This window comes from Chitinophaga sp. Ak27 (assembly GCF_012726295.1).
GTDB lineage: Bacteria > Bacteroidota > Bacteroidia > Chitinophagales > Chitinophagaceae > Chitinophaga.
The window spans coordinates 230687-288357 of the sequence record NZ_JABAOB010000005.1; the positions used below are offsets into that span (position 1 = coordinate 230687).

At 44.8% G+C, this 57671-nt stretch carries 50 protein-coding genes (2 of these 50 running past the window's edge); 17 read left to right on the forward strand and 33 right to left on the reverse strand.

Features of this window, described 5'->3' with window-relative positions; all coding sequences use genetic code 11:
- The 5 genes from HGH90_RS18315 to HGH90_RS18335 form a co-directional block, all read right to left on the reverse strand.
- A protein-coding gene (locus HGH90_RS18315) for a SusC/RagA family TonB-linked outer membrane protein (protein WP_169191680.1) crosses the window boundary here: on the reverse strand, nucleotides 1–506 show its 5' portion. It extends 2587 nt beyond the left edge of the window; the window shows 506 of its 3093 coding nt (coding positions 1–506); it begins with the start codon at nucleotides 504–506; the stop codon falls past the left edge of the window.
- A gap of 478 nt (nucleotides 507–984) precedes the next feature.
- On the reverse strand, nucleotides 985–2397 hold the full coding sequence (locus HGH90_RS18320; protein WP_168766578.1) for a RagB/SusD family nutrient uptake outer membrane protein: 1413 nt from the start codon (nucleotides 2395–2397) through the stop codon (nucleotides 985–987).
- A gap of 28 nt (nucleotides 2398–2425) precedes the next feature.
- On the reverse strand, nucleotides 2426–5518 hold the full coding sequence (locus HGH90_RS18325) for a SusC/RagA family TonB-linked outer membrane protein (protein WP_169191681.1): 3093 nt from the start codon (nucleotides 5516–5518) through the stop codon (nucleotides 2426–2428).
- 480 nt (nucleotides 5519–5998) lie between these two features.
- On the reverse strand, nucleotides 5999–6688 hold the full coding sequence (locus HGH90_RS18330) for an IS1595 family transposase (protein WP_145662880.1): 690 nt from the start codon (nucleotides 6686–6688) through the stop codon (nucleotides 5999–6001).
- Between the two features lie 248 nt (nucleotides 6689–6936).
- On the reverse strand, nucleotides 6937–9306 hold the full coding sequence (locus tag HGH90_RS18335; protein ID WP_248277032.1) for an efflux RND transporter permease subunit: 2370 nt from the start codon (nucleotides 9304–9306) through the stop codon (nucleotides 6937–6939).
- A gap of 250 nt (nucleotides 9307–9556) precedes the next feature.
- On the opposite strand from HGH90_RS18335, the gene recO reads away from it, so the two are divergent.
- Nucleotides 9557–10294 carry a DNA repair protein RecO gene (gene recO, locus HGH90_RS18340; protein ID WP_168766574.1) on the forward strand — a complete coding sequence of 246 codons (738 nt, stop codon included), beginning with the start codon at nucleotides 9557–9559 and terminating at the stop codon, nucleotides 10292–10294.
- On the opposite strand, the gene HGH90_RS18345 is transcribed toward recO, so the two are convergent.
- From HGH90_RS18345 to rsfS, 4 genes are all read right to left on the reverse strand, one after another.
- A complete protein-coding gene (locus HGH90_RS18345) occupies nucleotides 10259–11077 on the reverse strand; it encodes a UDP-2,3-diacylglucosamine diphosphatase (protein WP_211093094.1) in 819 nt (272 codons plus the stop codon). The two genes, recO and HGH90_RS18345, sit on opposite strands and share 36 nt — an antisense overlap.
- Before the next feature lie 106 nt (nucleotides 11078–11183).
- Nucleotides 11184–11819 carry a lactate utilization protein C gene (locus HGH90_RS18350; protein WP_168766573.1) on the reverse strand — a complete coding sequence of 212 codons (636 nt, stop codon included), beginning with the start codon at nucleotides 11817–11819 and terminating at the stop codon, nucleotides 11184–11186.
- Between the two features lie 8 nt (nucleotides 11820–11827).
- Nucleotides 11828–13858 carry an ATP-dependent zinc metalloprotease FtsH gene (ftsH, locus tag HGH90_RS18355; protein WP_168766572.1) on the reverse strand — a complete coding sequence of 677 codons (2031 nt, stop codon included), beginning with the start codon at nucleotides 13856–13858 and terminating at the stop codon, nucleotides 11828–11830.
- 75 nt (nucleotides 13859–13933) lie between these two features.
- Nucleotides 13934–14338 (reverse strand): ribosome silencing factor, encoded by a 405-nt coding sequence (gene rsfS, locus HGH90_RS18360; protein WP_168766571.1) that lies wholly within the window; start codon nucleotides 14336–14338, stop codon nucleotides 13934–13936.
- Between the two features lie 115 nt (nucleotides 14339–14453).
- Between rsfS and HGH90_RS18365 the strand changes: the two genes are divergently transcribed.
- Complete coding sequence (locus HGH90_RS18365; protein ID WP_211093093.1) at nucleotides 14454–15242, forward strand: biotin--[acetyl-CoA-carboxylase] ligase; 789 nt, start codon at nucleotides 14454–14456, stop codon at nucleotides 15240–15242.
- 8 nt (nucleotides 15243–15250) lie between these two features.
- Here the strand turns inward: HGH90_RS18365 and HGH90_RS18370 are convergent, their stop codons facing one another.
- Nucleotides 15251–16798 (reverse strand): glycosyltransferase family 39 protein, encoded by a 1548-nt coding sequence (locus HGH90_RS18370; RefSeq protein WP_168766570.1) that lies wholly within the window; start codon nucleotides 16796–16798, stop codon nucleotides 15251–15253.
- Nucleotides 16799–17171: 373 nt separating this feature from the next.
- Here HGH90_RS18370 and HGH90_RS18375 point away from each other — a divergent pair, with 373 nt between their 5' ends.
- A complete protein-coding gene (locus tag HGH90_RS18375) occupies nucleotides 17172–18110 on the forward strand; it encodes a helix-turn-helix transcriptional regulator (RefSeq protein ID WP_168766569.1) in 939 nt (312 codons plus the stop codon).
- Between the two features lie 92 nt (nucleotides 18111–18202).
- Nucleotides 18203–19195 (forward strand): aldo/keto reductase, encoded by a 993-nt coding sequence (locus HGH90_RS18380; protein WP_169191683.1) that lies wholly within the window; start codon nucleotides 18203–18205, stop codon nucleotides 19193–19195.
- Nucleotides 19196–19283: 88 nt separating this feature from the next.
- Here HGH90_RS18380 and HGH90_RS18385 read toward each other — a convergent pair whose 3' ends face one another.
- The 4 genes from HGH90_RS18385 to HGH90_RS18400 form a co-directional block, all read right to left on the reverse strand.
- Nucleotides 19284–19622: a translation initiation factor gene (locus HGH90_RS18385; RefSeq protein WP_168766567.1), complete on the reverse strand. Its 339-nt coding sequence runs from the start codon at nucleotides 19620–19622 to the stop codon at nucleotides 19284–19286.
- A gap of 20 nt (nucleotides 19623–19642) precedes the next feature.
- On the reverse strand, nucleotides 19643–20524 hold the full coding sequence (locus HGH90_RS18390; RefSeq protein WP_168766566.1) for a diacylglycerol/lipid kinase family protein: 882 nt from the start codon (nucleotides 20522–20524) through the stop codon (nucleotides 19643–19645).
- Nucleotides 20525–20534: 10 nt separating this feature from the next.
- A complete protein-coding gene (nadC, locus tag HGH90_RS18395; RefSeq protein ID WP_168766565.1) occupies nucleotides 20535–21386 on the reverse strand; it encodes a carboxylating nicotinate-nucleotide diphosphorylase in 852 nt (283 codons plus the stop codon).
- A 127-nt stretch (nucleotides 21387–21513) separates the two neighbouring features.
- Nucleotides 21514–21927, reverse strand: a complete 414-nt coding sequence (locus tag HGH90_RS18400; protein ID WP_169191684.1) for a DUF4783 domain-containing protein — start codon at nucleotides 21925–21927, stop codon at nucleotides 21514–21516.
- A gap of 291 nt (nucleotides 21928–22218) precedes the next feature.
- Between HGH90_RS18400 and gpmI the strand changes: the two genes are divergently transcribed.
- The 3 genes from gpmI to uvrC all read left to right on the forward strand — a co-directional run bounded on the left by gpmI (nucleotide 22219) and on the right by uvrC (nucleotide 26425).
- Complete coding sequence (gene gpmI / locus HGH90_RS18405) at nucleotides 22219–23742, forward strand: 2,3-bisphosphoglycerate-independent phosphoglycerate mutase (protein ID WP_168766563.1); 1524 nt, start codon at nucleotides 22219–22221, stop codon at nucleotides 23740–23742.
- A gap of 284 nt (nucleotides 23743–24026) precedes the next feature.
- The gene (locus tag HGH90_RS18410; protein WP_169191685.1) at nucleotides 24027–24611 is read left to right on the forward strand and encodes a hypothetical protein; all 585 of its coding nucleotides are present in this window, start codon (nucleotides 24027–24029) and stop codon (nucleotides 24609–24611) included.
- 2 nt (nucleotides 24612–24613) lie between these two features.
- A complete protein-coding gene (gene uvrC / locus HGH90_RS18415) occupies nucleotides 24614–26425 on the forward strand; it encodes an excinuclease ABC subunit UvrC (RefSeq protein WP_168766561.1) in 1812 nt (603 codons plus the stop codon).
- On the opposite strand, the gene HGH90_RS18420 is transcribed toward uvrC, so the two are convergent.
- The 9 genes from HGH90_RS18420 to HGH90_RS32135 form a co-directional block, all read right to left on the reverse strand.
- Nucleotides 26422–27018 carry a DinB family protein gene (locus HGH90_RS18420; RefSeq protein WP_168766560.1) on the reverse strand — a complete coding sequence of 199 codons (597 nt, stop codon included), beginning with the start codon at nucleotides 27016–27018 and terminating at the stop codon, nucleotides 26422–26424. The genes uvrC and HGH90_RS18420 overlap by 4 nt on opposite strands.
- Nucleotides 27019–27083: 65 nt before the next feature.
- A complete protein-coding gene (locus tag HGH90_RS18425; protein ID WP_168766559.1) occupies nucleotides 27084–27659 on the reverse strand; it encodes a Crp/Fnr family transcriptional regulator in 576 nt (191 codons plus the stop codon).
- Nucleotides 27660–27755: 96 nt separating this feature from the next.
- Nucleotides 27756–28787 carry a gliding motility protein GldN gene (gldN, locus tag HGH90_RS18430; protein WP_145662826.1) on the reverse strand — a complete coding sequence of 344 codons (1032 nt, stop codon included), beginning with the start codon at nucleotides 28785–28787 and terminating at the stop codon, nucleotides 27756–27758.
- A 20-nt stretch (nucleotides 28788–28807) separates the two neighbouring features.
- Complete coding sequence (gene gldM, locus HGH90_RS18435; protein WP_168764742.1) at nucleotides 28808–30346, reverse strand: gliding motility protein GldM; 1539 nt, start codon at nucleotides 30344–30346, stop codon at nucleotides 28808–28810.
- 55 nt (nucleotides 30347–30401) lie between these two features.
- Nucleotides 30402–31139, reverse strand: coding sequence for a gliding motility protein GldL (gene gldL, locus HGH90_RS18440; RefSeq protein ID WP_247679901.1), 738 nt, complete (start codon nucleotides 31137–31139; stop codon nucleotides 30402–30404).
- Nucleotides 31140–31291: 152 nt separating this feature from the next.
- The gene (locus HGH90_RS18445) at nucleotides 31292–32575 is read right to left on the reverse strand and encodes an SUMF1/EgtB/PvdO family nonheme iron enzyme (RefSeq protein ID WP_247679902.1); all 1284 of its coding nucleotides are present in this window, start codon (nucleotides 32573–32575) and stop codon (nucleotides 31292–31294) included.
- 270 nt (nucleotides 32576–32845) lie between these two features.
- Nucleotides 32846–34891 (reverse strand): thioredoxin domain-containing protein, encoded by a 2046-nt coding sequence (locus HGH90_RS18450; RefSeq protein WP_169191686.1) that lies wholly within the window; start codon nucleotides 34889–34891, stop codon nucleotides 32846–32848.
- Between the two features lie 169 nt (nucleotides 34892–35060).
- Nucleotides 35061–35855: a uroporphyrinogen-III synthase gene (locus HGH90_RS18455; RefSeq protein WP_145662813.1), complete on the reverse strand. Its 795-nt coding sequence runs from the start codon at nucleotides 35853–35855 to the stop codon at nucleotides 35061–35063.
- Nucleotides 35856–35890: 35 nt separating this feature from the next.
- On the reverse strand, nucleotides 35891–36973 hold the full coding sequence (locus tag HGH90_RS32135) for a DUF4271 domain-containing protein (RefSeq protein ID WP_169191687.1): 1083 nt from the start codon (nucleotides 36971–36973) through the stop codon (nucleotides 35891–35893).
- 191 nt (nucleotides 36974–37164) lie between these two features.
- Between HGH90_RS32135 and hemW the strand changes: the two genes are divergently transcribed.
- Complete coding sequence (gene hemW / locus HGH90_RS18465; RefSeq protein WP_169191688.1) at nucleotides 37165–38289, forward strand: radical SAM family heme chaperone HemW; 1125 nt, start codon at nucleotides 37165–37167, stop codon at nucleotides 38287–38289.
- A gap of 55 nt (nucleotides 38290–38344) precedes the next feature.
- Here the strand turns inward: hemW and HGH90_RS18470 are convergent, their stop codons facing one another.
- Entirely contained in the window at nucleotides 38345–39319 is a 975-nt protein-coding gene (locus tag HGH90_RS18470; protein WP_145662804.1) for a deoxyhypusine synthase family protein, read from the reverse strand.
- 151 nt (nucleotides 39320–39470) lie between these two features.
- Complete coding sequence (locus HGH90_RS18475) at nucleotides 39471–39923, reverse strand: hypothetical protein (protein WP_168764747.1); 453 nt, start codon at nucleotides 39921–39923, stop codon at nucleotides 39471–39473.
- Between the two features lie 370 nt (nucleotides 39924–40293).
- On the opposite strand from HGH90_RS18475, the gene HGH90_RS18480 reads away from it, so the two are divergent.
- From HGH90_RS18480 to HGH90_RS18505, 6 genes are all read left to right on the forward strand, one after another.
- The gene (locus HGH90_RS18480) at nucleotides 40294–40890 is read left to right on the forward strand and encodes an ACP phosphodiesterase (protein WP_168764748.1); all 597 of its coding nucleotides are present in this window, start codon (nucleotides 40294–40296) and stop codon (nucleotides 40888–40890) included.
- A gap of 91 nt (nucleotides 40891–40981) precedes the next feature.
- Nucleotides 40982–41575: a DUF2911 domain-containing protein gene (locus tag HGH90_RS18485; protein ID WP_247679903.1), complete on the forward strand. Its 594-nt coding sequence runs from the start codon at nucleotides 40982–40984 to the stop codon at nucleotides 41573–41575.
- A 357-nt stretch (nucleotides 41576–41932) separates the two neighbouring features.
- Entirely contained in the window at nucleotides 41933–43072 is a 1140-nt protein-coding gene (locus tag HGH90_RS18490; protein WP_168764749.1) for a cystathionine gamma-synthase, read from the forward strand.
- A gap of 126 nt (nucleotides 43073–43198) precedes the next feature.
- Nucleotides 43199–43972, forward strand: coding sequence for a TIGR02757 family protein (locus HGH90_RS18495; RefSeq protein WP_169191689.1), 774 nt, complete (start codon nucleotides 43199–43201; stop codon nucleotides 43970–43972).
- 16 nt (nucleotides 43973–43988) lie between these two features.
- Nucleotides 43989–44930: a DUF6263 family protein gene (locus HGH90_RS18500; RefSeq protein WP_168764751.1), complete on the forward strand. Its 942-nt coding sequence runs from the start codon at nucleotides 43989–43991 to the stop codon at nucleotides 44928–44930.
- Nucleotides 44930–45274 (forward strand): hypothetical protein, encoded by a 345-nt coding sequence (locus tag HGH90_RS18505; RefSeq protein WP_168764752.1) that lies wholly within the window; start codon nucleotides 44930–44932, stop codon nucleotides 45272–45274. Before HGH90_RS18500 ends, HGH90_RS18505 begins: the two co-directional genes overlap by 1 nt.
- 28 nt (nucleotides 45275–45302) lie before the next feature.
- Here HGH90_RS18505 and HGH90_RS18510 read toward each other — a convergent pair whose 3' ends face one another.
- The gene (locus HGH90_RS18510) at nucleotides 45303–45959 is read right to left on the reverse strand and encodes a sterol desaturase family protein (protein ID WP_169191690.1); all 657 of its coding nucleotides are present in this window, start codon (nucleotides 45957–45959) and stop codon (nucleotides 45303–45305) included.
- A 189-nt stretch (nucleotides 45960–46148) separates the two neighbouring features.
- The gene (locus HGH90_RS18515) at nucleotides 46149–47372 is read right to left on the reverse strand and encodes a serine hydrolase (RefSeq protein ID WP_248277033.1); all 1224 of its coding nucleotides are present in this window, start codon (nucleotides 47370–47372) and stop codon (nucleotides 46149–46151) included.
- Between the two features lie 199 nt (nucleotides 47373–47571).
- Here HGH90_RS18515 and HGH90_RS18520 point away from each other — a divergent pair, with 199 nt between their 5' ends.
- Nucleotides 47572–48585 carry a fumarylacetoacetate hydrolase family protein gene (locus HGH90_RS18520; protein ID WP_168764755.1) on the forward strand — a complete coding sequence of 338 codons (1014 nt, stop codon included), beginning with the start codon at nucleotides 47572–47574 and terminating at the stop codon, nucleotides 48583–48585.
- Nucleotide 48586: 1 nt separating this feature from the next.
- Nucleotides 48587–49480: a flavin reductase family protein gene (locus HGH90_RS18525; RefSeq protein ID WP_168764756.1), complete on the forward strand. Its 894-nt coding sequence runs from the start codon at nucleotides 48587–48589 to the stop codon at nucleotides 49478–49480.
- Nucleotides 49481–49542: 62 nt separating this feature from the next.
- On the opposite strand, the gene HGH90_RS18530 is transcribed toward HGH90_RS18525, so the two are convergent.
- The 3 genes from HGH90_RS18530 to lysS form a co-directional block, all read right to left on the reverse strand.
- Nucleotides 49543–50301, reverse strand: a complete 759-nt coding sequence (locus HGH90_RS18530) for a DUF4197 domain-containing protein (protein WP_168764757.1) — start codon at nucleotides 50299–50301, stop codon at nucleotides 49543–49545.
- 38 nt (nucleotides 50302–50339) lie between these two features.
- Nucleotides 50340–51173, reverse strand: a complete 834-nt coding sequence (locus HGH90_RS18535) for a universal stress protein (protein WP_168764758.1) — start codon at nucleotides 51171–51173, stop codon at nucleotides 50340–50342.
- A 210-nt stretch (nucleotides 51174–51383) separates the two neighbouring features.
- A complete protein-coding gene (lysS, locus tag HGH90_RS18540; protein ID WP_169191692.1) occupies nucleotides 51384–52898 on the reverse strand; it encodes a lysine--tRNA ligase in 1515 nt (504 codons plus the stop codon).
- Nucleotides 52899–53190: 292 nt separating this feature from the next.
- On the opposite strand from lysS, the gene HGH90_RS18545 reads away from it, so the two are divergent.
- Entirely contained in the window at nucleotides 53191–55341 is a 2151-nt protein-coding gene (locus HGH90_RS18545; protein ID WP_168764760.1) for a S9 family peptidase, read from the forward strand.
- Between the two features lie 683 nt (nucleotides 55342–56024).
- Here the strand turns inward: HGH90_RS18545 and HGH90_RS18550 are convergent.
- The 3 genes from HGH90_RS18550 to HGH90_RS18560 all read right to left on the reverse strand — a co-directional run.
- On the reverse strand, nucleotides 56025–56363 hold the full coding sequence (locus tag HGH90_RS18550; RefSeq protein WP_168764761.1) for a tRNA-binding protein: 339 nt from the start codon (nucleotides 56361–56363) through the stop codon (nucleotides 56025–56027).
- A gap of 272 nt (nucleotides 56364–56635) precedes the next feature.
- Nucleotides 56636–57184 carry an LPS export ABC transporter periplasmic protein LptC gene (gene lptC / locus HGH90_RS18555; protein WP_145662748.1) on the reverse strand — a complete coding sequence of 183 codons (549 nt, stop codon included), beginning with the start codon at nucleotides 57182–57184 and terminating at the stop codon, nucleotides 56636–56638.
- Between the two features lie 122 nt (nucleotides 57185–57306).
- A protein-coding gene (locus tag HGH90_RS18560; RefSeq protein ID WP_169191693.1) for a hypothetical protein crosses the window boundary here: on the reverse strand, nucleotides 57307–57671 show its end. The gene runs 931 nt beyond the window's last position; the window shows 365 of its 1296 coding nt (coding positions 932–1296); its start codon lies off the right edge, out of view — the gene reads right to left on this strand; the stop codon is at nucleotides 57307–57309.

Genomic DNA, 57671 nt, shown 5'->3' on the forward strand with positions numbered 1-57671 from the left:
CGAATAATTACTTTGGTGCCGGCGCCCGGGGCTCCGCTGGTAGCGCTGATCTGTACACCAGCTACTTTTCCCTGCAAACCATTCAGAAAGCTGGCTTCTTTCGACTGCACAATGTCCTCTCCTTTTACCTCCTGTGTGGCATAACCCAGGGTGCGTTTTTCGCGCCTGATTCCCAAAGCCGTTACCACTACTTCACCCAGATCTTTCTTATTCACTCCTAATGCCACATCAATAGTGCTTTCTGCTCCTACGGCCACTTCCTGGGCTGTGTAGCCAATAAAAGAAAAAACCAGGACCGGATGCCCTGTTTCGGAAATCTCCAGTCTATAGGACCCGTCGTTGGCTGTCAGCGCTCCTTTTCCACTTCCTTTAATGCCGATGGATACCCCCGGCAATCCTGATCCATCTTTTGCGTCTGTAACCTTACCTGTGATTAATTTTGTTTGTGCATAGGCGCCTACAACACTAACGGTTACAAGTAACCATAAGAGTAGTCCTCTTTTCATAAGCAATATTGATTTGTAAATATTTGACAGCAATTAAAACCAGGGAGATCAAAATGATCATAGCGCTGTTTGTTTATTTCCGGTAATTCTACTTGTTTGTATGTCACACATAAAACCGCGTGTGCATCCTCATATTTGTGCCCGATTTATCCTGCATTTGTCTGCGACCCCTTCTTATACTATACACGAAATAATGGTTGCTATTAGTAATTAAACTGCTGCAATATAGAAAATTCAAAAAAACCTTATCTACAGCCTCTTAAAAAATGTGATGATTCACATTTCGTTTAACTTTTCCCTGCTAAAATATGCTAATATTAGTATTATCGGAATTATTTAAATGTTTTTTGGGGAGCAGGGCTCCAATCAATATTTTGTTGGCAAGTGCGTTATTAAACTTATCTAGTGAGAGGTAAAAAATAAAAAAAGCGCCCCGATAACCGGGACGCCTTTCCATGGTTTTTAATAGTTAGGTCCGTTAGTATTTTGGATTCTGCACCATATTTGGATTCGCATCCATTTCAGCCTGCGGAATCGGGAATGCAACGCGGAAATCGGTAGGACCGGTTTTCCGGGTGCTCAGCGCATTGGCATCAGCGATATTACGTTCGCCGTTCTTGCGGAACAGGTCTGTCATTGCAAAACCTTCGCCTACCAGTTCAATCCTTCTTTGTTTAGCAATTTCAGCTTTGATGTTGTTAACATCGGTAAATGGATCCAGACCACGTTTAGCACGGAGCATGTTTACATCGTCGGTCGCTTGCTGCAGGTTGCCCAATTCAGCATAAGCCTCTGCGCGGTTCAGCAGTACTTCACTGATTCTCAGCACCTTAACATTTACCAAACCAACTTGTCCCTGCGCTTTATTACCGGAAAACTTCATCAGGTAATTGCTACCGTCGAGCGTTTGGGTAAAGCCTTTACGTACATCATTGGGATCCAGTAAAGCCATAAACGCATCGGTCAACCTGATATCTCCATAGCCACCCAGTTTAGAAGGAACGTACATATAACCGAAGTTGTTAGAGCCTCTTCCATTAGGTGTCAGGAAACGCAGGGAAAAAATATCCTCGCTACCAGCAGCATCTGCATTGAAAGTATTTGCTACTTCCGTAGGTGCGTATAAAGCATATTTGTTACTGTTAATCAGTTTACTGGCTTCATCAATAGCCAGCTGCCAGTCACCTTTGTAGAGATAGGCGCGGCTCAATAATGCTGTAGCAGCGTCTTTGGTAGCATTGAAAACATTGGCTTTAGCATCTGTAGTAAGACCATCCGGTGCTTTCTGCTGGGCTACTTTCAGATCAGCGATAATAGCTGCATAAGTTTCCGCCAATGTACTACGTCCGGGTTTGAAAGTAGCAGGTACATCTGTAGCCTTTGTTACCAGGGTGATACCACTGTTAGGTTCATTTACCTTAGCATCCACATTGGTATAGGGCCTGGTATATCTTCTAGCCAGGTCAAAATCTGCCAGTGCACGGAGGAAGTAAGCTTCTCCCTTAATGGTGGCAGTAGTGGCGGTTTCTGGCAGTTTATCGATCAATACATTCGCCTGGTTTACTACGCGGTAAGCGTTCAGGAAAGTATTGGTTTGTGGCGCCAGCAAGGGCGTATAGTTCATCTGAAACTCCGTGATGAAACGGTTGGAGTTCTGCGAAGTTATTTTCATGTCATTACCACCTAAGTCAGTAACAATCAGAAAATCGCGGCCATAGTATTCCTGTTCTTCCATACGGGTATAGATACCGTTGGCGAGAATACGTGCATTCCCTTCTGTTACCGCGTCATTTCCATTTAAGGATGACTGTGGATTCTGATCCAGCTTGGTGCAGGCGGAAAACAAGCCCGCTGCAGCCACTGCGAATATGGAGAGTTTTGAATATTTCATAATTGACTAAAGTTTTTGTTTTACTTCATTACAGTCCTACACTAATACCAAATGTGATCACCCGTGAAGTAGGATAACGGTAAAAATCAGTACCCGCATTGGTAGTAGCTGTAGAGGCTGTGCTGGTCGGAGAAAGTGGGTTGGTGTTCATATCCGGATCCCATCCTTTATAGCCAGTCAGCGTAAACAAGTTTTCTGCCTGTGCGTATACTCTTAATCCCTGCATATGCATTCTGCTCACCACGTTTTTAGGAAGGTTGTAACCGAAAGTCACGTTTCTCAACCTAACATAGGAGATATCTTCCAGGTAACGGGTAGAAGAAGCATTGGAGTTGGTACCATTACCCCAGATAATTTTAGGTCTGTCGGCAATATCACCTGGTTTCTGCCAGTGGCTGCCAGCGTCTTTGGCCTGGTTACCGGTAGTATTGTTACCATCGCTTTCCAGGAATGAGCGGTTGTAGTTATAGGCTTTGTTACCTGCGCTGAAGGTGATGAATAAAGACAGATCGAAGTCTTTATAGTTGAATTTGTTGGTAAAACCACCGGTGATCTTAGGCAGTGCCTGACCAACGTATTTTCTTACAGCTGAATTGTAATCAGCAGTAGGTTTACCATCAGCACCTACCCAGGTAGCGGCGCCTGTCTGAGGATCTACGCCTGCCCATACCGGCATGTACCAGGAACCGAAAGGCATGCCTACTTCAATTCTCTGACGGGAACCGGATGGAATAAACTGTTGTCCACCCAACGACAGCACGCGGTTGCGGAGGGTAGCGAAGTTCAGGTCGGAAGTCCACTGGAAGTTCTTGGTAGCTACCGGAATACCACCGATAGTTACTTCAAAGCCCTGGTTCAGCATCTTACCTACGTTCATGTTCATTACGTCAAAACCGCTGGTCATAGACAGTGGCAATTGCATCAGCAACGCAGAAGAGCGTTTGTCGTAGTAACCTACGGCAGCGTATAAACGTTTTTTCAGCACACTAATGTCCAGGCCTACGTCAAACAGGTTTTGTTTTTCCCAGCTCAGCGCCGTGTTGGCAGGTTGTTTCTGGAAAGCAACAGAACCGTCGGCATATACACCTTTCAGGCTGTACAGTGGCTGATAAGGATAGTCGCCCAAACCTTCAGCGTTACCCATAATACCATAGCTGGAACGCAGTTTCAGGTCGCTCAGCCAGGAGATGTTCTTAGTAAACTCTTCTTCTGAAATACGCCATGCAGCGCCTACAGAGTAGAAATTACCGAAACGGTTGTCTTGCGGGAAACGGGAAGAACCATCTCTTCTGAAGCTACCGCTCAGGAAATATTTTGATTTATAGTCATAATCCGCTTTCGCCAGGATACCCTGGAACGCATAGGAAGTTTCATCACCACCCATGTCGAAATACTTAGCGCCGGCATCTGGCACCTGTGCCTGACCGTTAGGGAAGCCATTCTTTGCAGCGAGGCTCCATACACGGGTTTGGTAAGAATATTCATTACCAGCCAGTAAACGGAAGTTATGATCTTTACCAATGCTGAAGTTATAGGTCAGCAATTGCTGGGTAGTGTACAACGCGATGTTAGAGTTAACGTTATACAGGTAGCCACCATAATTACGACCATCGTAAGAATCGGGTGCAGTCCACTGCTTTTCGCGGATATTGGTTAACTCAGCGTTACCTTTTACCACGAAGCGTAAACCGTCGATAATGTTATATCCCAATGCAGCATTGAAAACTGTCTGGGTGTTATTAGACTTGTTATAGTTCTTATCTACAGTGCTCAGGAAGTTACCGCCACGAATAATAGGAACGTAGCTGGACGGAATACCTGCAAACCCATCCCAGGTAGTAGAACCCGGCTGACCAGCAGTATAACCGTTATAAGGGTTACCGGCTATATCACGGGAAGGGATATACGGTACGTTAGACAATGCGCCCATCAGTGGGGAAGAGTAGGAGTTACCACCGCTCGCACTTCTCTGATCTGTATAGGAACCATTTACTTTTACGCTCAGGTCGAACTCATCGTTGAATTTGTGATCTACGTTCAAACGGCCACTGTAGCGACTAAAGTCAGAACCGATCAGGATACCTTGCTGTTTGAAGTAGTCGCCGGAAGCATAGTACTGGGTTTTGTCGTTTCCACCACTGGCGTTGATGCCGTAGGACTGGGTTTTACCAGTGCGGAAAGCTTCTTTCATCCAGTTGGTATTGATGTTGGTCAGTTTATCTGGGCGGTTAGCCAGGATATCTGCTTCCGTGAAAGTGGGGGTACCATCTTTCTTGGTAGCATTTCTCATTGCTTCGCGCTGATAAGCCAGCAATTCGCTGGAGTTCATCATATCAATGCCATGTGCCAGGTTCTGGAAACCGTACTTGGCGTTGAAGTTAATCCTATTTTGCCCTTTTTTTCCGGTTTTGGTGGTGATAACGATCACCCCGTTGGAACCGCGGGAACCGTACAACGCAGTTGCAGATGCATCTTTCAGTACAGTTACGTTTTCGATGTCGGCAGGGTTCAGGTTGGCAATTACATCTTGGGTAGGAGTGTTCTGGGTGAAGTCACCAGTAGAGATGACTACCCCATCTACTACATACAACGGGCTATTGCTGGCAGAAATAGATCCGATACCGCGGATACGTACTTCTGTTTTAGCACCTGGCTGACCGGAGTTGGTAGATACCGCTACTCCGGGTGCATTACCCTGGAGCATCTGGTTTACGTCAGGTAAGGCAACGTTGTTAATTTTAGCACCGGCGATAGAAGTGGAAGCAATCGTTGAATTCACCTTCTTTTCAATAGTGTAGCCGGTTACAACTACTTCTTCCAGACTCTTTGAATCTGTTTTCAGTTTTACGTTCAGGGTAGCGGCGCTACCTACTGGAACTTCTTTGGCTTCAAAGCCGATAAAGGATACGATCAGGGTAGCATTGGCGTCTACCTGGATAGAGAAGGAACCTTCCGGATTCGTACTGGTTCCTTTGGAGGTGCCTTTAATTTGAACGTTGGCACCAGGAATAGCTGAGCCATCATTGGCATCAGTAACTCTCCCTGTTACAGTGCGACTTTGCGCAAAGACCTGCCCGCCCAGAAATAGCACGGACAAGAGGAGAAATAAAACTTTCCTCATAAGCATGATTTTGTTGTTTCCTTACCTTAAAAAATAATAATCGTTATCAAGGCACCAGGCCCTAATTCATTTGGTTCCGTTAAATAATTCAGTCGAAATTAAATGGTGATGGAATGCTTCTAAAGCTGGCGAGATAAGCGTACAGTAATATACATTGACAATAAATAAAATATTGACAACGTCTGTTGCGATTTATTCAATAAATCAACAGCAGAAGTAATCAACTTCTTTCTCATAAGCAGTTTCCTTAGCAAATTTTCAACCGGCTTCAAATATAATATTTATTAACAAAAAATTAAGCTTGGAAAGTTCCCGATAACATTCAGATAACATTACTTTAACAATGCATTAACATATTATAAATTGAAATTACCTATAAGGGCATAATAATAAACAAGCGGCAAGAATACCGCCTGTGCTCATCAACCAAAATCTAAATCGAGATTAATGTTGCCCCGCATAAGCGGGGCTAATGTCTTATCAGGAAAGGGTAAGTGGATATGCTTTTAACAACTCCAGCAATACCATAAATAAATCATCATTTCGGTGATTAAACCGGTACTCACACTCTTTCAGGTGTAAATAAGCGGTATTTCGGTTTAATCCCTTAAACTTAGCCAGGCGATGCTTGGTAAGCCCCCAGAAAGCGTCCACATCATCCATCTGATGGGAATCTGAAGTCTGACCTAAACGGTACAAACGGTACTGACCTAAATCTACCAGTCCGTTAAAACGGCGCAGACGCTCTGAGATACCCTGCGTTTCCAACACGGAACGTCCGCGTGTAGCGGCGTGGATCATAGAACGACTTACATCTGGGAGAATTTCAGTGTGTAACCTGTCTGCCGTTCGGCAAATACCGAAGATTACGGGCTTCACAATCCGGTCTACTTCCGGCTTTACTGCCACCAGCGTATCGCTGTCGTGGTCGGGGGTAGGGTCACTTTGCCGGACATCGTAGGTTAACACGGGAACCGGCGCAGGATGCTGGGATTCACAAAAGCGGGCTATCTGGTGTCTTAATTTTTTAAGATAACTATTGATAGTTACCCTACTGACACCGCTGATATTCGCTATCTGGGTCGCAGTCAGATCATCGGCAAATAGCCGCAAGATCTCCTTAAACTTGCGCTCAGATAAATGAGCGCCCTTTAAGAACTTATTTTTCATGAACTATGTGGTTAGAATGGCGTTATAAACCTCATACTTTTTCATTATAATACCCCCTCCTTTTTTACAAGCGGTGATAAGGGTATTTGAATGTTGTCCACTAGATTATTTTAAGGTGTTTTTTTGTCCATTTTAGCTAAACATTTAGCATCCACTGCGAAATACAGCTCCGGAAACGCCATCGGGGTTAACACAAGGCTTTTACTGCCCTGTGTTAACCCCGATAACCTGTATGATAAGTTTTAAAATTACTCCTTGTCGCTGATACCTAACTGCGCTATATCGATATCTTCTTCCTCATCCAGCGTTTTCCATAACTCTTTCTTCCTCGCCTTCTTCAGCAATGCCTTTTCCATCCATAATAACAACGCCGGCAAGATCGTCAAATTGGTAATCATAGCCACTACCAGCGTAAGCGATGTGAGCCAGCCCAATGCCTTGGTACCTCCAAACTCTGAAAAACTGAAAATCATAAACCCGGCGAACAAAATAGCGGATGTATAAATAATACTTAAGCCGGTTTCATGTATCGTTTGCTTCACCGTAGCACTGATGTCAAAATCATGGCGTGGCAGCTCCTGTTTAAAGTTAACCAGGAAACGGATAGTAACGTCAATGGCTATCCCTAACGCCACGCTAAATACCAATACCGTGGAAGGCTTCAACGCCACGCCTACCCAGCCCATTACACCCGCGGTTACCACCAGCGGAATCACATTCGGGATCAGTGATATGATCAGCATTCTCCACGAACGGAACAGGTACAACATACACAGCATAATCAACACAAAAGCCAGGATAATGCTCTCCATCAGCCCATTGATAATAAAGCGTGTACCCTCCTGGAATATTACGCTGGTACCTGTAAAAGTAACCTTGTAATGCGCTGTATCAAAAATCTCTGTCACTTTCGGCCGCAGGGAATCCAGCAACACCGGCAATTTCTGAGATCCTACATCCTTCATATTCACGCTCAGCCTCGCTACCTGTTTGGTACTATCCATAAAAGAAGATACCAGCTTACTGAATGTAGACGTAGCTCCGGTAGCATTGCTATTTCCCTTCATTCGGAGATAAGGCGCCAGGAAGCCAAGATCAAACTCGTTAGGCACCGCATAGTTGGAACTATCCCCATTGAAGTATGCCTGCTTGGCAAACTTAATCCCTTCCACCACGGATAGCGGGCGACCAAAATCAGGCTGTGAGCCGATCAGCTGGGTTAACTTATCCAGCCTGTTCAACGTTTGCAGGCTAATCACCCCGTTCTTTCTCTTTGTATCTACCGCAATCTCCAATGGCATTACGCCTTTGAAGTTGGTTTCCAAAAACTTCAGGTCAGTATATAACTTATCGGTATGCGGGATGTCGTCCAGCATATATCCTACTGATTGCAAACGACCCATTCCCACAATGGCCAATATTATTGCTATTACACTTACCCCATATACCCACGGCCGGTATTTGAAGACCAGCGTTGTCAGAAAATCTAATATCGCCGCAAAAAAGCGGTTTTCCAGGTAGTTGGTATGTTTGCTCTTGGGCGCCGGCAAATAACTCAGCACAGAAGGCAGAAAAATAAAGGAGATCAGGAAGATGAACATGATGTTCAGCCCCGCTACTACGCCAAATTCCTTCAGGATAGCGCTGTTGGTAAAACAGAATACCCCAAAACCAATAGCAGCCGTAAGGTTGGTAAACAGCGTTACAATACCCATACGTTGTATCATATGCACCAACGCCCGCGTTTTATTGGCATCCTTCGCATACGCGGTATGGTACTTACTCAGGAAGTACACACAGTTCGGAATCCCTATTACTACGATCAGCGAGGGAATCAGCCCTGTCAACAAAGTAATCTTATAACCCATCAGCACAATGGTACCTACCGACCAGATCACCCCAATAGCCACAACGATCATAGACATCAACACTGCGCCAAAGGAGCGGAAAAACAGGAACAATATCAACCCTGTCAAGAGGAAGGAGATTTTGAGGAACAACTTCAGCTCGTCTGCCACCTTAACGGCCATGGCCGTACGAATAAGTGGCAATCCGCTCAAATGCACTTCGGTATGTTGTTTCTCCTGGAAAGCGTTGGCCAGCTTAGTAATTTCCTTTACTACGCCGGTGCGCTTAGGTGAATTAAATACATCCTTATTCACATAAATAGCCATGAGATAGGCATGTGAATCGGGGTTGTACAGCAGCCCTTTATAAAACAGGAGAGTGTTAAATACCCTCGATAAGCTGTCGATCACCACCTGGTTGCCCAAATCGCCTTTGAAAAGCAGGCTCGCTTCCAGCTTTTGGGTACTGTCATTTTTGACCAGGTTGATGGCCATTGGTACACTCATAATATTCTCCACAGCAAAAACATTCTTCATGTCCTTGTTCAGCTGAACATAGTCCTTGAAAAAATCTGCCTGAAAAAATTTATCTGTCTGTACCGCAAGCATGAGCACATTTCCATCCCCGCCAAATTTTTGCTTAAACTCCTGATACTCAATAAATTTGGGGTTGTCGTGTGGAATGGTAGCCACGTAGTCGTAAGACATTTGTACCTTACTGGCATAGTAACCCATCACGCCGGTACCGGCGAGCAATAGAAGTAGAAGCAATAATCGATATTTTAGCACAAAGCCTGCTAAACGTTGCCACATAAGGATTTTCTTTTTTTATAATGGGCGTAAAGGTAATCAAAATAGCTATTGGCTGTTAACCAACAGCGATGAGCTGCCCGGTTTTAGCTACCAGCCGGCGGGTTTTCACTTCTAGCTGTCAGCATCTCATTTTTCAGCCCCAGCCAGCCCGCCGCAGCAGGTGTCTCCCGTTTATATTAACTTGCAACCTTTATAAATTGCTGAAAAATTGCTTCACAAAACACGCGGCATAGTATTACGTACGGTAAAATATGGCGATACCAGCCTGATCGTGACCATGTTCACGGAACTTTTTGGCGTGCAATCCTATATGGTTAACGGTGCCCGTTCTTCCAAGCCAAAAGCAGCCAAGGGGAACCTACTCCAGCTGGGCAATATCCTTGAATTGGTAGTATATCACCATGAAAGCCGCAATCTTCAACGCATTTCGGAATTTAAACTGGGATACATCTTTACCACGGTACATCTGAACGTAGTAAAGAATACGGTGGCTTTATATATGATTGAGCTACTCCAGAAATGCCTGAAGCAGCCGGAGCAAAATCTGGAACTCTATTACTTTACAGAAAACATGCTGCAACTGCTGGATGTAGCTGCAATGCCGGTAGTGGCCAACCTTCCGCTCTACTTTACGCTGAAAACAGGGGAGCACCTCGGATTCCGGCTCAATGGCCGCTTTTCAGAATACACGCCCTATGTAGATTTACAGGAAGGTCATTTTACCGACTTACCTCCACATCATCCCAACCACCTCGATCCACAAAACAGCGAGTTAACAGATCAGCTGGTTCAGTGTAAGGAAATCCAACATCTGGCGGCTATTACCATGAACAAAGAAAGAAGAAGAAAATTATTATATGCTTACCTGGATTTCTTCCGGTTGCATTTAGCGGATTTCACAGAGCTCCACTCACCGCCTATCCTGCACGAGATTCTCGACGCCTGACCGGGCAGCCTTTTCACCCGCCTCTGTAAAAAATTTGAGTTCCACATCGTTGCCATCGAAAACGGCATAAGAGAAATAATTCAGCCAATCGCCCAGGTTGATGTAGCGACTGCCTTCCTGTAACGGAATGTCCAACGGCAAATGCCGATGACCAAATATGAAGTAATCGAAGTGTTCTTTTTGCAATATTTCTTTGCTGTAAATAGCCAGCCATTCATTTTCTGCGCCCAGAAAATGTTCCAGCTTCTGTCCGGCTGCGGCACGGCTCTTACGGCTGAAATAATTGGCCAGGGAGATTCCTACCCATGGATGGATGGCAGAAAATAACCAACGGCAAACGGGGTTTCTGAAAACCTTCTTGAGCATCTTATACCCATGATCACCCGGTCCCAGGCCATCACCATGACCGATATAAAACTTTTTGGCGCCGATGGTATAGGTCTGTGGTTCATAATATACAGGGATATTCAGCTCATCTTCAAAATACCCATTCATCCACATATCATGGTTACCGATAAATACAGAGATGCCGATACCTTTATCGCTCAACGTTGCCAGCCTGCCTAGTATACGGGTATACCCTTTCGGGATCACGTGTTTATATTCAAACCAGAAGTCGAAAATATCACCTACCAGGAAAATATGCGCGGCATCAGCTTCCACCTGGTCGAGCCATTGTAACAACAGCTTTTCCCGTTCCCGGCTGGCAGCGGGATTGGGAACTCCCAGATGAAAATCAGAGGCAAAATATACTTTCTTTCGGGCTGGTAAATGAATGTCCATTCTTAAAATTATGAAGCTTTTAGTATTTAGCGTTATCCGCTGGCGAGAAAACGAAAATCGTTTGTTTCACCAAAGCATAATGGCTAAATACTAAAAGCTGTATTATCTACTCGTCTACTAAAAATACGTATACTTCTTTGGGGCCGTGAATACCGACCACCAATGTTTTTTCGATGTCGGCTGTACGGCTTGGACCTGTGGCAAAGGAAATGGCCGACGGGAGGTCGCTGCCATATTTATCTCTCAGTTTGCTGAGTGCATCCTTCAGGTCAAAAACCAGTTGGTGCGTATAGGCAATCATGACGTGTACCGGGGCATATACGGGTAGGGCCCTTCCGCTGGGTTGAGCCGCACTTAATACCACAGTGCCAGTACGGGCTACCAGGTATTCGCAATCCGTGATAGCTGCATCCGCTTCGTGTATAGTACCCTTGTTCAACACTGGCAGCTCTTCAGAGCGAATCGTTTTCAACAGGGCAGGTGTTTGACAGTATACGTTGTGCCACTCTTTATTTTCGCAAAGCGCGCGCAAACTATCCATCATTTCGCCTTTACTGGTACAGTAAACAAACTTCCCCTGCAAACGGCTAAATTCCTCTGCAAACTTTAATTCCAGGCTCTCATTCTCAGTTCTGAAAACAGACGAGTTGCCCTCCGAATTTGGGAAGGGCAACTGTACTGACTGACTTAACGCATTCCGTACTCTCTTCAGAATATTTTCCTTAGCAGGAGAAATCTTCATATCGCTATTTACGCATTAGCTGGTGATGGAGAAGGGTTGATGATATCTGACGGATGAACACCATCAGTAGTCATCCCTTCTTTATTCAGTGGATGTTCCCGGTGTACGTCGTATGGACGTTTACCGATCAGTCTTTCCAGGTCGGCCTGGTATAAAACTTCTTTCTTCAACAGCTCTTCTGCCAGTATTTTTACCTGGTCCATTTTTTCGGTCAACAGGTCTTTGGTTCTGACATAAGCAGCAGCAATCAGTTTCCTTACTTCATCATCAATCATTTTGGATGTTTCTTCAGAGTAAGGCTTAGTGAATGACTGGTCGCTGTTGGGATCGTAGAAAGATACATTACCCACTTTATCATTCATACCATATACGGTTACCATTGCATAGGCCATACGGGTAATTACCTGCAGGTCGTTTTGTGCACCGGTGGAAATTTTACCAAATACCAGCTCTTCTACCGCACGGCCACCGAGGGTCATACAGATATCATCGAGCAGTTGTTCAGTATTGTACAGGTATTGTTCTTTCGGGAGATATTGCGCATAACCAAGTGCTGCCACACCACGGGGAACAATAGTTACTTTCACCAATGGGTTAGCATGCTCCAGGTGCCAGCCACAGATGGCGTGACCTGCTTCATGGTAAGCAATGACTTCTTTTTCTTCCGGAGAAATGATCTTATTCTTCTTTTCCAAACCTCCGATTACACGGTCAATGGCATCATTGAAGTCATCCATTTCCACCTGCATTTTACCCTTACGGGCAGCAATCAGGGCAGCTTCGTTACATACGTTGGCGATATCTGCGCCGGCAAAGCCCGGGGTCATCGAAGCCAGCTTCTTCACATCCAGGTTAGGGGACGTTTTGATGGGCTTCAGGTGTACTTCAAAAATGGTTTCCCTTCCAGCCAGGTCTGGTTTGTCAATAGATATCTGACGGTCGAAACGGCCTGGGCGTAATAATGCGCTATCCAGTACATCGGGCCGGTTGGTAGCAGCCAGGATAATGATACCACTGTCTGTTCCGAAACCATCCATTTCCACCAGCAATTGGTTCAGGGTGTTTTCCCGCTCATCGTTGCTCATCATCACGTTCTTACCTCTGGCACGGCCAATAGCATCAATTTCATCGATGAAAATGATACAAGGCGCTTTCTCACGGGCTTGTTTAAACAGGTCACGTACACGGCTGGCACCCACCCCTACGAACAGCTCCACAAAGTCGGAACCAGACATAGAGAAGAAAGGAACCTGCGCTTCTCCAGCCATCGCTTTAGCCAGAAGGGTTTTACCAGTTCCCGGAGGGCCTACCAGTAACGCACCTTTAGGAATTTTACCTCCCAGAGAGGTATATTTTTTAGGATTCTTCAGGAAATCCACGATTTCCATTACTTCTACCTTTGCTTCGTCCAATCCGGCTACATCGTTGAAAGTTATATTCACCCGGGTGCCTTTGTCGAACAGGGTAGCTTTGGATTTACCGATATTGAAGATACCACCCGGGCCGCCGCTGCCACCAGCAGGACCACCCATTTTACGCATCAGCAATATCCATAAGCCAATGATCAGGATAATTGGCAACAAGAGCTGGAATATTGGTTCAAACCAGCTTTGGCGCTCATCGTAAGATATCTTTACCTGGTTTTCTACCGGGATACCTTCCTGGGCTTTGTCAATATCTTTCTTAAAACTCTCTTCACTGCCTATCGTAAAACGGAAATGCGGACCAGGGTTATCACCACCAAATCTGCTCTTGTTAACGCCGTTAAACTTAGCTTCTTTTAAAGAGTCTGGTTTTATGTAGACTTCTACATATTTCTTGTTTACAACCACCAGCTTATCTACATCTCCTGGTTTCAGATAATTTACCTGAAACTCCTGGAAGGAGATTTCTTTGGTGGGGGACTTGAAATCGCCAAAAATGTTCATTGCGAGCAGGGCTACACCAATAAAGGCATATACCCAGTATATATTGAACTTCGGTCCTTTCTTAGGTGATTTCTCTGAACCCTTGTTGAAGTTATTGCCTCCTTTTTCCATAATCTTACGCTCCTTTACGGATATTTATTGCAATCAGAATAATATGAATAATTAAATTCTAAAACAACTGTTTACTCAGTTTTCTACGTGATCCATTCTATCGGCATCGCTCCACATCTCTTCCAGATTATAGAATTTCCTGTTTTCCGGTTGGAATATGTGCACAACAACATTCACATAATCCACCAAAACCCAGTTTTGCGAACTAAATCCTTCGTGTTTATACGGTTCCTCAGATGTCTGCAACTCCACCTGCTCTGACACATAATCAGCAATGGCTTTCACCTGGGTGCCGGAATTGGCTTCACATATGATAAAGAAATCGGCCACAGCTTCAGGAATCTGGCGTAGATCCAGGGATACGATATTTTCCCCCTTCTTATCCTGTATGGCCTTGATGATGGTGGTAAAAATTTCACTTTCTCTGGTCAGGCGTGACTGCGCCTTCTTTCTCGTGCTCAGAACGGTTAAGGGTGCCAATAAATCTCGTTTTTGTTAAAAATAATCTTTAATTGTCAAAGTTACTAAACAAGCAGTAATATAACATGTTTAATATCGCCTCCGGGCCTCCTGAAAATGTTAATTAAATAATAAAATGAATTACTTTTCGGGCCAGATATACAGACTAAAAAAGATTCATGTGATAGGACACCCGTTCAAGGTATTAACAGAAGTTGACAGCACCAATAACTATGCCATGGAGCAGGTAAATTCCGGGCAGGTGACATCCGGTACAGCCTGGTTTACGAGCAACCAAACCGCCGGAAAAGGAACCCGTGGGAAACAATGGCTGGCTCAGCCCGGCGATATCAGCGCACTCAGTATTGCCCTCCAACCAGCGATGCTACCCCTTTCCAGGCAATTTATGTTAAGTATTACCGTAGCCCTCGCTACCTGCGATTTCTTTGCCAGCTATGCCGGTGATGAAACGATCATTAAGTGGCCAAATGATATTTATTGGCGTGACAGAAAGGCAGGCGGTATCCTGATTGAGAATGTATTAAGAGGAAATGTCTGGCAATATGCCATTATTGGCATAGGACTTAATATTAACCAGGCAGCCTTTTCACCTGATCTTCCCAACGCCGTTTCCCTTCGGCAAATTACCGGCAAAGTCCGGGAAGCAGCCGACCTGGCCCGGGAACTCTGTACCTTTCTCGACAAAAGGGTCCAGCAGTTAGTCCCCGCTAACTACGACGCATTGCTCCGCGAGTATACCACCCGGCTTTTCCGATGGCAACAACCCGCCCTCTACCGGAAGGATGGTCAAATCTTTGAAGGCATTATCCGGGATGTACTTCCCGATGGGCATTTATGCCTGGAAAGGGAAGGCCAAATCCTGCAATTGGGATTCGGAGAAATAGAATTCATACTTAACCACTAACAGCTAGCTTATTTCATACCATCCTGGTAGCTCTCTTGTTTCTTCGCCAACCGTTGTTGTATCAATACCGGCAACTCAGGTGATAAACCGGATAACAGGTAGGCACGAATACCAAAGGCATATTCGCGGCAAAGGGAATCCTGAAGGGCGCCGGTTTGCTGTACCTGGCCAATATACTTCCTGGCTTTTTCATCAGGCGCCGGACCAATTTTAATAATATAACGCAGCGTATCCATCTTGGGAAACCAGAATACATAGTCTGCATCAAAGGCCACCGCCTCCGGCATCTTCCCTTTATTATAATAATTCAGGGCGCCGGCTTCTCCATAATTTTCGCAAATCACCAACGTATAAGGGCGATCGGCCTCCGGTACCTGCTGCCATGCCTGTAACGCCATGGCTGCCATTTCGCGCCATCCCAGCATGTCTGCAAAATCCTGGGGCAAGGCATGGTCTTTACCATCTTCCCAGCGTAATACACCCAGCGCCTGAAACTTCGCCGCCCTCTGTTGTATCTGCGCCGGCAACAATACCGGGAAAACGGCATTCAATAACAAGGCAAACGGTACAATAATTACCGCTACCCATAGTATCCGCAATCTCCGTGTCCAGTCATGGGTAAAAATCCTGTCCCAGTAAACGCTTCCAAAGGCTAGCAATACAGGGTACAAACCCAGGGAATAATAGCTCTTAGCCCGTAAATACGTAAATAAGAAAATCGTTAGACCATATATCAATAAAATTACCCGGTACGGCCGGAATGGCCTGTGAAAAATCAACCCCATAAAGGCTGCTACGACGATAAAGGCGCCACCAATGAAGAAAATAAACTGATCTTTGATAAAATTCAACCGGCTCACATGTACCAGCTGCCTGTCATTCAGCTCTTTCATATGATGAATAACCGGCAACCCATGCTGTAACTGCCAGATAATATTGGGAGCAACGATAACCAGGGCAATCAGTCCGCCGATATAAAGGTATTTATCCCGGAATATTTTCCAATGAGATGATAGTAATAAGCCCCCCAGCATTCCCACTACGAGGAAACCAATATTATACTTATTCAGTATGCCAACCCCTGTAAACACCCCCATCCATAGTAACCATTTAGACTGATTGGTATGCAGGTATTGCAATAAACACCAAAACAAGGATGTCCAGGCCAGTATATCGAATGAGTTGGGCTGATACAATAAATTGACCCGCGACATGCCAGAACAAATATAAACCAGTGCTGCCAACACCTGGGCAAACCAGCTACCACCCAACAATTCCACCATCTTCCATACCAGCACCATCGTTAAAGCGCCATACAAAGCAGGAAAAAATTTTATCCAGAAAATGCCGTTTCCTAACCATCCGATTACTATTGAGTTCAGGGCCGTAAAAGGAGGTACTGATAAATATCCTGTTGAAAGATGCCTGGCCAGGTCCAGGTGAAGGAATTCATCTCTTTGTAAATCATAATACGGATGCAATACCAGGTATTGAAAAATCATTTTCACTATTACAATTAATAACAGCAATAACAGGGAGGTACGACGTGGAGGCATAGTGTTGTAGTTAACAGATATTGTCACAATAATAAATGCATCACAAATAAGTTGGTGATCTATTAAATAAAAAACGGAAATACGAATGTATTTCCGTCTATGGATTTAGCGTTTCTTGTTCGGTGGCATATGTGGCAAGGCCGCTCTACATAGCAATCATCAGGGCTTGATGATAACAAGATTTTGGTTGATAAAGGCGTTAACAAATTGTGAAATTTTTTCTATTTAATCAAAAATGAAATTGCAACAATGTTTCAATTTATTAAATACCCCTTATCCATTAAGCATTTGAGTCTATAAAGACTATCAAAAACTTAACATTGCTATTGCCTACCTGTAAAAAAATTCATTCGAAATTGCCTAAATTTGGAATATGTCTACCAATAAAAATGCTTCCATTGGATTGAAAACAATCAACGACTTCAACGACGACCTCCAACTGTATACCCGAAAAGAAATGGTTCCCAAAGCGCCGCTACGCGGGAGCTTTGCGGTACAGGAAAGGGCGGACCACAACTGTGTGGATGAAGTAACTGCCAGCCGGCGGGATTACTACAAGATCAGTTTCATCAGTAAAGGCAGCGGTATTTTTACCATGGGAGAAGAGCGCTATGAGGTGGATGGACCTACTTTAATCTTTATTAATCCATTTGAATTAAAAACATGGCGTGCTACTTCTGAAGAGCAGGAGGGGTACTTCTGCCTGTTTACCGACCTGTTGTTTGAAACGCAAACCAATCACCAGGAAAACCTGCTGATGCATCCATTGTTGCAAATGGGGGCCCAGGCAGTTTATAAACTAACCGATGAACAGTGCAGTTATATCCAGTCTATTTTCCGGCAATTATTAAGAGAGTATAGTGAGAATGCCGCTTTTAAACACGAAGCGATTCTTATTTACCTCAAACTACTCCTGTTAGAGGGAAAACGGCTGTCGACCCAGTTTACCTCTCCCCAGCGCCAGCTTACGGCAGCACAGGCATTGGCTCATCGCTTTACCGACAGGCTGGAAAAACAATTCCCGATTGAGTACACACATAATCAACTTCGTCTTAAAACGGCTAAGGAGTTTGCCCAGGTATTAAATACACATCCTAATCACTTAAATGCCTGTGTAAAACAAGCCACTGGCCGTACTGTGAGCGAGCATATCCGCCAGCGCATGTTGCTGGAAGCCCGCTTATTGCTGATCCATACCGATTGGCAGATTTCTGAAATAGCCTGGTGCCTTGGGTTTGAGGATCCTGGTAACTTTACTCACTTCTTTAAAAATCACAGCGGCGTTTCTCCACATATTTACCGGGCACAATAGCGCCCTTTGATATTAACAATTAATACTTTGTTTCCTACAATTGCTGCTCCTGTATTGATACCTACTTTTATATCACTATAAAACAAAACAATATGCAGTACAGAAAATTAGGGAAAACGGGAGAATCAATATCTGCTATAGGACTGGGTTGCATGGGTATGTCATTTGCGTACGGCAGCAGCCAGGATTTCAATGAACAGGAATCACTGGCTACACTGGAACTGGCACTGGAATCAGGCATTAATTTCTGGGACACCGCCGATATGTATGGCCAGGGAGCGAATGAAATTTTATTGTCAAAAATATTAGCTACCAGGAGAGATAAAGTTTTCCTCGCTACCAAATTCGGATTCAGGTTTAAAGAAGATAATACTTATTACTTTGATGGCTCTCCCCAATATATTAAACAGGCTTGTGAAGCCAGTTTAAAGCGATTGAACGTTGATGTAATCGATCTCTATTATACTCACCGCATAGATGACACCGTACCGGTAGAAGATACGGTAGGTGCTATGGCTGAATTGGTAAAAGAAGGAAAGGTCCGTTACCTTGGTTTATCTGAAGCAGGCGTCGATTCTATCCGCAGGGCGCAGGCGGTGCATCCTATTGCTGCATTGCAAACAGAATACTCGCTGTTTACCCGCGATATAGAGGAAGAAATTTTAGCTACCACCCGGGAGCTGGGCATTAGCCTGGTGGCCTATAGTCCGCTGGGCAGAGGGCTTTCCACTGGTGCTATCAACAGCCAGGCATCCCTGAGCAAAGAAGATTTTCGTATTAATTTACCACGTTTCCAGGAAGGTAATCTCGAGCAGAATTTACGTATGGTGAATGCGTTGGAAGCATTTGCAAAAGAGAAAGGAATTACAGCGGCCCAGCTGTCGCTCGCATGGCTTCTGGCCCAGGGAGATGATATTATTCCAATTCCTGGTACTAAACGCCGGAAGTATTTACTGGAAAATGCAGCCGCAGCGGATGTTAATTTATCAGCAGCGGATCTGGCAAGCATTGAACAGATTCTGCAACAGCATGCCGTATCCGGGCTCCGTTACACGGAAGGAGGTATGAAACTGGTAAACAGATAGGAGTATAAAGCTATTTAAGCAAAGGATCAATGTAATTTAAATATCTGCAATGATCCTTTGCTTTAGCTTTATGCTTTTCGCTTTAAGCTTACTTCGCTTTCTTATAACCCCAGTCCTGGAGCCATTTTATAACTTTTTCTTTATAATCGCCCTGGATAAGGATTTCGCCGTCCTTTACACTGCCGCCGGTACCGCATTTGGTTTTTAATTCCTTTCCCAGTTTTTCGAGATCTTCCTCTTTACCAACAAACCCGGTAATCAGGGTCACCACTTTTCCTGCGCGTTGTTTTTTGTCGAGTGTTACTCTCAGCACCTGGTTGGCGGGCGCCAGGGTTTCAGTAACTTCTTCTTGTTCCGGCTCGAATGAAAAGTTTGGATCAGTGGAATATACAATTCCATTACCTGATGTATTTTTCTTTTTCGACATCTCTTTAAAATATTTAAAGGTTACTCGTTTACAATTAAGTTGATGGCTTTAGGCTGTATGCGGATATGTACCATGCCTTTCTCGGAAAGTGGTACTGCATCGCCATCTACCTGCAGGTATTCCAGCTGCTGGCTGCGTATGGTAATATCCTTACCTGTAAAGTGTTGCAGGTAGCGGGTTTTATCGATATTTCCCAGGAGAGAAAAAACGCTGACTGGTACCAGGCTCAGTACACCTACCGGGGGCATTACGCACAAGTCGAGCTGTCCGTCAAATACGCTGGCCTTGGGTGCCAATTTAAATTCATAACCAAACTGATTACCATTGGCCACCGTCAACAAAAATGCTTTCGTTTGAATAGTCTTGCCGTCAATATCGATATCATATTCCGCCGGGTCGTAGCTACTAAAGCTTCTCAGTACCAGCTTAGCATAGCCCGACAATCCCCGTTTGGTGTTATGCCTGAATTGTTCTGCAATCAGCGCATCAAAGCCCACGCCGGCATTGCTGAGAAAGAGATGTTCATTGGCATATCCCACGTCGATAGGCCGTTGTTTATTTTTAACAATCAACTGCAGGGCTTTATTAATATCCAGTGGAATCTTCAAGGCCCGGGCCAGCCCGTTGCCGCTGCCCAAGGGCAGAATGGCCATCGCGGTATTACTTCCCACCAGGCCCTGCGCTATCTCGTTAATAGAGCCATCTCCGCCCACTGCTACTACTGTATGTACCCCGTTTTGCACGGCTTCCCTTGCCAGGTCTGCGCCATGGCCCAGGTAGGCGAGCCAGGTGATGCTTACTTCAAACTGGCCTTCCGGCAAATATTGCCTGATAGCTCCTTCCAACCGTTTTTCCCGATCGGTTCCAGCCTTGCGGTTAATGATAAATAATATCTTCTTCAAAAAAACCGTTTTATAGTATAATTGCTTTGAGGCTCAGATCCAGGCTCACCGCATGATGTATAATGGCGCCCACGGAGATGTAATCCACGCCTGTTTTTGCGTAAGTTTCCAGGGTATCCAGGTTAATGCCGCCGGATGCTTCCGTTTCAAACCGGCCATTGATCAGTTCTAATGCTTTAACAATATCTGCGGGAGTAAAGTTGTCGAGCATAACCCGGTCGATTTGCCCTACAGCCAGCACCTCTTTTACATCATCGAGATTACGTGTTTCCACTTCAATTTTCAAGGGTAGCTGCTGTTCTTTGAGATAGGCCACTGTTTTGGTAACCGCTGCGGTGATGCCACCGGAAAAATCGATATGATTATCTTTCAGCATGACCATATCGTACAACCCCATGCGATGATTAACGCCACCGCCTATACGAACTGCTTCTTTCTCCAGCATGCGGAAATTGGGAGTTGTTTTCCGGGTGTCGAGTATGCGGGTATGATATCCTTTCAGCTTTTCCACGTACTGGTGGGTAAGGGTAGCAATCCCGCTCATGCGTTGCATACAGTTGAGCACCAGTCTTTCCGCCATCAATAAGGTATGCACGGCTGCGGTTACTTCAAAGGCTGTTTCGCCTGCTTTCATCGCATCGCCGTCTTTCTTATGCGGCGTGAATCCTGTATACATATCGAGCCACCTGAAAATAGCCTCGGCTACTTCCATACCTGCCAGTATACCATCTTCCTTAATTTTCAATACGGCCTTTCCTTTGGCGGTAGGCAAAATAGAAGCCAGGGTGGAATGGTCTCCGCTTCCTATATCTTCTGCCAATGCACTTCTGATAAATGCATTCAGTGCTGATTCTTCTAACATAATTGCTTGATATTATTGAATATTCACACGGGAAATCTCCGCACTCCGGTGTGAAAGATATACCAAAAATAAAAAGTGCCCCGCAATTAATTGCGGAGCACCGGGTTTTTTCAATAATTTATATCGGCTATTTATTCTCAAACCTTAATTCGTTTAGCACCATAGAGCCTCCTTTCTTTTGCAGGAAAAAGGAAACCCGGAAGGTACCGTTGTTTGTTACCATATTAGCAATACCAAACCGGGAGTTATCACCTCCCTGATGCACTAACTCAAATGATTTAACCGGATTCTTACTAAAGAAATCCTTTAAGATAATTTCAGCTTGTGCTTTGCTATAGGAATTAGGCTTACCAGCTATATTAATCTCAACGTTATTATCGAGGTAACGGGATAAGCCATTTATATCACCTTGCTTAAGTGCTGCCACTACATCTTCAAACGGACCAGCCGCCACTATTTCAATTGGCCGGGCCGACAATGTGAACGTCGTAAAAACACCTCCCAACAACAGAATCCCCAGCACCATCAATAGCTTCTTCATTGTCAGTTATTTTATTAAAAATGTGATTATTCTAACTCAAATTAAAAGCGAAAACTATGCCAAAGAGCCTGCAAATCAATAAAATCACATTATAGTGGTAGCGCTTAATGCCTAAGTAATAATGGTTTAATAACATGTTTAAATTTTTGCATAAAAAAATTTCTGCATTCATATGAACAGCCGAGCTTGAAAATTAATTTTTTGATAAGTGTTATTTTTGCAAAAAATTTAAACCCTTTATAAGTACTTTCACCCTCTTGAGTGAATTATTAAACTATAACCAGATAGGATATGGAAAAGAAAAGAGCCATTCTCGTAATTATGGACGGATGGGGCGAAGGTAAAGTACCTGCAGCCGATGCTATTGCACATGCAAAAACCCCTTTTGTAAGCAGTTTATATAAACAATATCCACATAGCCACCTCATTACCTGCGGAGAAGCGGTAGGACTTCCTGATGGACAGATGGGTAATTCCGAAGTCGGTCACCTGAACATCGGCGCCGGCCGTATTGTATACCAGGAATTACAGCGTATCAATGTAGCTATCAGAGATGGGGAATTGGCAGCCAACCCGGTGTTGCAGGAAACCATGGCACATGCCAAAGACAATAATAAAGCCCTTCACCTGATTGGCTTGGTAAGCGATGGCGGTGTACACTCCCATATAGAACACCTGAAAGCACTTACTTCCATTGCCCAATCCAAAGGGCTGGAAAAAGTATACATCCACGCCTTCACCGATGGCCGCGATACCGACCCTAAAAGTGGTTTAGGTTTCCTGGAAAACCTGTCGGCCCACCTGGAAAAAACCACCGGTAAAATTGCCTCCGTTACCGGCCGCTATTACGCGATGGACCGCGACAAACGCTGGGAACGCGTACAACTGGCATACGACGCGCTGGTAAACGGTACCGGCACCCCGACACAGGACGTACTCACCGCGGTAAAAGCCTCTTATGCAGAAGGTGTAACCGACGAATTTATCAAGCCGATCATCGTAACAGATGCCCAACAGCAGGCTGTTGCCACTATCCAGGATGGAGATGCCGTACTGTGCTTCAACTTCCGCACAGACCGTTGCCGCGAAATCACTCAAGTACTCACCCAGGAAGCATTCCCGGATTTCGGTATGAAACCGCTGAATCTCTTCTATACTACCATGACGGAGTACGACCGCACCTATAAAAATGTGCATGTCATCTTCGAAAATGACAACCTTAACATGACGCTGGGTGAAGTACTGGCCAAAGACGGCTGTACACAAATCCGCATCGCAGAAACAGAAAAATACCCACACGTATCTTTCTTCTTCTCTGGTGGCCGTGAAGCAGAATTCGAAGGCGAACGCCGGATGATGGCGGCTTCTCCCAAAGTAGCCACCTACGACCTGAAACCAGAAATGAGCGCCAACGAACTGGCCGACCTGATTGTACCCGAACTGCAAAAGAAATCTGCCGATTTCATTGTGCTCAACTTCGCTAACGCGGATATGGTGGGACATACCGGGGTATTTGAGGCCGTTATCAAAGCGGTAGAAACCGTAGATCATTGCGTGGAAAGAGTAGTTACCGCGGCGCTGGCCAGCGATTATACCGTGTTCCTCACCGCCGATCATGGTAACGCCGACTTCATGATCAACCCTGATGGAAGTCCCAATACCGCCCACTCTCTAAACCTGGTACCGTTTTTCATTATCAATAAAGACTTCAGAGGTACCGTAAAAGATGGTAAACTGGGCGATATTGCTCCAACCATCCTGCATTTCATGGGATTATCCATTCCTAAGGAAATGACCGGTAACCTGCTGGTATAAATATATTTCCCATTTTTAAGGAGGGAGAGAAGCGTCACTAAATGACCTTTCTCTCCCTCTCTGTTTTATCCCCGGATTAAAATCTGATGAAAATCCATCTTTATTTACTACCACCTGTAACATTTAGTTCATCGCCCTCGTTTAACAAGCGTTACCCTGGAAAATATCAGCTCAATTAGCTGATTTACATATTTTTAGTGCTCTCGACAGATTTGCTCATGCATCGATGCGCCGTTTTCACGGCGCATTTTTTATGACCCACATTTAAGTATTAATTTTGCACTATGAAAAAATACAGGCAAGTAACGGTGTTATTTACCATAGTTGGCTTAATGGCCTGTAACCTGGCGAATAAACAATCTAAGAACCCGTCACAAGATAAATTTGCATCATTTCCTGCATATTTTAACCAGCAGCATGATCAGTTAAGAAAAGGAGATTTTATCCTCTCTAAAGTGGTAACCCTTAATGGCCAAAAAGATACCGCCACCATATACGGGCGGGATAGTGCTGCCATACACGATCTGCTAAAGCCATTTATGGAAATTGATCTGAATAAACCTTCCCTCCGGGAAGAATATGATACTTCCAGTTTATACGATCCATTCTCCGGCAGGAAATCAGTGATCTATAAATCGAGGGGAAAACAGACCAGCCCTTCTGAAATCACCATGGAATTAGATCGGCAGGGAAACATCCAACAGGTAAGCGTCCATTCTTATACCAGCAACCTGGTGTATGAATTCAGGCAAGACCTCTTTTACCAGCAAAACAGGCAGGTTCGGATGACTACCTATCAGAAAATTGCTTTCCTTTCCCCGAAAGAGCTGGAGGTAAATGTAACCATTGCACCTAAAACAGGTATGTAAACATGACAGCAGCGGAATTTCAGAAAATATCGCATACAATTCCCGGCAATGCCGGTATTTATAAATACTATGATGAGGCCGGCACCCTGCTTTATGTTGGGAAGGCCAAAAGTTTACGTAAAAGGGTGAGTTCTTATTTTGTAAAGAACCACGACAATTATAAAACCCGTAAACTGGTGGAGCATATCCACCACATCGAGTTTACCATTGTAGACTCTGAGCAGGATGCCTTCCTGCTGGAAAATTCACTCATCAAACAATTCAGGCCCAAGTACAATATCAATTTAAAGGACGATAAAACCTACCCTTACATTGTTATTAAACATGAGTCTTTTCCCCGGGTATTTTTCACCCGTAACGTTATTAAAGATGGCTCAGACTATCTGGGTCCCTTTACTTCTGTGGGCCGGGTGCGTGAAATACTGGACGTCATCAAATACAACATCCCGTTACGGACCTGTAACCTGAACTTGTCGGAAGAAAATATCCGGAAAGGCAAATTTAAAGTATGCCTGGAATACCACCTGGGCAACTGTAAAGGCCCTTGCGAAGGATTGCAAACGCAGGAAGACTATCGGGAAGGGCTGCAACAGGTGAAGAACGTTTTAAAAGGAAACCTTACGCCGGTGGTAAACCTCTTTAAAGAACAGATGATGGACCATGTGGCCAGGATGGAATTTGAAAAGGCAGAAATCATGCGTAAGAAAATAGAGAGCCTGGAAACCTACTCTGCCAAATCCACTATTGTAAATACCCGTATGGGCAATGTGGATGTGTTTTCTATTCTCAGCGAAGGTAACCATGCTTATGTCAATTACCTTCGTATCCTCAATGGCACTATTGCCGACACTAAAACCGTTACCCTGGAGAAGCAACTTGAAGAAAGTGATGAAGAAGTGCTGGCATACGCCATCGCCTATCTCCGGGAAGTATTTAAAAGCATTAATACAGAAATCGTAGTACCGTTTCCGTTAGAATACCCCGAAAGCAATATCACTATTACTGTTCCCAAGGGGGGCGACAAAAAGAAATTGCTGGAGTTGTCTGAGAAGAACGTTAATTATTTCAAAGACGAGTTATACCGCAAAAAGATCCTGCACCTGGAAGGCAAATCTGATATGGAGAGAAAGCAGGTATTATACCAGCTGCAGGCCGATCTTGAATTACCAGCACTTCCGGAACATATTGAGTGTTTCGATAACTCCAACTTCCAGGGTAGCTATCCTGTTGCTGCCTGTGTGGTATTTAAGGATGGCGTGGCATCCAAGAAGGATTACCGGCATTTTAACATCAAAACAGTAGAAGGTATCAACGACTTTGCATCGATGAAAGAAATTGTTTTCCGGAGATATAACCGGCTACTGGCAGAAGGGCAACCACTTCCTCAACTGGTGATTATCGATGGCGGTAAAGGTCAGCTGGGTTCTGCTATGGAAAGTATTCGCGAGCTAAACCTGATTGGTAGTATGACCGTTGTGGGACTGGCCAAAAATGAAGAAGAAATATTTTTCCCCGGTGATTCTCAAAGTATTAAGCTGCCCTACAACAGCGAAAGCCTGAAACTGATACGCCGGGTGCGTGATGAAGTACACCGCTTTGGTATCACTTTTCACCGGCAGAAGCGCAGTAAGGGTACTTTCAAAAATGAATTGGAAAGCATTAAGGGCATCGGGGAAAACACCGCTACCCAACTGTTGAAAACCTTCCGGTCGGTGGCTAAAGTAAAACTACTATCTGAAGAAGATCTGGCTAAAGAAGTAGGGGCGGCCAAAGCAAAGCTCATCTGGAATCATTTCCATCACGCTAACGGCTAAACATTTTGTGCCGTTAATTGCGGGCCAACGGCCATGGCCATTTCCGCCTGCAATACATGCCGCTGGATATGCGCGATCAGGAACCCGAAAGTATCGCCTACCGATAGTTTAATAAATCGCGACAGGGAAGTCGGCACTTTATATTGCCGGATATTTATCTTTTCTGCCCGTAGCAGCAATGATTCGGTAAGTTCCTGCTGTTGTACGAATTCCTGTATAACAGTTGCCACATCTGGTTGTATAGTTGGTAGATGGCCTTTGGGCGATTTCATACGGGAGCGGAGCTGTCCATCTTCCTTCGGTTGCATCAGGCGGGTAAACCTGGCACCTAACCAACTACTGCGAAACAGCCGCTCTGGCTGGCTATGTTGCTTTTCGGCGGCAGCAATCGCCTGTTCCAGTTGCGGGAGATAATACCGGCCATAGGTATTCAGGTGCTCCAGGCACTGTATAGCGCTCCATTTGCCGGGCATAGGGGACTGTTGTAAAAGAGCAGCTGTTTTTCCACCAAAGTAATTCTCTACTTTATATTGGGTAGCTACGGTTTGCTTACGCAGGCCTTGTAATAATTCGATGCTGTTGATAGGCGGCATGACAGTAATATTTATCTCAAAAGTAGTACGGCCGGTGTTAGAAAATCTTGGTGCAGATCAACATTTTATAATTTCACGGTCCCCAGCAGTTTGCTGAAAGTAGCAGGATCTATACCCAGGTAGGAGGCCAGGTATTTATGTGGTATCAGCTGTAACACATGTGGACTGCGTGTAAGCAGCTTTCTGAATTTTTGTTCCGCTGTAAAAGACAGGAGCTCTTTGTGTCTTTCCAGCAGGCCGGATAGTGCGGCTACCGTTCCGAGTCGTACCCATCTTTCAATGGTAGGATATTGCAGGGTAAGCCGGTCAAAATCGGTATAACTCATCCGGAGCATATCGCTGGCGGTGAGTGTTTCCAGGTATGCAGAAGAGGGTTGTTGCAGCTGAAACGAATCCATGATACCAGAAAACGACCCGGTGTAGGTAAAAAGGAGGGTAGCTTCTTTATCGCCTTCCAGGCAGAAAAGTCGCTGTACGCCGGCATTTACAAAATAGAGGTATTTTTCCACTTCACCGGCTACGGTAATAACTTCTTTGCGCTTAAACTGTACCGGGTGCCAGCAAGCTGCCAGCGCTTCCCATTCATGATTGGGAAGAGGCATCATGCTATTAGCGAGTTTACGGAGTAATTCGAGCGACATACGGAAAGATAGGGAAAAGCGGGCAAAGCAGGAAGTAATAAAAGCAAATGACCTAAGCAGGCGCTTAGGTCATTTGCTTTTATTGTTTTAATAGGTTTAATACTGCCAGAGGTCCTGTTCTTTATTAAAGATACGGTCTTTAATGGCCTGGCCTTCCAGGAGGCGCATTACACCGTCTTTAATATAATCCTTGATCTCGCGGTTGTAGGTATTATTTTCCTTCACGATGTAGCTACCGAAGAAGCGCATTTCGAAAAGGTCTTCCCAACTGATAGTGGCGGCATCGTTGTTCTGGTTATACACGTCATGTTTAGCCAGTATACCGCGGCAATCGGGATAATATACCCAGAATAAGGGGATGGAGGCGCGTATGCTACCATCTTCATTAATACGGGATACCATTGGAGCAATACCCAGTATGCGAACTTTCAGGGCAGAAGCTTCTTTGTCGAATACCCATACTTCTTTGATTTTGTACTGTTTAATAGTACGGGGATCAAAGTCATCGCGGGTAGTCACCATTTTTTCTTCGCCGGTTACCGGATCTATACTGCGTACAGTTCTTTCTTCACCGCTGAGTTTATTTTGGATCTCAGAGTAGGGCATTACGGTAGTAAAACGGTCGTCGATAGGGCTGAAAGCTTCCACCTCTTTATTCTTGATGGCTTCGAGCAGAATATTAATAAACAGTTGGTTTACACCAGACTCATCTTCCACATTGTATTGGAAGGGGAGGTTTATTTTTTCCCTGATATCGATTACCTGCCATACACGTTTTTCCCAGAAACGATCATCCTCGCGGATGTAGTCATAGGCAATCGGTGTACGTTCTCTGGCCAGGTTTCTTTCCACTACGCCATCAACGCGCAGTGATTTGCGTGGGGTGTCTACCACGGGGGCAGTGATACCGTCCGGGCGTTGAGAAGCAGGTGCAGCGGGAGCAGGGGGAGGTGTCACGGCATTTCCAGTAGCCGGGTTTACCACGGATGCATCGGGTGTAGTAGCAGTCCCCGTAGTAGCGGTTCTGCGGCGGGTTGTACCACCACGGCGTTGCGCATCAGCAGCTGTTGCCAGCATCACCAGCAAAAGAGTGCACCAACCAATTCTGTTAAATATTACTGCTCGCATAATTCAGTAATTAATGACCGTTAGTTTAATTTAAATATTGTGCTCGGCATAGAACGAACAACATTGTCCGGGCCTTTCACTTTCACGTTTTCAAAATATACTTCATCACCTGGGCGCAGTGCACGGATAGAAGCCGTTACGCTGCCGGGGAAGTAAGCAGAAGTAGCATCACCTTCCTGGTATTCTTTACCTTTGGCAGAGATACCTACGCGGTAACCGACTACTTCATATTTTACGCCTTCAAATTCGAAATCTTCCAGGTCTGCACGCAAACCACCCTGTACTTTAAAGTCGGCTGCTTTCATGGAACCACCTTTGTTAACACCAACTTTCAGTACCGGATCAGGAACACGTTTTACACGAAATTCTTTCTGACCGAGTGATTTGGTTTTACCATCGATGTTAGCCACTACATTAATTACTGCTTTACCTGGCTGGCTTACCGTTACGATATATTCGCCTGAACCGCGTTTAGTCATATTACCACCGGTAATAGAGGCAGATACCTGTTCAGCAGGTACACCAGCAGCAGAAATCGAGATTGGGTTCTGCAGCCCGATATACAGCACGTTCATTTTATCTGCGGAAATAGAAGTAGAAGAAGCTCCTACATTATAAGTTTCTGTAAAGGGATAGGATTCAGGAGCGCCACCAGTTGGGCTAGGTAAGGTAATAGTACCGGAGATAGTTTTTTCGCCAATGCCGGCAGCAACTGCAGTAAAAGTTCCTAAACCATCTTTTGCTTCAACGGACTGGCCGTTTACAACGATAGTTGGATTTACCGTAGTGCTGTAAGCACCTACTGCGATGTTGGCAGTTAAGGTTTGACCCTCCATCAGATTTTTGGAATTCAGGGAGATGAATGGTCTTACTTTATCGAATTTAAATGAAGCTGCATCGATCTGGCGATACAGATCATCGATGATGGCAGACTCGGAGTTTTTGATATCATTCTGGAATTTACCCAGGATGGTAACAGCTGCGATAGTAGGCACCATGTTGAAGTGATAGGTAGTCCATGATTTGGTACCACCGCCATGTTCATCTGTCGATTTACCTACTTCAATTCTCAGTGGTAAAGTTTTATTGAACTGATCTCTTTTTTTAGGATCTACGAAAGAAAGTAATTTTTCGCGAAGGTCTTTCAGCTTAGCTTCCAGTTCCGGACCTTTCTTCATATTCTCCATCACCCTGGTAGGGGCGTCCAAACCAGCTTTATCCTTGATTTCGCCATGTTCGTCCAGGCCACCACTTTCATCGATGATGGTTTTCTTTAAAGACTCTACATAGTCGTACATGCTGGCAGATAAACTTTTCACTTGTTGCGCTTTGGCTCTGAAGGGAGCTGTTTTTTCAGCGTTGTCCTTCATTTGAGCGTCAAATTGCGAATAAATGAGATTGTTTTTATCTGCTAAGGATTTATTAGAGGTATTGATTGAATTATTTACGATACTAAAAGCGTTCAATATTTCAGCAGAGACGTTCAACGCGAGCATGGCCGTCAAGACCAGGTACATGATGTTGATCATCTTCTGCCTAGGATCTTTAGGTAGTGCCATAGTTTGTTTTCAGATTTAATTGATATGTGTTAATTCAGAAACTATTAGCCGTACCTTATCTTCCACCGTTCATAGCGCTCAACATGTTTCCATAAATGGAGTTCAGGTTGCTGAGGTTTTTAGCGAGCTGGGAAATTTGTTCCTGTGTTTTCTTAGCATCGTCAATGCTGCCGCTCATAGCAACAGATGCATTGTGCAGATTGCTGTAGAATTTGTTCATCGCTTTCAGGTGGTTGTTAGTGTCCTGTAATTCCAGTTCGTAGATGGTGTTCAAAGAAGCCAGGTTTTTGGTCATACCCTGCATCTGTACATGGAATTCTTTTGTTGATTCAGAAGCACTGTTGAAAGAAGATACAGCAGCAGCGGCAGTAGTGTAAGCGTTGGCTACATTACCAATAGCGCTGGCAGCTTCTCTTGTTTTCTGTGTGTAGTCGCCGGTAGCAGCTACTACATCGCTGATGTCTCTCATTTTGTCAACGGTGGTTCCCAGCTTCTGGAAGTTTTCGCTCAGGCGTTGCAGGTTTGCAGGAGTGATGTCAGCTTCCTGGAGCATTTTGTCCAGGCCAGCTACTGCCGGGCTGCCAGCTACTGCTACTACTTGTCCTTCGTGAGAAGCACCGGAATCGGGTACAAAGGCGTATACGAAGAAGATAAGCGCCTCAGTGCTCAGACCTAAGATCAAAGCGATGTCGGCACCCCGCCAGTGTTGCAGTTTAAATAACGCTCCGATAATTACCACGGAAGCCGCAATACATACGAAAAAGTTCAGCCATTTAGCTTTGTTAGGATTCATAGCCATAGGTTAAAATTTACTGGTTAAAGTGTTAATAGTTAAAGTCTGTATGGAATAGTTAATTCTCACTGATTTGCTGATAATAGTGTACATAATACAAAAGGTTTCTTTGGCAGTTATAAATACAGGCTATTATTCAAAATGATTCTACTCTATCTGTGTTTGGCTCTTCTGCTCAGGGCAATGGTACATCTGAAACCAACGTATGATTTAGCACTGTCCTGGTATTCATATGTCCGGGTTCCTGTCTGGAGGAAATATCCTACATCTTTCCATGACCCGCCTCTGATAGCTTTACGCTTCATTTTTAATGGCGCATCATCTGGTACATCCATTCTCAAATACGGGTTCATATCGGAAGTAAAGGAGTAGGCATTTTCATAGAAGATATCGGCAGTCCATTCAGCTACGTTACCAGCCATGTTATACAATCCGTAATCGTTAGGCCAGTAAGCATCTGCGCGAACGGTGTAAAATCCACCATCTTCCGGATAGTTACCACGACCAGGTTTGAAGTTGGCCAGTAAACATCCTTTCTTATTGCGGATATAATAACCACCCCATGGGTAAGGTGTTTGTTCTCTACCGCCACGGGCGGCGTATTCCCACTGCGCTTCAGATGGCAGCTGGAATTTATCCTCCGTAAACAGTTTTTTGCTTGCACGGTAGTCTTCCCAAAATTTACTTCTCCATTCGCAGAAAGCTGTGGCCTGATGCCAGTTTACACCTACTACCGGGTAGTTGTCAAATGCCGGGTGCCAGAAGTACATACGGGTCATTGGCTCGTTGTAGGCATAAGAGAAATCCCTGATCCAGCAAAGTGTGTCGGGATAGATGGGTACATCTTTTTTAACGATAAAGGTAGAACGTGGTTTACCCGCGTTTTCCCTCAACTTGGCTTTGTCCCAGTTGAAAGTTTCCTGGTGATAGATCAGTTTACCTACGTCGATATCTTTACGGCCGTATAAGCGGTCTGCCTCAGAATAGATCATTGCATCCAGCTTTTCAACGGTACCTTTGTCTTTCCAGCTAATCTTCTGTTTCCAGTCGATGATATCATGTCCATCATCAGATTTCACATGTCCTAACAGGATGTGCGCAATGGAGTCTGTTACCCACTGTACAAACTGGCGATACTCGTTATTGGTAATTTCCGTGGCATCCATATAGAAGCCAGAAATGGAAATTGACTTATTACGCGCCGTGTACGCATAGTTTACATCCTCATCACTGGGACCCATGTGGAACGTTCCGGCTGGTACGTATACCATCCCATAAGGTACAGGGGGAGTGTACTTCGGTCTTGGGCTTACGCCAATCAATTGACCTTGCGCATTTTTAGGGGTTTTACTACCGCCACAGCTGGCCAGCAGGGAAACCAGCAAAACCGCCAACAGACCTTTTACATAGTTAAGCTTCATAAGGGTAGCTTTCATCAGAATATGTTTTTTCTATTAACCAGCCTGGTGCGATTTGCCTGTATACAAGGGAACACATTTCTCATATTTCACCCGCTTTGTTTATATGAAAGATAGCAAATGTAATAATTAATTTTAATCCGTAGTGACTTTTTATCCAACTTTTTCAATTCCACTCAGAACCGTTCTGTAACTAGTTTAAACGTTGCTTTTAACATTTTATTATATAAACGTAATAACATTTATTGAATCAAGCCTCTCCCTTACAGAAGGCAAGTTACATAATTATTATATTAAATTAATAATTTCTTCTATATAAGTAACCGGCTTAATGCAATGATAATCTTTACATAAATACACTAAAGTTTCGTTTTCCTTTAGCCGATCGGCTAAAAGAGGCATCTCTGGAATATTTTTTTCAGCTCCTATCAAAATCCGGTAAGGGATAAACCATTTTCCAGCTTCTTTCATCCTTTCTTTAAAATCTTTACCGACAATTGCCAGTTCCGGGGTGCCCTTTACAAACTGTAATAACTGGCTTGCCCATACACCAAAGGAGGTAGGATACCGTACCACTGTTTGCGCCAGCCCAGAAACTGCTGCAACACAGCGGTCGGCCCAGGGCCGTTCATCAAAAACAACGGAAAGATACCAAAGGTTCTGCATCATAATAGCATTTCCACTAGGTACTGCGCCGTCATATATCTCCTTTTTTCGTACAATCACGTCGTTTTGCCCGGCAATGGTATAGTAGAAAAAATGCCCAGCTTCATCGCTAAAGTGCTTTACTACAAATTCGGTGATATTCTTTGCCTGGTAGAGATAATTCAGCTCCCCGGTCACTTCCTGCAAGGCTATCAATGCCCGTATCAGGCAGGCATAGTCGTCGAGAAAGGCAGGATATTTTGCCTCGTTATTTTTCCAGGTATGCAAAAAGGCCTGTCCGGAAGCCGTTTCACGGAAATGGAATAAACAAAAGTCCATATTCCGTACCGCCATCTCCCGGTATTCTTCTAATCCCAGTGCTGTATATGCTTTGCAACAGGCATGGGCCATCATAGCATTCCATCCCAGGAGGATCTTATCGTCCAGGCCAGGTCTTACCCGGTTGGCCCGCACCGCCATCAGCTTTTCACGGCAACCTTTCAGCATGGCCGCCAGGATAGGCGGGGCATAGCCATGCGCTGCAGCAAATGCCGCCAATGGCTGCCGTACCCATAAAATGTTCTTTTCTTCCCAATTTCCCTCCTCTGTTACGTCGTAGTAGTCGCAGAACACCTTTGCCTGCTCACCCAGCACATGATGAATTTCGGCTTTGCTCCAAACATAAAACTTGCCTTCCACTCCCTCAGAATCCGCATCCAGCGCGGCATAAAAGCCACCTTCCGGAGCAGTCATCTCCCGGGTAATAAATCCCATGGTATCCTGGATGGTTTGGGCGTATATTTCACTGCGGGTTAACTGGTAAGCATCACAAAGCACATCGAGTAATAACGCATTGTCGTATAGCATCTTTTCGAAATGGGGCGCCAGCCATTTCTCATCAGTAGAATAACGGGCAAAGCCGCCACCCAGCTGATCATACAGGCCTCCCTGCAACATCTTATCCAGCGATAACAAGGCATGTTGCAGTGCTGCCGGGTGTTCCCAGGTATGATGATACCGTAGCAGGTACCCTATTGTAAAGGTTTGCGGGAATTTAGGCGCCCGCCCAAAGCCACCCCAGGTAGTATCGGACTGCCGTAGTATGTTCTCACAAATAGTATCGCATTGGGCCCTGGTAAATAGTTCTTCCCTTGGAATATGCACATCCAGCGAAGATGGCAGACCAAATTGGGCCGATTGGTGAATATGCTGCACCAGGTTATCGGCCTGGGTTTCAATATCTGCACGCTTATTTACAAATGCGTCATGCAACGACAGGAGCACATCCGTCCAGGAAGGCCGGTTATACGCCTTCACAGGAGGGAAATAAGTCCCCCCATAAAAAGGTTTTTTTTCGGGTGTAAGAAAAACATTGAGCGGCCAACCACCGGCGCCGGTCATGGCCTGCACAGCATCCATATAAATATGATCCAGGTCGGGCCTTTCTTCCCTGTCAATTTTTATATTGATGAAATGTTCGTTCATGATAGCTGCGGTAGCTTCATGCTCAAAACTTTCCCGCTCCATTACATGACACCAGTGACAAGCAGCATAACCGATGCTAACCAGTATCGGCTTATCCTCCCGTAAAGCGCGTTCCAGGGCTTCGTCTCCCCAGGGATACCAGTTTACAGGATTATGTGCATGCTGTAGCAAGTAAGGGCTTGATTCACTGATCAGCTTGTTCATGGATTCCGCTAAGCAATAATGATTGATAAAATATTACGCTACAAAGAAATTTATTTTTTCAGGATTACAAAGAAATATTTTTCCCGCTGTTCTGCTGAGAAAATATCGCAGCAAAAAAACAGGGATGGCATAATGCCATCCCTGCTAAATTTCTATAGACAGAAACTGTTTATTTCTTTGCTGCCAATGTGGTCAGATACTGTTCCAGTGCGGCTGCCATGGAAGGCGCCTGCGGAAGCGGGGCTTTTACATCCAGCCTTAATCCTGCTTCTTCCACGGCTGCGGATGTCGTAGGACCGAAAGCCCCGATATGAGTACCGTTCTGCTCAAACTCCGGCATATTTTCAAAAAGTGATTTTACACCTGATGGGCTGAAAAACACAATCATATCGTAAGCTGTGGCGGCCAATACTTCCTTTACATCTGTAGACACTGTTTTGTAAAGGGTAGCCGTGGCATATTCACACTTATTGGCTTTTAACCATTCTTCAATATCCTTCTTCTGACTGTCGGAACTGGGAAAAAGGAATTTCTCATTGTCGCGGTGCTTGTTCATTACTTCCAGCACCCCTTTCGTTGATCCATCCGCTCCATAAAATACCTTCCGTTTACGATAAAGAATGAATTTCTGCAGATACAACGCTACAGCTTCTGTAATGCAAAAGTACTTGCAGTCCTGCGACACTTTAATCTTCATTTCTTCACAGATACGGAAAAAGTGGTCAACCGAATTACGACTCGTAAAAATCACTGCCGTGTAGCTAAGAATGTCGATTTTCTGTTTTCTGAACTCCTTCGCTGGCAAACCTTCCACCCTAATGAACGGGAAAAAATCCAACTTAACATTGAACTTCTTGGCCAGATCAAAGTAGGGTGACTTTTCAGTTTCAGGCTTAGGTTGAGAAATTAGGATTGACTGAATTTGTTTACCTTGCAAATCTTTTTTTGGCCCGCCTTTTATCATACGTTTTTTTCTCTTGTGTTAACAATAGGCGATAATCAGGGATTACCAGTTAACCAGATATTCTGCAGCACCTTGGTTAATATTAAAACAGGCGCTACTTCGAATGTGCAAAGGTAAAGAAAAAAATGCAATTTACTGAAGGATAGGTACTGCTTAACCAATGAATAAGATCTAATATACCTGTATATAACCAGTAATACTATAAAAAATAACGATATATAAAGGAAAGTACGGGCTAATTCCGGCTTACAGAAAGCAATTATAACCAAAAACGGCACCAGCAACACGCCCAGAATCTTATTAATCAGGTATAAAATGAAAATGTAAGCATCAGCCAGCTCGCTATTACCAAACAACCAACCACAAAACCGCAGCATAACATATTTAAACCCATATACCACTGCCACCAGCAAAATCAGGGCTGGAATCAGTAGCCAGGGCTGAGCTTGCGGAAATACCTGTTGTCGGTATAATACCAGGTAGAAATATACCCCCAATACGATAGCAAAAAATATATTCAGCAGGAAATTAGGGAACGGCGACTGCGACAGCTGGTCTTTCAACTGACGCTGGCTCAACGTTGGGTTCAGGAAAGCCCGGAAAAGATCAGAAAAATATTTCCGATAGGCCAGCCGTACAATACTCAGTACCAGCAGGATGCCTGCCATCAGATAAATCAGCCAGTCCATATCGCGGTAGGGGCGCAAAGGATTAGTGTCTACAAACCTTGGTTTACCAGGCTTCAGGAAGATATTCTCCTGCGCCAGCTGTTTCATATAACGATCATAGTCGGATACCGGCTTAACTTTGGGAACAGCGGCCACTGCCACGCTATCGGTTTTATGCCCCGCCGTGTCGGCAGGTAAACGGGTAGAATCGTTCTTCTGACGTGCAACCACCGGTAAAACCGCTTTTGTGCTATCTCTCTTCACCCACACTACATGTGCGGAATCTTTTTTCAGCGGTGCTGTACGCACTTTCGGGCGCAAAGAATCGCCCATCGTATGGCTCACCACTGGTTTTTTCTTTATTACCGGCTTTACAGCAGCGGAATCTGTTGTTTGTGCCAGTGTCGGCAAATAACTGAAAATGAATAGCAGCAATAACCAGTTTCGCACCAGGAAAATATTTTGCAATGACTTTAAATCGGTTTTTCAACAATAACGTTCCGTTCTCCCGGAAGATTCAACGGCAATTAACACTGTCCTGTTCACAAAACAAAACTGAAACGTAATTTTGTCGCTGCAAAGATATTAAAATAGTCCATAGTTGACCCGTGAAACGGCAATGGCAGACCATTAAAACATACATGTCGGGAATTTATTTACATATACCTTTTTGTAAACAGGCTTGTTACTACTGCAACTTCCATTTTTCCACCGTTCTGTCGGGAAAGGAAGCCATGGTAAATAGTTTGCTGGAGGAAATCAGCCTGCAAAAAGACTACCTGGGCCAGGAGCCGGTGCACACGATTTATTTTGGCGGCGGAACTCCCAGCCTGCTGGATGCTGTTCAGCTACAAGCGCTGCTGGCAAAACTACGCGCCACTTTCCCTGTAGCCGCCGATGCAGAAATAACGCTGGAGGCCAACCCCGATGATCTTACTGCCAACAAGCTGACCATGCTGAAGGAGATAGGGATTAACCGGCTCAGTATAGGCATACAATCTTTTCATGAGGCTGACCTGGTGTGGATGAACCGCGCCCACAACAGCCAACAGGCGCAGGATTGCATACGGCTGGCGCGGGAAATAGGATTTGAGAACCTTACCATTGACCTCATTTATGGAGGGCCTACTCTTGGCGATGAGGGATGGGAGCAAAACGTACAACAGGCTATTGCGCTGGGTATTCCCCACTTATCCTGCTATGCGCTCACCGTAGAACCAGGAACTGCCCTGGACCATTTTATCAAAAAGAAAAAAATGGCGCCCACAGACCCTGATAAAGCAGCCCGTCACTTTGAAATGTTGATGCAATGGCTGGAGGCAGCAGGGTATGAACATTATGAAATTTCCAATTTTGCCTTGCCCGGATGGCACTCCCGCCACAACAGCAGCTACTGGCAGGGGAAATCGTACCTGGGCTTGGGCCCGTCAGCCCATTCGTTCAACGGCATATCCCGGCAATGGAACATCGCCAACAATGCCCTGTATATAAAAAGTATTGCTGCCGGTAAAGTGCCTTTTGAAATGGAATCGCTCTCCACCTCCATGCAGTTCAACGAATACATTATGACGGCCCTCCGCACATCTGCCGGCTGCCACCTGGAATGGGTGGCCGAAAAATTCGGTGCCGACCTGGTCAATCATTTAATCACCAATAGTCAATCCTTTATTGCAATAGGCCGTATGGAGCGGATAGGGGATACGCTGCGCTTAACCAAGGCGGGAAGGTTATTTGCTGACGGTATCGCAGGAGATCTGTTTATATAAAAAAAGCAGCGGGAATAAGCTTCCCGCTGCGTGCAACTTTTATCATCACCCCGAGTTACCAACCCAGGATATAGGCAAATATCAACGGTGCTACGATGGTAGCATCTGATTCTACGATAAACTTAGGTGTGTGAATATCAAGCTTACCCCAGGTAATTTTTTCGTTAGGCACCGCACCGGAGTAGGAGCCGTAAGAAGTAGTAGAGTCTGAGATCTGGCAGAAATAGCTCCAGAAAGGTACATCTGTCCACTCCAGATCCTGGTACATCATAGGTACTACGCAGATGGGGAAATCACCTGCAATACCACCACCAATCTGGAAGAAACCTACACCTTTACCAGCGGAATTAGCGCGGTACCACTCAGACAAGAAAATCATGTATTCGATACCGCTCTTCATGGTAGACGTTTTCAGGTCACCCTTAATGCAGTAGGAAGCAAAAATATTACCCATGGTGCTGTCTTCCCATCCTGGAACTATGATAGGAATATTTCTTTCTGCGGCGGCAATCATCCAGCTATTCTTAGGATCGATTTCGTAATGTTCCTTCATTACACCACTCAACAGCAGCTTGTACATAAATTCGTGCGGGAAGTAACGTTCGCCCTTTTCTTCTGCTTCTTTCCAGATTTTATAGATATGTTTCTGGATGCGGCGGAAAGCTTCCTCTTCGGGGATACAGGTATCTGTAACGCGGTTAAAGCCTTGTTCCAGCAGGTCCCATTCTTCCTGGGGGCTCAGGTCGCGGTAGTTGGGAACTCTTTTATAGTGTGTATGTGCTACCAGGTTCATGATATCTTCTTCCAGGTTTGCACCGGTGCAGGAGATGATATCTACTTTACCCTGACGGATCATTTCAGCGAAAGAAATGCCCAGTTCAGCCGTACTCATGGCACCGGCCAATGTCACCATCATTTTACCACCTTCCAGTAAATGTGTTTCATATCCCTTGGCAGCATCCACCAATGCAGCGGCATTAAAGTGGCGGTAATGGTGCTGGATAAATTGAGAAACGGGTCCCTTGTTCATGTCATTTAATCGTTTATACATTAACAGTCTGGCTAATAAGCCTTAACAGGGGGCAAAGTTAAGATAATTTTTGAAGGGGATGGGTACTGTGCATAAAACAAAAAAGCCCATCGCAAAAGCGACGGGCCCTGTATTTTTAACACTACTAAAACTAAGCTTTTTTCAGACGGCTTTGTATTTTGAAATTGGCGTCCTGGTCAGTTTTAACGACGGTCCAGGTATCGCTGTTTTCCAGGGTGACAAAGTAAATTACGCTATCTTCTGCGGTATATTCTACTACGCAATAGATGCTGTTGCCAGGGAACTTTTTGTTTAACCGGGCAGACACTTTCAGCGGCAGCTGATCAGCCTGCAGGTAGCGGGAAGTAGCCATCAGGGAGCCATCTTCCTTATAAAAGGCAGTTACCTTGGTATTACTCAGCGTAAACTTTGCGGTGTAGGTCCTGTTATCTTCCGTGTACCATTTTACATCGGTGGCGCCGGTAAATGCTTCATTAAATGCGCTGTTAATCTTGTTATTAACAGTTGTTTCATAAGGTGCGGCCAAAAGTACATTTGCACTCAGTAACAGGGCAGCACCAACGAGGAGGATAATCTTTTTCATGGCGGAAAAATTTTATGTTGTTAGTGATTTTTCGTTTTTGATGTTTTTGATTTGATGAGTCAAAGCTACACCGGGAAGTGGCCAGTGGTCAAGGTATACTTTACTGGTGGAGGCACTAGATTAGTTGGGCTATCCGCTTATGGACGTCCGCCTGACCGGTGGTGAACACCCGGCAATTCAGACCAGCCATAGCATGTCTGTTGGTGCCAACTTGCCAATGTTGCATGGCGCCGAGTTAAGAAAGTGTTAAAATGGATAAGATCTCTGTTAACAAATGACTTTTAGAAATAAAGTCCGGGAATTCTAACCCGTTGAGGTCCAGGCCTCTTCGCATTTCGCCCTATTGGGTATAAATGCGTACCTTGCTTTTATGAACCACCTGGCTCACGCTTATCTATCTTTCCGGCAACCTGGGCTGATTACCGGTAATCTTATTGCTGATTTTGTAAAAGGTCATAAACACTTATCGGCTTTCCCGGCAGACATACAGCAGGGTATCCGGTTACACCGGGCGATTGACACATTTACGGACCAACACCCGGTAACAGGCAAGGCTAAACTTTTTTTCCGACCCTCCTGCGGGCTATATAGTGGCGTGTTTACTGATATCGTATACGATCACTTCCTGGCCAATGATACCAGGCGTTTCAGTAATGATGACCTGTATTCGTTTGCACGTTACGTTTATAGTGAAGTTAACCGGCAGGCTGCCATTCTACCACCGTCGTTTCTCCGGATGTTTGATCATATGCAAACCTATAACTGGCTGTATAACTACCATACTACCGACGGGATTGCCCGTGCCACCAGGGGAGTAGCACAGCGGGCAAAATATTTGCAAGCAGACGGGAATATGGTATTTGCTGTTTTCATGGAACATTATAACGCGTTGAAAATGTGTTATGAAGAATTTTTCCCTGCGTTACAGGCGCACGCAGAAAACTGGTTACAAATGGAAAACCGCTAACAGCTTGTTAAAAGGCGGATACGTTCTTTTCTGATTCCTTAAAAATAGGTAGGTTTGCGCCCATTACATTTACAGAAAAAAGCTTTCCAGGATGATGAACAAAGTTCTCCTTTTTGCCTTTGCAGCAGGCTTACTCAGTCTAAACGCCATGGCGCAGGATAAAAAACTACCACCACTCGATGCCAGCCCTATGGATATGGCCTACTACCCGGTAATGTACCCGTATGTTGTAAAAGTAAAAGGCGAACCAGGATCATTGGTCGCCAGGGTTGTTTACAGCCGGCCGCAAACCAAGGGCAGGGAAATTTTTGGCAACCTGGAAGAATATGGTAAAATATGGCGTTTGGGAGCCAACGAAGCTACTGAGATCGAATTTTTCCGCCCTGTAACCATTGCCGGTAAAGGTATTCCAAAAGGCCGGTATACCCTGTATGCTATCCCCACAGAAAAAACCTGGACCATCATCCTGAATAAAGAAACGGATATATGGGGCGCTTTCAAATACGACCAGAAAAAAGATATTGTAAGGACCGCGCTGCCGGTAGCGTCACTCGATACTCCTGTAGAGGCTTTTACTATGGTGTTTGAAAAAGCCGATCCGGGCGCCAACCTGATCATTGCCTGGGATAAAGTAAGCGTTAGCCTGCCTATCAAATGGTCGGATACACCGGCGAAGAAAAAGTAGGTATAGCACTGATTATAAAGCTATTGAGGCGAAGAGAAAAGTATATTTTCTCTTCGCCTCAGTTATTTATATAATAGCATTTTACTTAAAAAGAAAAAGCGGTAAGAATACCGCCTTAAGAATTTTAACCATATCCTATGAAAAACCTATTACGAAAGTAGGCGGATTATTCTTACGTGCAGGCGGCTAATTGGTGAACGATATAAAAATGTTCGTAACCGTTACAATTTATACGATCATATCATAATATTAGCTAAAATAGACAAGTGTCTCCTCTCATCAATTGGGCTCAGTTCAATCGCAAAAACTAAAGTATATTTGGAAACCACCAGAAATTGATCATTTAAAACTTAAGACATGAAGCTGGGAACCAAACTCATACACGCAGGTGTAGCCCCCGATCCTTCTACCGGCGCTATTATGACGCCTATTTTTCAAACTTCTACCTATGTGCAGAGTGCACCGGGGGTACATAAGGGCTATGAATATGCTCGGACCCAGAATCCAACCCGCGACGCTTTGCAAAATGCATTGGCAGCCATTGAAAATGGGACACATGGTATCTCTTTTGGCAGCGGGCTGGCGGCCACTGATGCGGTGATGAAATTATTGAATCCCGGCGATGAAGTGGTTGCTACCAACGATCTGTATGGAGGCACCTACCGTATTTTTACGAAGGTATTTGAACGCTATGGCATTCGATTCAAGTTTATCGACATGTCTGATGCACAGAATATTGAAGCGCATATCACTCCCCAAACCAAGATGATCTGGCTGGAAACTCCCACCAATCCACTTTTGAAGATTATTGACATCGCTGCCTGCGCCCAGATAGCACGGAAAAGTGAATTGATACTCTGCGTAGACAACACCTTTGCCTCGCCTTACCTGCAAAATCCGCTGGACCTGGGAGCTGATATTGTACTGCATTCTGCTACCAAGTACTTGGGAGGCCATAGCGATGTGGTGCACGGCGCCATCATTGTTAAAAATGAAGCCCTTGCCCAACAGCTCTATTTTATCCAGAACAGTTGTGGCGCGGTACCAGGTCCGCAGGACTGCTTCCTGGTATTACGCGGCATCAAAACATTACATGTGAGGATGCAACGTCATTGTGAAAACGGTGTAGTGGTAGCCAATTTCCTTCGCAATCATCCTAAAGTTGATAAAGTATACTGGCCTGGATTTACCGACCATCCCAATCATGAAATAGCCAAACAACAAATGCGTGGCTTTGGAGGTATGATGTCTTTTACCCTGAAAGACGATAATATAGAATCTGCCAACCGTATACTCAGTCATACTCACCTGTTTTCACTGGCGGAGTCGCTGGGAGGGGTAGAATCCCTGATTGGCCACCCCGCCAGTATGACCCATGCCTCTATCCCCCGCGCAGAGAGGATAAAAAACGGGCTGGTCGACTCCCTAATACGGTTGAGTGTGGGCATTGAAGACGCCAGCGACCTCACCGAAGATCTGGCAAATGCTATTGGATAGTAATAATTTTAATTGTTATCTGGTAAAAATTATCTTTACCGGAGCGTAAATATTTACCCTAACCATATCCAGCCTCTTTCCCGTTAGCAACGGGAAAGGCAGGTAGTGATACACGTGATTTAACTTATGAAGATCCAGAAACTAAGGGAGTTTTTAGATGCTAAGGCTGCATATTACAATCACCCGGACTTTATTGCAAATGATCCTATTTGCATACCGCACCGGTTCAGTGTATTGCAGGATATTGAAATTGCAGGGCTCTTTGCCGCTATATTGGCCTGGGGCAACCGAACCAGCATTATCAATAAGTGCACGGAACTGATGAAGATGATGGATGACGCACCATATGACTTTATCCGTCATCATCAGCCCATGGATCGGATGAAATTACTTTCATTCTGTCATCGTACCTTCAACGGCCTGGACCTCCTTTATTTCGTAGAGTTTCTTCAGCATTATTACACTAACGTAACATCGCTGGAATTTGCCTTCAGCGCGCATATTACGCCGGAAGATGAAAATGTGGAGAAGGCCCTGATAGGATTCCGGAAAGTATTTTTTGCACTAGAACACCCGGAAAGAACGGGTAAACATATTGCCACTCCTGCCAAAAATTCGGCCTGTAAACGACTGAACATGTATTTGCGCTGGATGGTAAGAAAAGATGAAAATGGCGTGGATTTTGGGCTTTGGCGTTACATATCGCCGGCTCAACTGGTATGCCCGATGGACGTACATGTGAGCAGGGTAGCCGCCAGACTGGGTTTAATACCGGAAGCGAAGGCCGATTGGAAAACAGCCGCCGCACTCACCCACCAGCTCAGAAAGCTGGACCCCGACGATCCGGCAAAATACGATTTTGCCTTGTTCGGTCTTGGCGTCATTGAGAAATATGTTTGATTTAATTGAAAAAATAATGAAAAGATTTTTGGGACTGATAACGATGGTAGTAACGCTGGCCTTATCTGCCAGGGCGCAGGAATATGTAGACTTGAAATACCGTTTTGAAAAAGGTCAGCTGTTTGAATTGGAACAGAAAAGCAGGAGCGAAACCTATATGACGGTAAATGAAGTAATGCAACGTACTACCCGGGACTATAACAACATCATCAGTATTGAAGTGACCGATGTACAACCCGGCAAAACCACGCTCACTTTTCGTTACAAAGACCTGAAATTTAATTTCAACGCCAAGAACCAAAACATCTTTGTGGATGCAAAGGTGACCAACGACAAAGAACCCTTCCAGGCTGGTCTGAAAAAAGTATTGGACCAACCCTTTACCGTGGAAATACAAACCAGCGGTATTATCAATAAAGTAGACGGTTTAGACGCCATTCTTGATAATGCTGCCGGCGCCTTCAGCTCTCTGAAACAAGATGAACAGGAAGCCTATAAAAAGCTAATGAGAGACCAGTTTGGTACCGATGCCTTCCAGGGCTGGCTGGAGCAACTGCTCATTATGTACCCTGCTCATGGCATTAAAACAGGTACCCAATGGGAAGAAAACGTGCCCCTGCGCGGCGGCCTCATAGGCCGGGTAGACCTATACTGGAACCTCCAGACCTGGGATGCGGAAACCGCGAAAATAGGCGGCACCAACAAAATAAAAACAGATAAGATCCAAACACTGACCCTGGAAGACGATATTAAGGCTACCGCCGAAATCAGCGGAACTACTTCTTCCAACTATCTCATCGACCGTGGCAGCGGATTGCCCCGCATCTGCGTACAAAATACAGATATGGCAGGCGATTATACCTATAAGGTTAATAAGGCCAAACGTATTAAACACGACCTGAAAGTACCGGTGAAAGTAGTGACCAATGCCTCCTACAAAATTAAACGCATGAAATAATGACGGCAGTACCCGCCCAATATCTCCAGGAAACAGCGCTATGGACACAGGAACACTTCGACATTAGTGTACCCGTAAAGGTAAGTGCCGAACAATTGGAAGAAATACTGGCGAAGAGGCTGGAAACACTGATCAGCGAAAACTTTCAGCAGTTTATATTCCTGCTGTACCGGGTGGATGTATCAGAAAAGCAAGTGAAAGAAATATTGGATACGGCTGCCGCAACCGGGGCCGATCCCTATAAACCAATTGCCGCGCTTATCATAGCGCGGCAATTGCAGAAAATTATCTCAAGGGCAACCTATAAACAGGATCATCTGCCGGATGACGAAGAAAGATGGTAATACCTTCTTTCTTCACCATACCGGGATATTAAAACATCAATTCTTTTACCTTCTCCTTATCTTCTTTTTCCTTATCCAGGTCGAACACGGTACCAAATACCCGGTCCCATACAGAAGAACTTACGCCAAATCCCAGGTCTTCACTCTTATAGTGATGCAGGTGATGGTTGCGCCATAAGGGCTTCATAAATTTAAAAGGAGGGTTCCAGGCGTGAATAGCATAGTGCATGCTGCCATAAATCAGGTATCCAAGGATAAAGCCCGGGAAAAACATAAAAGTGATCTGGCGCAGAAAAATGTATTGGGCGCCAAATATAACAGACGCCAATATCAGGCTGGGTACCGGCGGCATAAACAAGCGTTGCTTATCCCTGGGGTACTCATGGTGGTTGCCATGCATTACATAAATAAAGCGCTGCACTTTAGGCTTATCGCTTGCTAAATGGAATATAAACCGGTGCATGATATACTCAAAGAACGACCAAAAGGCCATTGCTCCGATAAACACACCGAATACCGTACCGGGTGAAAAACCAAGCGTGTTATGGCTATAGTAAAGCATATAGCCGATAATGGGTAAATACAATCCCCAGATCACAAGCGGATGCGTTTTGGTAAGCATCTCCAGATACTGGCTTTCAAATAATCTTGCCTGTCCTTTGTTCTTAATCTTTTCAAATTTCATAACTCCGAAGTTTAGAGTGCAGTTACGGGATATGAATAAAACCTTGCTTATAACTCCCAGACCGCCACGTCAAAAACAATACACATTTCAGATATGGCCGGACCGAACGCAAAAATACAACCTTCAGGTAGTATTCCGAACACCCAATCAGTCTATTGGGTTATAAATAATATTTATCAGGTAGCTATGTTACTCCCCGTAACGAATATGGAATGATTGCAAGTCGGGTACATACTTTCGCTTGCGTTGTAATTCATACCGGTAAATAATTTCTCCCACTTCCCTGAAAAAAGGATATCCGTCTTCTTCATATTCGTATTTGTCATCATTCAAAATACCATCCCGGTTAACGTACAGGTTCCCCGTGAGCATAAATTCCACTTTGTGTTCAAAATCAACAATATATGCTGCATCTGTCAGGAAACCGTATGACCAGCCAGCCTTATTAAATACACGTATATACGGAGGAATGTTCCGCTTACCATCTTTGAAAAAGAAGAATTTGGTGTAGCTGTTAAAGTATTCTGCCGTATCATATTTCGGCCACTGCGTTTCTGAAGGGTATTGCGACATATACTGGTACAGAAAACGATAGTCCTCCGGGCTGAGATTGAATCGTTGCGCCACCGGTACGGAAGCCGGAAACAATACTGCCTGTAACATACGCTGCAAGGCCATTAGCGGGAAATAATTATGCCTGGTAAAGTCCATTGGTGAAAATATCAGCTTATCGTCCTTGTCGAGGTAGCCATGGCCTATAAACACTTTACGGCTGTAGTCGAAAGCCAGGGTATCGAACGCAGCTGGTTGTTCGTATACCAACTTCCCGTTAGCCTCAAAGCGAATTGGATTTGTATGCCGGTTTTCCTCTTCCGATAATGGCATAAATCGCCGCACAATACGCACTTTCCCATAATCTTTCCCCCATAGCTTTTCATGAATAGCCTGTTGGCCGATAAACTCGTACAACCTGTTATAGGCATCATTATCACTGATAAGGAATATTTTTTTAATATAATGATAGATAGAAGGAAGGCCATTGGCCGCCGAACTATCGGTATGTGCTATTACCTGGCCGGACCAAGCGCTATCGGTGAACATGGGTGTATTACCTGTGAGGCCGGGAATATCCAATGTATGCAGCTTTTCCAATGCCAGCAGTGCAATAGGCAACTTTACAGAGCTGGCAGGATTGTAGTATAAACTATCATCTACATGGAAATAATAATTTTTAAAATGGGGTATATTATTCACATCCCGGTCAATCTCCGTATAAATAAGCTGATAACGGAATGAATCGGGGTATTGCAGTATATGCCGTAAAGCCGGGGAACCTTCCCGCCTCAGCAGATTTTCCAGCAAGGTATCTGTGCGGGACTGCGCCGGGAGAGCTAGTGAGTAACACCAGGACATTAAGAATAGTAAACAGCAACGCATATACGATCGATCTGTATATAAATATAAAGCAATTACCTGGCTGCTAACAGCATTTTTATGCAGACATTTTCCAGGTTAGGCATTTCTCTTTAGGATTTATGAAAAAATACCCCCTGCATTTAAAGGCCCTCCTTATATTTGGTACTTCATACAACCAGAACAATTATCAACAACCATGAAATTAGTAAGCTATTTAAGAGAGGAAACAGACCAGCTGGCCATTTTAGTAGATGGGCTGCTATACAATGCCCAGGAGCTGCATCCTGATTTGCCTAATAATATGGGAATGTTCCTGATGATGTGGGAAGATGTGATAGACATTGCCAAACAGGCCGATGCCCATTTGAAAGCCGGAAAGAACCCTACGAGGGCTACCGGTGTTCCCGTAGGCAGTGTACAGTTACTTTCCCCGGTACCTTTTCCAACCTCCTGCCGCGATGGATATGCTTTCCGGCAGCACGTTGCGGCGGCCCGCCGCAACCGTAAGGTACCCATGATCCCGGAGTTTGACCAGTATCCTATCTTTTACTTTACTAACCATAATGCTATCCAGGGCCCTGGTGATATTCACTGTATGCCGGACCACTTTCAGAAATTGGATTTTGAACTGGAAGTAGCCGTGGTGATCTGTAAAGCAGGCCGTAACATCACCGCCGCAGACGCGGATGATTATATTGGCGGCTATATGATTATGAATGATATGAGTGCCCGCACCCTGCAAATGGAGGAAATGCTGCTGAACCTGGGGCCTGCAAAAGGGAAGGATTTCAGTACTGTAATTGGCCCTATGCTGGTTACCCCGGATGAACTGGAATCGCTGAAAGTACCGGCCCAACCAGGTCATACCGGCAATAACTATAACCTGAAAATGACCTGTAAGGTAAATGGTATCCAGGTAAGCGAAGGAAATATGGGTGATATGGACTGGACCTTTGCAGAAATCATAGAACGCTGTGCCTACGGCGTCAATATTCTCCCGGGAGATGTTATTGGCAGCGGCACGGTGGGCACCGGCTGTTTCCTGGAACTGAACGGTACCGGTAAACTTAATGATCCCGACTATACCGAGCAATGGTTGCAAGCCGGCGATGTAGTAGAAATGGAAATTACCGGCCTGGGTATCCTCTCCAATACCATTGTACGGGAGGATAGTGATTTCTCAATACTGGCACTCAAGAAAAAAGGATAATATGCAGGTAGATCCTTCCCAGATAAAAACAAGTGAACTGCATGCTTACTTGCTGGGCGCTGTATCACCGCGTCCTATCTGCTTTGCCAGCACCCTGGATGCAGACGGCCGGCCTAATTTATCGCCCTTCAGCTTTTTCAATGTATTCGGATCCAATCCACCCACGCTGATATTTTCGCCTTCCCGGCGGGTACGTGATAATACGGTAAAGCATACACTCGAAAATGTATATGCTACCAAAGAGGTAGTGATCAATGTAGTGAGCTATGCTATGGTACAACAGGCCTCCCTGGCTAGTTGTGAATACCCGGCGGGTGTCAATGAATTTGAGAAAGCAGGCTTTACTCCGATAGCTTCCGAAAAGGTAAAGCCATTCCGGGTAAAAGAGAGTCCGGTGCAAATGGAATGTATTGTAAAACAGGTGATTGAAACCGGCCAGGGTGGGGGAGCCGGTAACCTGGTGATTTGCGAGCCGGTAATGTTGCATATCAATGAGGCCATTCTGAACGAACACGGCAAAATAGATCCACATAAAATAGACCTGGTAGCCCGTATGGGCGGCGACTATTATTGCCGGGCCTCCGGCAACGCCGTGTTTGAGGTAGCAAAACCCAATACCCAATTGGGTATCGGCGTAGATGCCTTACCGTTGGCAATCCGTCAGAGTCATATTCTCACCGGCAACAACCTGGGTCAACTGGGCAATGTTCATGAGATTCCTTTTGTAGATGCCTCCTTTCACGATGATCATCTCAAAAATATAATTCAATATTATAGTGTTACTCCCGATGAAATGGAAAAGGAGCTACATTATTATGCCAAGCAGTTGCTGGATGATGGAAAAGTAGCGGCGGCCTGGCAGGTATTGCTCACAGCGGCTGTAAACCAGCTGTAGTATTATGGGCATAAAAAAGCAGCGATGAATAGATCATCGCTGCTTTTTTATGCGGGCACAAGTTACTTTGCCCCAAATACTTTTTTCAGCAAATCGGTGGTCCTGGCCGCAGGATTAGCGCGGATAGCTACTTCTTCTTTTGCAATCTGGTCAAACAGGGCATTTACCGCCATAGTGGTTACATAGTCCTGCAGGTCGGGATTCACTTTATTGAAAGTAGTAGGCAGTTTGTTATAAGATGTTACGATATCTGAATAATAACGGGTGGCACTGGTACTGTCCAATGTCTTCCTGATCACAGGAGAAAATGCCGCCTTCAGGGAATCCGTTGTTTTGTTTTTAAAGAAATCTGTTGCCGACGTGTTACCACCTTTTACCAGGTTTACAGCGTCGGTGAGGGTCATTTGTTTGATAGCGGTCACAAAAATAGGCGCTGCATAACCTACTGCTTTTTCAGCGGAGCGGTTAATTTGCAGGATGGCCTTATCCACCTGGCTGCCCAAACCTATTGCCCGCAGGGTATTACCAATCTTCACAGCATCTGCAGGGAGTAATAATTTATAGACATCACTGCCAAAGAAACCATCTTTTTTATTCAGCTTGGCGATACCGGCTGCTACGCCTTTTGCCAGGGCTTCCTTAATGGCAGAACCGGCATCTGATTCGGTTAATGCCGCCAGAGAACCACCGGAACCGTTGCTGCTGCTGTTATTGTTGGCGGTAGTACTTTCGAGTTTTTCACTCAGTTTCTTCAGGAATTGGGCCTGAGTTGCCTGCAGGCAGAAGAAGCCCAGCAGTACCAATAAAGAACGTTTAATCATATAGTTATTATAAATATTAATATCTGTAAAAGTATAAATTATTCGTGTAATGTCAACAACGGTAAATGTGTCTGGTAGGCCAGTTTAGATGTACGGCTCCGTTTGAAAATACCTTCAAAAAGGCCATGTTTTTTAGGGATGGTCAGGATGATATCCGCCTTATTCTCCTCTGCAAATTCAACAATTCCTTCTACTACATCGGGATTATCGATAAAATGGTATACCGGGTTGAAATCTTCCAATAGCGTATCCAGCAACATGGTTTCAAAAGGTGTATCTGTGCTGAAATGCCGGCTTTCATGGTCTATATTGATAACATGTAACTCGGCATTGAATATATGCAGCAATTTTTTGAGTGGTTCTACCGGGGTGGTTTCTGCAATTTTGCGGAGGTCTACGGCAAATACAATTTTTTCAATAGGCTTGTACTTTGCACCGCCAGGCACTATCAGCACGGGGTAACTGGTGTTTTTTACCACATCAATGGTATTAGAGCCTACCAGTACTTCTTCCAGTTTACTACCACCTGTGATTCCCATTACGATCAGATCCGCTTCTTCATTCTTACATACTTCCTCGATCGTAGCCGCCAGCAGGGTATTATCTGCCCGTATTACCAATGTAGAACCGGGGGGAACCAGTGTATCCAGCTCCTTTTTCATTTTCTCCAAGCCTTCTATGCTGGCTACCCGCAGGTCGTCTGGATTTACCATGGGAATCATGGTGGGAATATCAGGAATGGGCACTATCAATTCGTAGGCGTGGTACAATACGATGCGGGTTGTTCCCAGATTCCGGGCCAGCGATAAAGCGTAGGTAGCAGCGTTGTAGGCCGTATCTGAAAAATCGGTGGGTACTAAGATTGTTTTCATATGGCTACTTTTAAGATACCGATAAGTATTACTTAAAGTTAACGATGTGTGTTGGTTTATGAACGGTTTAAGAAAATTTAATGCCAGAAAGAGCTGAAAGCATAAAGCGGAAAGCAAAAAGCGATTATAGCGAATGAACTTTTGCGGATAACTACCCGCATTGATCAATCGATATAATCGCTTTTTGCTTTCCGCTTTATGCTTTCAGCTTTATTTCTGTTGTTCCGGCTTCATTTGCGGGAAGAAGAGCACATCCTGGATAGACGGCTGATTAGTCATCAGCATGGTTAAACGGTCGATACCTATACCGATACCGGAAGTAGGCGGCATACCATATTCCAGGGCGCGCAGGAAGTCGTAGTCGATGTACATGGCTTCATCGTCGCCACGTTCCATCAGTTCCACCTGTTCTTCGAAGCGTTCGCGCTGGTCGATAGGATCGTTTAGCTCACTATATGCGTTAGCGATTTCCTTTCCGTTCACCATCAGCTCAAAACGTTCAACCAGACCTGGTTTGCTACGGTGTTTTTTGGTGAGCGGGCTCATTTCTACCGGGTAATCGGTGATAAAGGTGGGTTGGATGTAGTTTCCTTCACATTTCTCTCCAAAAATCTCATCGATCAGTTTGGCCTTACCCAATTTAGGATCTACGTGGATGCCCAGTTGCTTGCACACTTCGCGGAGTTGAGCTTCATCCATTGTGGAAATATCAATACCGGTATGTTCCAGGATGGATTCATACATAGATACGCGGCGGAACGGTGCTTTAAAGTCGATCGTTTTATCGCCTACCTGTACAGTGGTGGTACCATGTAAGGTGAGTGCAATTTTTTCCAGGAGGGACTCCGTAGTACGCATCATCCACTCGTAGTCTTTGTACGCGGCGTACATTTCCATTACGGTAAATTCCGGGTTATGGGTACGGTCCATCCCTTCGTTACGGAAGTCTTTTGCAAACTCGTATACGCCTTCAAAACCACCTACGATCAGGCGTTTGAGGTATAATTCGTTGGCAATGCGCAGGTATAACGGCATATCCAGCGCATTATGGTGTGTAATAAATGGCCTTGCGGTAGCGCCGCCGGGAATTGGCTGCAGGATCGGCGTTTCTACTTCCAGGTAACCCAGGTTGTTATAGAAATCGCGGATAGTTTGCATGATTTTGGTGCGTTTAATGAACACCTCTTTCACTTCCGGGTTGATGACCAGGTCGGCATAACGCTGGCGGTATTTGAATTCCGGGTCGGTTACTTCGTCAAACACCTCACCTTCTTTCGCCTTTACCACCGGCAGCGGGCGCAGTGATTTGGCCAGGATCGTGATTTCTGTGGCGTGAACGGATGTTTCACCGGTTTTGGTAATAAAGGCGTATCCTTTAATACCTATAAAATCGCTGATGTCCAGCAGTTTCTTAAATACAACGTCGTACAGCGTTTTGTCTTCACCCGGGCAAATATCATCTCTGCGGATATATACCTGGATACGGCCTACGCTATCCTGGATAACGGCAAATGCCGCCTTTCCCATATCACGAACGCTCATGATACGGCCAGCCAGGCATACCTGCTGGAATTGTTCTTTGGTTTCTTCCGAATAATTGGTTTTTATATTAACGGAAGTATCATTAACCGGGTACTCCGCTGCAGGGTAGGGGTCTATGCCTAAATTATGCAGCTCCTGTAATTTTTCCCGGCGTATAATCTCTTGCTCAGATAATTGTGTCATGTAGTAAGTTGTAATTGCCAATTGGAGTGCAAAAATAATAAAAAGGGCTGTAAGACTACAGCCCTCTTATTTTTTGACCATATCCTATGAAAACCAATTTAAAGATAGCCGCTTCTACTGCTATTTACAGCCAGATTTACCAGATGCGGGGAATTCCTTCATATTTGGTCGTATTTGGCGAATGGCTGGCTTCCGGGAGGTCCGTTTGTGTAAATTGTTGCGGCTATTTTTGAGTTATGCTTATTTTCGTTCGCTAAGAGCAACAAAAAAAACAGCCTGATTTCTATTTATTATGAGAAGCGAACAATGGTTTAAACCAACCTCCATTGGTGGTGTAGCGCTCCTGCTGCTGACCACCACCCATTTGGATGCACAACAAAAGCCGGATCTTACTTTCGAAGAAGCATTTAAAGGTAAAGCTACCAATATCACTAAGCCCTTGCCGGCTATCCGTGAGTGGGTAGATGGTGAACATTACCTGGAAATGCGTCCCGACGCGGCTACCGGCCGTATGCAGGCCTGGCAGATCGATGCCCGCACCGGCAATGCCACCATCTATACAGCGCCAGTAGATGGGCCCAGTGTAGAAGTACGCGATAAAGATGTATTCTATAAAGCCGCTGATGGTAATAGCACCCGTTTAACCAATGATGCTGCGGAAGAAAAGAACCCTACTTTATCTCCAGATGGAAAATATGTAGCATTTACCCGTAATAACGACTTATACAGCATAGAAATAGCTACCAAAAAGGAAACCCGTTATACCACCGATGGTTCGGACGTGATCTATAATGGTTGGGCATCCTGGGTGTATTATGAAGAAATCCTTGGCCGTCCTACCCGCTATCGGGCTTTCTGGTGGAGCCCCGACAGTCGGCAGATTGCCTACATGCATTTCAACGACAGCAAAGTGCCGGTGTTCCCCATCTATAGTGAAAAAGGCCAGCACGGCTACCTCGAAAATACCCGCTACCCCAAAGCAGGCGATCCGAATCCTGCTGTAAAAGTAGGCGTAGTAGCGGTTTCGGGCGGCGCCACCATTTGGGCCGATTTTAATGAAAACGATGATCAATACTTCGGTATGCCCTTTTGGACTGGTGATAGCCAGCAACTCTGCATGCAATGGATGAACCGCGGCCAGGATAACCTGAAAATATATAGCATCAATCCCAAGAGCGGCGCCAAAAAAGAAATCTATGATGAAAAGCAAAAAACATGGATCGACTGGTTTGATGCGGTACCTTTTGTACAAAATGGCCAAAGCTTCCTGATCCAAAGCGATAAAACCGGTTGGTCGCACCTTTATCTATATAACCTGGACGGCTCTCTGAAAAAACAACTTACTTCCGGTAACTGGACCGTGAAGGAGGTGATAGAGATCGATGATAAAAACCAGGTGATCTACTTCACCGCACGCAAAGAAGCTTCTACCCGCTTTGATCTGTATAAGGTAAGTATGAAAACGGCGGCTATCACCCGTCTTACCCATGGCAACTATAATAATAGTATCAAGATGGCGCCGGGGGGCAAATATTTCATCACCACCTATTCCAACCTGCAAACGCCTTCAAAAATGGCATTGGTAGATAACAATGGCAAGGTAGTGCGTGAGCTGGGCGACAGCAAGGGAGAGCGTTTTGACAGCTATAACCTGGCCAAAACTGAATTAAAAACTTACCAGACCCGCGATGGGCTTACCTTACCGCTCACTGTTACCATGCCGGTACATATGGAACCAGGTAAAAAATATCCGATCCTGATCAGTATTTATGGCGGACCTAATGCCGGCACCGTATATGACACCTGGAAATTTACGCCGGTGCAGCAATGGTGGGCGCAGGAAGGCGTAATACAGGTAGCGATCGACAACCGCAGCAGCGGGCAATTGGGCAAAATGGGCATGAACTATATCCACCGTAAGCTAGGTATACATGAGATTGAAGACTATATGGATGCCGCCATGTGGTTACGTTCCCAGCCTTGGGCCGATGGTAACAAGATATGCATAACCGGAGGCAGCTTTGGTGGTTATATGACCTGTATGGCCCTTACCTACGGAGCAGACGTATTTACGCATGGTATGGCTAATTTCGCTGTAACTGACTGGCAATTATATGACAGCCATTATACCGAGCGCTATATGGACACCCCGGCTGAAAATCCTGAAGGTTACAAAGCCACTGCAGTAATGACCTATGCTGATAAATACAAGGGGCTCATTCGTATTACTCACGGTACTATGGACGATAACGTACATCTCCAGAATTGTATCCAGCTGGTTGACAAGCTGGAAAATCTGAACAAACATTTTGAGCTGATGGTATATCCCGGTGAGCGTCACGGATGGGGCGGCCTAAAAAGTGTACATTCTGCCGGCGAATCTTACCGCTTTATATATAATAACCTCCTGAACAAGGCCTACCCGGCGCAGTTCCAGCCATAATTTATTAGTAGAAGCCAATAACGGCTTGGTATGCAGAAACACGCTTGTATCTGTATATCAAGCCGTTATCGATTTTATGATGTTAAGAAGTCTGGAAAAATAAGTAGAGATGGGGCTATAAAGTGGGAGGTCTTAAAAAAGAAACAGGGCTGCAAGACTACAGCCCCGAAAAATTTTAACCATATCTTTATTGAAAAACCTATACCAAAGGTGGCCGTTTTTTACGACACTGCAGTGCGCATTCTAGTGAACGGTATATTTTATCCGGTAAACGCGAGAAAAAGGAGGGTGAACGTAAGGGGGTAAAAAATACTTCATGATAACTTAATATGCGTCTTTTCCTCCCAATAAATTGATTATCAGTTCAAATAGATGTTTAAACAAATATTTGGCCTAAAAGTGTGCCTAAGAGCGAGAAAGAATAAAAAAAGGGCTGGTAAGAATACCGCCCTTGTAATAATTTTAACCATATCCTATGAAAAACCTAGAACAAAGATATACCGGGGAATTTTGTCTTAGGTTTCATTTCCGTGAACGATGAATTATTGTTCGTAAACAGATGATAATGGATAATGTGCAGTCATATTATTTTAATAATAATATTATTATTATTTAGAATTAGAAATATAAAATATTCATTATGAATTATTAATCAGTAAAAAAATAGCAAATACTGAAAACCATTAGGCAATTCGTTGGCCATTCTTTACATTCTTATCTGGTTGAAGTAATACCACTTCTTTATGATCGCCTACCACTCCCAATACCAGGCATTCTGATATAAAATTGGCGATTTGCTTGGGAGGGAAGTTCACAACAGCAACTACCTGTTTGTTGATTAGGTCTTCTTTCTGGTAAAGTGCGGTAATTTGTGCAGAAGATTTTTTCAGACCCAGTTCAGGTCCAAAATCGATCAGCAACTGGTACGCCGGGTTACGTGCTTTGGGAAAATCATTTGCTTCGAGGATAGTGCCTACTCTTATTTCTACTTTTTCAAAATCCGGCCAGGTAATCGTTTCCATCTTTTATTGAATTATTTCTGGCAATATAACAAACCGCAATGGGACCCACAACCTCGAACGAGACTTTATTGTGTGGAAAAAATAAACCGACTTTGTTTAACAATCAGCGGGATTTAAATGTTATGAACGGAAAAAACTAACCTGCTTCATATAGCAAACTGGCATAATTATTGACTTTTTACCGCAAATTTTAGGTTAAAAAATAGGTTAAAGCGAAAGAACCCCACCTGCAGAGGTGGGGTTCTTTCGTATAGCGACTTACGTTAGCCAAATCAGTTTAAGGCAGTGCTATCCTCTACGGTAATAGGACCGCTTACCTTCAATATTTTCTTTTCAGTAAAGTCTTCGTTAGCTTCGAGTCCCCAGCCATGCAGGGAATCGGTAGGCGTAGTAATAAATACTTCTTTGGTAGAATAGAAGATTTTCCGTTTGGGATCCCAGTTTAATTCATTGGTATTCAGTTTTTCGCCTTTCTTATTGATGACTACCACGCTGTCTGTCAGGTATACATTTCCTTCTGCCTCCAGGTACTTCCCTTTTTTGGCAGAAAGGGTACTTTCAATGCCGAGGCTGTCGTTGTACATCAGTACACGCAAACCGTTATTGAAAGCCACATAAGAGGGCTTATCAAGGCTGCGTTCCATGGTGGGGGCCAGGAGCTTTGCATTCACTTTACCGCCCTGACTGAAGATGGTAACAATATCGACTCCGTTTTCGGTGGCCGCTTTTTTGGAATCGAATTCCATTACCGTTTTCAGGTCGTTTTCGCAACTACTAACGGCAACGGCTATTATGAGAAATAAGCAAACTCTTTTAATCATTTGAGCATATAATAGGTCAAAGATAGCTATTCGCAGCTATTGGCAGAAATGCAGCGGAGATATAAGCGTAGTTTATATTAAAACTTTGCCTATATCTCCGCCACGATTAATGAATAAAGATTTTATTCGTATTTACGCTTGATAAACCATTTATCACTAAGGGTAAAGCCTAATGATATCCGGTAAGTATTTTCCTTCAACACGGTTTGGTTGTTACCACGGTGCGCCACTTCAAAAGCAAGGTTGAGCATACTGTATTGATTGGAGTAAGGCATACGGCGTACCGGCAACCCCGCACCTACTGTAAAGCCCATCATTGGCATATTCTGGCCGGCCAGCTTCAGGTAATCCTGCCCATAGTAGGCGCCCAGGCGGTATGCCACCCTGTTCCAGTAGCCGCTGAGGGCAGTTGCATTTGGCACAAATTGTCCGCCTATCGCCAGCTTCCAGGCATTCTGTAAAGCAGAATCCTTTACTTCAAAGCTTT

Excerpts from the sequence above, each read along its gene's own strand:
- gpmI (WP_168766563.1), top strand. The coding sequence starts at position 22,219 with ATGGAAAAGAAAAGAGCCATTCTCGTAATTATGGACGGATGGGGCGAA.
- HGH90_RS18480 (WP_168764748.1), top strand. The coding sequence starts at position 40,294 with ATGAACCACCTGGCTCACGCTTATCTATCTTTCCGGCAACCTGGGCTG.
- HGH90_RS18410 (WP_169191685.1), top strand. The coding sequence starts at position 24,027 with ATGAAAAAATACAGGCAAGTAACGGTGTTATTTACCATAGTTGGCTTA.
- HGH90_RS18525 (WP_168764756.1), top strand. The coding sequence starts at position 48,587 with ATGCAGGTAGATCCTTCCCAGATAAAAACAAGTGAACTGCATGCTTAC.
- HGH90_RS18385 (WP_168766567.1), bottom strand. The coding sequence starts at position 19,622 with ATGTCGAAAAAGAAAAATACATCAGGTAATGGAATTGTATATTCCACT.
- lptC (WP_145662748.1), bottom strand. The coding sequence starts at position 57,184 with ATGATTAAAAGAGTTTGCTTATTTCTCATAATAGCCGTTGCCGTTAGT.
- HGH90_RS18420 (WP_168766560.1), bottom strand. The coding sequence starts at position 27,018 with ATGCCGCCTATCAACAGCATCGAATTATTACAAGGCCTGCGTAAGCAA.
- hemW (WP_169191688.1), top strand. The coding sequence starts at position 37,165 with ATGTCGGGAATTTATTTACATATACCTTTTTGTAAACAGGCTTGTTAC.
- HGH90_RS18535 (WP_168764758.1), bottom strand. The coding sequence starts at position 51,173 with ATGAAAACAATCTTAGTACCCACCGATTTTTCAGATACGGCCTACAAC.
- HGH90_RS18375 (WP_168766569.1), top strand. The coding sequence starts at position 17,172 with ATGTCTACCAATAAAAATGCTTCCATTGGATTGAAAACAATCAACGAC.
- HGH90_RS18515 (WP_248277033.1), bottom strand. The coding sequence starts at position 47,372 with ATGTCCTGGTGTTACTCACTAGCTCTCCCGGCGCAGTCCCGCACAGAT.
- HGH90_RS18325 (WP_169191681.1), bottom strand. The coding sequence starts at position 5,518 with ATGAGGAAAGTTTTATTTCTCCTCTTGTCCGTGCTATTTCTGGGCGGG.
- HGH90_RS18380 (WP_169191683.1), top strand. The coding sequence starts at position 18,203 with ATGCAGTACAGAAAATTAGGGAAAACGGGAGAATCAATATCTGCTATA.
- HGH90_RS18495 (WP_169191689.1), top strand. The coding sequence starts at position 43,199 with ATGAAGATCCAGAAACTAAGGGAGTTTTTAGATGCTAAGGCTGCATAT.
- HGH90_RS18345 (WP_211093094.1), bottom strand. The coding sequence starts at position 11,077 with ATGGACATTCATTTACCAGCCCGAAAGAAAGTATATTTTGCCTCTGAT.
- lysS (WP_169191692.1), bottom strand. The coding sequence starts at position 52,898 with ATGACACAATTATCTGAGCAAGAGATTATACGCCGGGAAAAATTACAG.
- HGH90_RS18350 (WP_168766573.1), bottom strand. The coding sequence starts at position 11,819 with ATGAAGATTTCTCCTGCTAAGGAAAATATTCTGAAGAGAGTACGGAAT.
- HGH90_RS18450 (WP_169191686.1), bottom strand. The coding sequence starts at position 34,891 with ATGAACAAGCTGATCAGTGAATCAAGCCCTTACTTGCTACAGCATGCA.
- HGH90_RS18490 (WP_168764749.1), top strand. The coding sequence starts at position 41,933 with ATGAAGCTGGGAACCAAACTCATACACGCAGGTGTAGCCCCCGATCCT.
- HGH90_RS18475 (WP_168764747.1), bottom strand. The coding sequence starts at position 39,923 with ATGAAAAAGATTATCCTCCTCGTTGGTGCTGCCCTGTTACTGAGTGCA.
- HGH90_RS18545 (WP_168764760.1), top strand. The coding sequence starts at position 53,191 with ATGAGAAGCGAACAATGGTTTAAACCAACCTCCATTGGTGGTGTAGCG.
- HGH90_RS18510 (WP_169191690.1), bottom strand. The coding sequence starts at position 45,959 with ATGAAATTTGAAAAGATTAAGAACAAAGGACAGGCAAGATTATTTGAA.
- HGH90_RS18400 (WP_169191684.1), bottom strand. The coding sequence starts at position 21,927 with ATGAAGAAGCTATTGATGGTGCTGGGGATTCTGTTGTTGGGAGGTGTT.
- HGH90_RS18370 (WP_168766570.1), bottom strand. The coding sequence starts at position 16,798 with ATGCCTCCACGTCGTACCTCCCTGTTATTGCTGTTATTAATTGTAATA.
- HGH90_RS18330 (WP_145662880.1), bottom strand. The coding sequence starts at position 6,688 with ATGAAAAATAAGTTCTTAAAGGGCGCTCATTTATCTGAGCGCAAGTTT.
- HGH90_RS18485 (WP_247679903.1), top strand. The coding sequence starts at position 40,982 with ATGATGAACAAAGTTCTCCTTTTTGCCTTTGCAGCAGGCTTACTCAGT.
- HGH90_RS18365 (WP_211093093.1), top strand. The coding sequence starts at position 14,454 with ATGAATTACTTTTCGGGCCAGATATACAGACTAAAAAAGATTCATGTG.
- HGH90_RS18445 (WP_247679902.1), bottom strand. The coding sequence starts at position 32,575 with ATGAAAGCTACCCTTATGAAGCTTAACTATGTAAAAGGTCTGTTGGCG.
- HGH90_RS18470 (WP_145662804.1), bottom strand. The coding sequence starts at position 39,319 with ATGAACAAGGGACCCGTTTCTCAATTTATCCAGCACCATTACCGCCAC.
- HGH90_RS18530 (WP_168764757.1), bottom strand. The coding sequence starts at position 50,301 with ATGATTAAACGTTCTTTATTGGTACTGCTGGGCTTCTTCTGCCTGCAG.
- HGH90_RS18520 (WP_168764755.1), top strand. The coding sequence starts at position 47,572 with ATGAAATTAGTAAGCTATTTAAGAGAGGAAACAGACCAGCTGGCCATT.
- HGH90_RS18550 (WP_168764761.1), bottom strand. The coding sequence starts at position 56,363 with ATGGAAACGATTACCTGGCCGGATTTTGAAAAAGTAGAAATAAGAGTA.
- gldM (WP_168764742.1), bottom strand. The coding sequence starts at position 30,346 with ATGGCACTACCTAAAGATCCTAGGCAGAAGATGATCAACATCATGTAC.
- HGH90_RS18320 (WP_168766578.1), bottom strand. The coding sequence starts at position 2,397 with ATGAAATATTCAAAACTCTCCATATTCGCAGTGGCTGCAGCGGGCTTG.
- gldL (WP_247679901.1), bottom strand. The coding sequence starts at position 31,139 with ATGAATCCTAACAAAGCTAAATGGCTGAACTTTTTCGTATGTATTGCG.
- HGH90_RS18425 (WP_168766559.1), bottom strand. The coding sequence starts at position 27,659 with ATGTCGCTCGAATTACTCCGTAAACTCGCTAATAGCATGATGCCTCTT.
- ftsH (WP_168766572.1), bottom strand. The coding sequence starts at position 13,858 with ATGGAAAAAGGAGGCAATAACTTCAACAAGGGTTCAGAGAAATCACCT.
- HGH90_RS18505 (WP_168764752.1), top strand. The coding sequence starts at position 44,930 with ATGACGGCAGTACCCGCCCAATATCTCCAGGAAACAGCGCTATGGACA.
- HGH90_RS18500 (WP_168764751.1), top strand. The coding sequence starts at position 43,989 with ATGAAAAGATTTTTGGGACTGATAACGATGGTAGTAACGCTGGCCTTA.
- uvrC (WP_168766561.1), top strand. The coding sequence starts at position 24,614 with ATGACAGCAGCGGAATTTCAGAAAATATCGCATACAATTCCCGGCAAT.
- HGH90_RS18455 (WP_145662813.1), bottom strand. The coding sequence starts at position 35,855 with ATGATAAAAGGCGGGCCAAAAAAAGATTTGCAAGGTAAACAAATTCAG.
- nadC (WP_168766565.1), bottom strand. The coding sequence starts at position 21,386 with ATGTTAGAAGAATCAGCACTGAATGCATTTATCAGAAGTGCATTGGCA.
- gldN (WP_145662826.1), bottom strand. The coding sequence starts at position 28,787 with ATGCGAGCAGTAATATTTAACAGAATTGGTTGGTGCACTCTTTTGCTG.